Origin of the sequence: Vibrio sp. ArtGut-C1 (assembly GCF_002105475.1) — a bacterium.
Lineage (GTDB): Bacteria > Pseudomonadota > Gammaproteobacteria > Enterobacterales > Vibrionaceae > Vibrio > Vibrio diabolicus.
Genome location: NZ_NCTH01000011.1, coordinates 115,343 through 168,768, shown reverse-complemented (window position 1 = coordinate 168,768; position 53,426 = coordinate 115,343). Strand labels below are relative to the sequence as shown.

45 protein-coding genes, 1 tRNA gene and 3 pseudogenes (1 of these 49 cut by a window edge) are annotated in these 53,426 nt (G+C 44.4%); 13 read left to right on the top strand and 36 right to left on the bottom strand.

Going from position 1 to position 53,426, the window contains the following annotated elements; genetic code table 11:
• Positions 1-91: 91 nt before the first annotated feature.
• A pseudogene (locus B7360_RS12275) lies at positions 92-412 on the top strand (H-NS family nucleoid-associated regulatory protein); the annotation flags it as partial.
• 127 nt (positions 413-539) lie between these two features.
• On the opposite strand, the gene B7360_RS12270 reads toward B7360_RS12275, so the two are convergent.
• Both B7360_RS12270 and B7360_RS12265 read right to left on the bottom strand, forming a co-directional pair.
• On the bottom strand, positions 540-1,844 hold the full coding sequence (locus tag B7360_RS12270) for an inosine/guanosine kinase (RefSeq protein WP_005390861.1): 1,305 nt from the start codon (positions 1,842-1,844) through the stop codon (positions 540-542).
• A gap of 117 nt (positions 1,845-1,961) precedes the next feature.
• Positions 1,962-2,231, bottom strand: coding sequence for a hypothetical protein (locus B7360_RS12265; RefSeq protein ID WP_005390859.1), 270 nt, complete (start codon positions 2,229-2,231; stop codon positions 1,962-1,964).
• Positions 2,232-2,419: 188 nt separating this feature from the next.
• Here B7360_RS12265 and mnmA point away from each other — a divergent pair, with 188 nt between their 5' ends.
• The 3 genes from mnmA to purB all read left to right on the top strand — a co-directional run bounded on the left by mnmA (position 2,420) and on the right by purB (position 5,690).
• The gene (gene mnmA / locus B7360_RS12260) at positions 2,420-3,544 is read left to right on the top strand and encodes a tRNA 2-thiouridine(34) synthase MnmA (RefSeq protein WP_005390857.1); all 1,125 of its coding nucleotides are present in this window, start codon (positions 2,420-2,422) and stop codon (positions 3,542-3,544) included.
• A 10-nt stretch (positions 3,545-3,554) separates the two neighbouring features.
• Entirely contained in the window at positions 3,555-4,172 is a 618-nt protein-coding gene (gene hflD, locus B7360_RS12255) for a high frequency lysogenization protein HflD (RefSeq protein ID WP_046874772.1), read from the top strand.
• 147 nt (positions 4,173-4,319) lie between these two features.
• Positions 4,320-5,690, top strand: coding sequence for an adenylosuccinate lyase (gene purB, locus B7360_RS12250; protein ID WP_005390853.1), 1,371 nt, complete (start codon positions 4,320-4,322; stop codon positions 5,688-5,690).
• A 116-nt stretch (positions 5,691-5,806) separates the two neighbouring features.
• Here purB and B7360_RS12245 read toward each other — a convergent pair whose 3' ends face one another.
• The 9 genes from B7360_RS12245 to htpX all read right to left on the bottom strand — a co-directional run bounded on the left by B7360_RS12245 (position 5,807) and on the right by htpX (position 13,040).
• The gene (locus B7360_RS12245; RefSeq protein WP_371343673.1) at positions 5,807-6,340 is read right to left on the bottom strand and encodes a DUF3833 domain-containing protein; all 534 of its coding nucleotides are present in this window, start codon (positions 6,338-6,340) and stop codon (positions 5,807-5,809) included.
• Complete coding sequence (locus tag B7360_RS12240) at positions 6,340-6,933, bottom strand: chalcone isomerase family protein (RefSeq protein WP_085343602.1); 594 nt, start codon at positions 6,931-6,933, stop codon at positions 6,340-6,342. Before B7360_RS12240 ends, B7360_RS12245 begins: the two co-directional genes overlap by 1 nt.
• Positions 6,893-7,405, bottom strand: a complete 513-nt coding sequence (locus B7360_RS12235; RefSeq protein WP_041852975.1) for a DUF2878 domain-containing protein — start codon at positions 7,403-7,405, stop codon at positions 6,893-6,895. The genes B7360_RS12240 and B7360_RS12235 overlap by 41 nt, the downstream gene beginning before the upstream one ends.
• Positions 7,406-7,411: 6 nt before the next feature.
• Positions 7,412-8,668, bottom strand: a complete 1,257-nt coding sequence (locus tag B7360_RS12230) for a cyclopropane-fatty-acyl-phospholipid synthase family protein (protein ID WP_085343601.1) — start codon at positions 8,666-8,668, stop codon at positions 7,412-7,414.
• Positions 8,662-9,480: a DUF1365 domain-containing protein gene (locus B7360_RS12225; RefSeq protein ID WP_046874767.1), complete on the bottom strand. Its 819-nt coding sequence runs from the start codon at positions 9,478-9,480 to the stop codon at positions 8,662-8,664. The genes B7360_RS12230 and B7360_RS12225 overlap by 7 nt, the downstream gene beginning before the upstream one ends.
• A 1-nt stretch (position 9,481) precedes the next feature.
• On the bottom strand, positions 9,482-10,792 hold the full coding sequence (locus B7360_RS12220; RefSeq protein WP_085343600.1) for an NAD(P)/FAD-dependent oxidoreductase: 1,311 nt from the start codon (positions 10,790-10,792) through the stop codon (positions 9,482-9,484).
• Between the two features lie 12 nt (positions 10,793-10,804).
• A complete protein-coding gene (locus B7360_RS12215; RefSeq protein WP_005390836.1) occupies positions 10,805-11,530 on the bottom strand; it encodes an SDR family oxidoreductase in 726 nt (241 codons plus the stop codon).
• Positions 11,527-11,946, bottom strand: a complete 420-nt coding sequence (locus B7360_RS12210) for a nuclear transport factor 2 family protein (RefSeq protein ID WP_005390833.1) — start codon at positions 11,944-11,946, stop codon at positions 11,527-11,529. The genes B7360_RS12215 and B7360_RS12210 overlap by 4 nt, the downstream gene beginning before the upstream one ends.
• Before the next feature lie 224 nt (positions 11,947-12,170).
• Positions 12,171-13,040: a protease HtpX gene (htpX, locus tag B7360_RS12205; RefSeq protein ID WP_005390832.1), complete on the bottom strand. Its 870-nt coding sequence runs from the start codon at positions 13,038-13,040 to the stop codon at positions 12,171-12,173.
• 472 nt (positions 13,041-13,512) lie between these two features.
• Between htpX and B7360_RS24540 the strand changes: the two genes are divergently transcribed.
• Positions 13,513-13,716, top strand: a complete 204-nt coding sequence (locus tag B7360_RS24540) for a hypothetical protein (RefSeq protein ID WP_162860661.1) — start codon at positions 13,513-13,515, stop codon at positions 13,714-13,716.
• 77 nt (positions 13,717-13,793) lie between these two features.
• Here B7360_RS24540 and bioD read toward each other — a convergent pair whose 3' ends face one another.
• From bioD to bioB, 4 genes are read right to left on the bottom strand one after another with little or no spacing between them, the layout of a single operon-like run.
• Positions 13,794-14,480, bottom strand: a complete 687-nt coding sequence (bioD, locus tag B7360_RS12200) for a dethiobiotin synthase (RefSeq protein ID WP_085343599.1) — start codon at positions 14,478-14,480, stop codon at positions 13,794-13,796.
• On the bottom strand, positions 14,477-15,283 hold the full coding sequence (gene bioC / locus B7360_RS12195; RefSeq protein WP_074191105.1) for a malonyl-ACP O-methyltransferase BioC: 807 nt from the start codon (positions 15,281-15,283) through the stop codon (positions 14,477-14,479). Before bioC ends, bioD begins: the two co-directional genes overlap by 4 nt.
• Positions 15,283-16,434, bottom strand: a complete 1,152-nt coding sequence (bioF, locus tag B7360_RS12190; protein ID WP_074191104.1) for an 8-amino-7-oxononanoate synthase — start codon at positions 16,432-16,434, stop codon at positions 15,283-15,285. The genes bioC and bioF overlap by 1 nt, the downstream gene beginning before the upstream one ends.
• On the bottom strand, positions 16,421-17,473 hold the full coding sequence (bioB, locus tag B7360_RS12185; protein ID WP_085343598.1) for a biotin synthase BioB: 1,053 nt from the start codon (positions 17,471-17,473) through the stop codon (positions 16,421-16,423). The genes bioF and bioB overlap by 14 nt, the downstream gene beginning before the upstream one ends.
• A gap of 130 nt (positions 17,474-17,603) precedes the next feature.
• On the opposite strand from bioB, the gene bioA reads away from it, so the two are divergent.
• Positions 17,604-18,884 carry an adenosylmethionine--8-amino-7-oxononanoate transaminase gene (gene bioA, locus B7360_RS12180; RefSeq protein WP_085343597.1) on the top strand — a complete coding sequence of 427 codons (1,281 nt, stop codon included), beginning with the start codon at positions 17,604-17,606 and terminating at the stop codon, positions 18,882-18,884.
• A 69-nt stretch (positions 18,885-18,953) separates the two neighbouring features.
• Here bioA and B7360_RS12175 read toward each other — a convergent pair.
• From B7360_RS12175 to lrp, 8 genes and pseudogenes are all read right to left on the bottom strand, one after another.
• Positions 18,954-19,228: pseudogene (locus B7360_RS12175) on the bottom strand (DksA/TraR family C4-type zinc finger protein).
• Between the two features lie 137 nt (positions 19,229-19,365).
• A complete protein-coding gene (locus B7360_RS12170) occupies positions 19,366-19,806 on the bottom strand; it encodes a hypothetical protein (protein WP_085343596.1) in 441 nt (146 codons plus the stop codon).
• A complete protein-coding gene (locus B7360_RS12165; RefSeq protein WP_085343595.1) occupies positions 19,800-20,531 on the bottom strand; it encodes an ATPase in 732 nt (243 codons plus the stop codon). Before B7360_RS12165 ends, B7360_RS12170 begins: the two co-directional genes overlap by 7 nt.
• Before the next feature lie 206 nt (positions 20,532-20,737).
• The gene (gene serS / locus B7360_RS12160) at positions 20,738-22,045 is read right to left on the bottom strand and encodes a serine--tRNA ligase (protein WP_053807197.1); all 1,308 of its coding nucleotides are present in this window, start codon (positions 22,043-22,045) and stop codon (positions 20,738-20,740) included.
• 91 nt (positions 22,046-22,136) lie between these two features.
• A complete protein-coding gene (locus tag B7360_RS12155; protein WP_031780168.1) occupies positions 22,137-23,492 on the bottom strand; it encodes a replication-associated recombination protein A in 1,356 nt (451 codons plus the stop codon).
• Complete coding sequence (gene lolA / locus B7360_RS12150) at positions 23,493-24,119, bottom strand: outer membrane lipoprotein chaperone LolA (RefSeq protein ID WP_074191101.1); 627 nt, start codon at positions 24,117-24,119, stop codon at positions 23,493-23,495.
• 74 nt (positions 24,120-24,193) lie between these two features.
• On the bottom strand, positions 24,194-27,247 hold the full coding sequence (locus B7360_RS12145; protein WP_074191100.1) for a DNA translocase FtsK 4TM domain-containing protein: 3,054 nt from the start codon (positions 27,245-27,247) through the stop codon (positions 24,194-24,196).
• Between the two features lie 152 nt (positions 27,248-27,399).
• Positions 27,400-27,894 carry a leucine-responsive transcriptional regulator Lrp gene (gene lrp, locus B7360_RS12140; RefSeq protein WP_005378234.1) on the bottom strand — a complete coding sequence of 165 codons (495 nt, stop codon included), beginning with the start codon at positions 27,892-27,894 and terminating at the stop codon, positions 27,400-27,402.
• A gap of 156 nt (positions 27,895-28,050) precedes the next feature.
• Here lrp and ald point away from each other — a divergent pair, with 156 nt between their 5' ends.
• Positions 28,051-29,175, top strand: coding sequence for an alanine dehydrogenase (gene ald / locus B7360_RS12135; RefSeq protein WP_074191099.1), 1,125 nt, complete (start codon positions 28,051-28,053; stop codon positions 29,173-29,175).
• Between the two features lie 93 nt (positions 29,176-29,268).
• Here the strand turns inward: ald and B7360_RS12130 are convergent, their stop codons facing one another.
• The gene (locus tag B7360_RS12130) at positions 29,269-30,465 is read right to left on the bottom strand and encodes a methyltransferase (protein WP_085343594.1); all 1,197 of its coding nucleotides are present in this window, start codon (positions 30,463-30,465) and stop codon (positions 29,269-29,271) included.
• Positions 30,466-30,518: 53 nt separating this feature from the next.
• A complete protein-coding gene (cysB, locus tag B7360_RS12125) occupies positions 30,519-31,493 on the bottom strand; it encodes an HTH-type transcriptional regulator CysB (protein WP_006742885.1) in 975 nt (324 codons plus the stop codon).
• A gap of 313 nt (positions 31,494-31,806) precedes the next feature.
• Here cysB and B7360_RS12120 point away from each other — a divergent pair, with 313 nt between their 5' ends.
• On the top strand, positions 31,807-32,571 hold the full coding sequence (locus B7360_RS12120; protein ID WP_006742886.1) for a hypothetical protein: 765 nt from the start codon (positions 31,807-31,809) through the stop codon (positions 32,569-32,571).
• 97 nt (positions 32,572-32,668) lie between these two features.
• On the top strand, positions 32,669-33,439 hold the full coding sequence (locus tag B7360_RS12115; RefSeq protein ID WP_085343593.1) for a tRNA isopentenyl-2-thiomethyl-A-37 hydroxylase MiaE: 771 nt from the start codon (positions 32,669-32,671) through the stop codon (positions 33,437-33,439).
• A 129-nt stretch (positions 33,440-33,568) separates the two neighbouring features.
• Here the strand turns inward: B7360_RS12115 and B7360_RS12110 are convergent, their stop codons facing one another.
• Together B7360_RS12110 and B7360_RS12105 are read right to left on the bottom strand one after the other, a co-directional pair.
• A complete protein-coding gene (locus B7360_RS12110) occupies positions 33,569-35,197 on the bottom strand; it encodes a methyl-accepting chemotaxis protein (protein WP_005390805.1) in 1,629 nt (542 codons plus the stop codon).
• A 155-nt stretch (positions 35,198-35,352) separates the two neighbouring features.
• A complete protein-coding gene (locus B7360_RS12105) occupies positions 35,353-35,619 on the bottom strand; it encodes a hypothetical protein (RefSeq protein WP_012841963.1) in 267 nt (88 codons plus the stop codon).
• Between the two features lie 292 nt (positions 35,620-35,911).
• On the opposite strand from B7360_RS12105, the gene B7360_RS12100 reads away from it, so the two are divergent.
• The gene (locus B7360_RS12100) at positions 35,912-37,240 is read left to right on the top strand and encodes a sphingomyelin phosphodiesterase (RefSeq protein ID WP_085343592.1); all 1,329 of its coding nucleotides are present in this window, start codon (positions 35,912-35,914) and stop codon (positions 37,238-37,240) included.
• Entirely contained in the window at positions 37,237-38,193 is a 957-nt protein-coding gene (locus tag B7360_RS12095; protein WP_085343591.1) for an ATP-dependent dsDNA exonuclease, read from the top strand. Before B7360_RS12100 ends, B7360_RS12095 begins: the two co-directional genes overlap by 4 nt.
• A gap of 84 nt (positions 38,194-38,277) precedes the next feature.
• Here B7360_RS12095 and trpS read toward each other — a convergent pair whose 3' ends face one another.
• Positions 38,278-39,300, bottom strand: coding sequence for a tryptophan--tRNA ligase (trpS, locus tag B7360_RS12090; protein WP_085343590.1), 1,023 nt, complete (start codon positions 39,298-39,300; stop codon positions 38,278-38,280).
• Positions 39,301-39,900: 600 nt separating this feature from the next.
• Here trpS and B7360_RS12085 point away from each other — a divergent pair.
• The gene (locus B7360_RS12085) at positions 39,901-40,857 is read left to right on the top strand and encodes an AEC family transporter (RefSeq protein WP_085343589.1); all 957 of its coding nucleotides are present in this window, start codon (positions 39,901-39,903) and stop codon (positions 40,855-40,857) included.
• A 46-nt stretch (positions 40,858-40,903) separates the two neighbouring features.
• On the opposite strand, the gene B7360_RS12080 is transcribed toward B7360_RS12085, so the two are convergent.
• The 7 genes from B7360_RS12080 to B7360_RS12050 all read right to left on the bottom strand — a co-directional run bounded on the left by B7360_RS12080 (position 40,904) and on the right by B7360_RS12050 (position 51,935).
• Positions 40,904-41,359, bottom strand: a complete 456-nt coding sequence (locus B7360_RS12080) for a MarR family winged helix-turn-helix transcriptional regulator (RefSeq protein WP_012841967.1) — start codon at positions 41,357-41,359, stop codon at positions 40,904-40,906.
• A 192-nt stretch (positions 41,360-41,551) separates the two neighbouring features.
• Positions 41,552-44,713, bottom strand: coding sequence for an efflux RND transporter permease subunit (locus B7360_RS12075; RefSeq protein ID WP_085343588.1), 3,162 nt, complete (start codon positions 44,711-44,713; stop codon positions 41,552-41,554).
• 2 nt (positions 44,714-44,715) lie between these two features.
• A complete protein-coding gene (locus tag B7360_RS12070) occupies positions 44,716-45,855 on the bottom strand; it encodes an efflux RND transporter periplasmic adaptor subunit (protein ID WP_053807186.1) in 1,140 nt (379 codons plus the stop codon).
• Positions 45,856-46,318: 463 nt separating this feature from the next.
• Positions 46,319-47,956, bottom strand: a complete 1,638-nt coding sequence (locus B7360_RS12065; protein WP_054867757.1) for a methyl-accepting chemotaxis protein — start codon at positions 47,954-47,956, stop codon at positions 46,319-46,321.
• 358 nt (positions 47,957-48,314) lie between these two features.
• Positions 48,315-48,402 (bottom strand) — tRNA-Ser (locus tag B7360_RS12060).
• Between the two features lie 143 nt (positions 48,403-48,545).
• A complete protein-coding gene (locus B7360_RS12055; protein WP_047008566.1) occupies positions 48,546-48,995 on the bottom strand; it encodes an L-alanine exporter AlaE in 450 nt (149 codons plus the stop codon).
• 519 nt (positions 48,996-49,514) lie between these two features.
• Entirely contained in the window at positions 49,515-51,935 is a 2,421-nt protein-coding gene (locus B7360_RS12050; protein WP_085343587.1) for an ATP-binding protein, read from the bottom strand.
• A 53-nt stretch (positions 51,936-51,988) separates the two neighbouring features.
• Here B7360_RS12050 and B7360_RS12045 point away from each other — a divergent pair, with 53 nt between their 5' ends.
• Complete coding sequence (locus B7360_RS12045; protein ID WP_005390772.1) at positions 51,989-52,600, top strand: YecA family protein; 612 nt, start codon at positions 51,989-51,991, stop codon at positions 52,598-52,600.
• 73 nt (positions 52,601-52,673) lie between these two features.
• On the opposite strand, the pseudogene B7360_RS12040 reads toward B7360_RS12045, so the two are convergent.
• Positions 52,674-53,426 (bottom strand): annotated as a pseudogene (locus B7360_RS12040) (glutathionylspermidine synthase family protein); it runs 414 nt beyond the window's last position.

The following is a 53,426-nucleotide window of genomic DNA, read 5'->3' as shown; positions in this document are numbered from 1 at the left end:
TGTGACTCTTCCAGAGATCGCAGGCTCTTTGGCATCTCGAATTAATGATAATTTTCAGGTTCTCAAGCCTGCATCTTCAAGTTGATTCGGTATAGATAAACTAACTACTGTCGTAGAAGAGCGTCGTGAAGCAGAAGAAGCAGAACGTGCAGCACAAGCTGAGCAAGAAGCTAAGCTAGCAGAGATCGCAGAGAAAATTGCTCAAGACGGTATTGACGTAGAAGCGCTTATTACTGCGCTATCTGGCGAAACTAAGACGAAAGGCAAAGCGAAGCGTGCACCTCGTCCAGCTAAATACAAATACACAGACTCAAACGGTAATGAGAAGACTTGGACAGGCCAAGGTCGTACACCTTCTGCAATTCAAGAGCAACTTGATGCAGGTAAATCTCTGGATGATTTCCTGATCTAAATCCGCGCTATTTTTAAAAGGCTCCCAATGGGAGCCTTTTTTATTTGGTTCATTACAAATAAAAAAGGCGCATTTTTTAATGCGCCTTTTACTTTAGTTATAGAATGGTTAATTAAACTACTGTGTATTAACGTTCCCAGTATGCTTCTTCTAGGCTATCTTCTCGCTCAGGAAGCCCACGTGACAAACGTGGAGAATGTTGCACGAGAACTTCGTAGCTCGCACGGTTTGCGTATTTACATACTTGAGAAAAAGAAGAGTAAGTTAAATATTCGTTACTGTGCTTGCTTGAATTAGGCACATTTTCTTTATGGTATTTATTTGCCGCCATATCATGAAGAACAGCAGATAACGCAGCATCACCTGCACCATTGGTATTCTTGATTTTTTCTGGACCACCCATATATGGCGAGATATGTGAGTACACTTTTATTGGTGTTTCACATGTGTCTTTTTTCGCCGGACGACTAAATTCATAGCGATTAAATTCAGCGATTGACCCCGGAAGTAATGGCAAAGAAGTTTCGCGCTTCGCGCTGTCTTCCGTATAACCCGCCATAAATAGGCCTACAGGCCCCGCGGTGCACAATACTAGATCTGCCCACTCCAGTGTTTTATCAGATGCAGCAAGTGGGTCTGACTCACCCGTCAGAGCTTCTGCTTCATCTTCATTCATCGCAACGACTGAAACGTTATCTCGAATGAATTCTTGCCAATATTTCGGGTCATCTTGAATAACGAACTTCGTCCCAAGAGTCAGAACAACGGGCACATCATTCTTTTTCGCGTACTCAATCGCTTTCATTGTTGCTTCAGGCATTGGGTCGCCTTCTTTACAACGTACTAAATATGACGTTAGTACAAGCGCCGATGCATTTTTAAAGATTTTTTCTGGAATGCTATCAGGATGCAGTTGGTTCATTTGCCCTTCACTGATCGCAAAAGTACGTTCACCATCTTCTGTAATAAGAGCGAAACAACGACCGATAGCGCCATCAACACCTTGTAGATAGTTCAAGTCCATGCGGCTTGATGTATTACAAAGGTAACGGTAGCCATAGCTGCCAATTTTGATATCCTGGCTCATCACTCCAAGCAGCGTAGAGCGATCATCTGCTAGCACAGAGTAGTTGTGTAGCGTGTTACCAATTGTGCCACCCGCATACTCATTGGTAATTAAGTTCTCTTCTTTAAGTTGCTGGTACAACTCTTCTGCTCTTTCGTCATCAATAACCAAAGAGTGACCTTTACTCAGACCGTACTTTTCAATCACATCCGTTGTAACTTTAGCTTCAATATCAACCAAAGTTTGGTCAATACCAATGATGTGAGTGCGCGTCATCTTCTTGCTTTCTTGTGCTTGGCTCACCAGCGGGTCACGAGCATGAACAGGAAAATAGTGCTTCGATTTGCGTTGTCCAGGAAATTTCATATTGTCAGTCTGAGTAAGGGGATGAAAAGGAGAACGGATTCTATACCGCTAATAATAAAGCGGCAATAAAAGCAATTATAGCAAACGTTTGCTAGCCACTTTTTTCTTCTAGACTCCTTATTCACCTTCCATAAAACTTAGATCTGGCAGTTGCTCAAGGTGCTCGCAGTAACGCTTTAGGTTGAACTCACCTTCATTTTTCATCACATCGAAAATTTCAATCGACATGGCACATGCCATCATTGCAACCGCTTCTTCTCTAGGTGTCCCTGTCATCATTAAGCGCATTAGCGTCTCTTTAACTTTTAATGGATTGCCGTCCTCAAGTTGGTTTTCAACAATTTCAATCAACTCGGCTTCTTGCATAAACTGGTTTTCTTCGGTCATTTGGACTTTCCTCTTGGATTTTTGCCAACTATGCCATATATACCTCTTCTATACTTGCGAAATTGCCCGTTCGAATTTCTGTTGAAGAAAAATGCAGCGAAACGAATTGTGATTTCGATCTCGGATCTGTCACCGGTCTGTGGATTCTGATAGAATCTGCATCCCGTTTATTTAAGTGGTGTTTAGTAATGTCTGATAACAGCCAAAAGAAAGTCATCGTCGGTATGTCCGGCGGCGTTGATTCATCTGTTTCTGCGTATCTTCTCAAGCAACAAGGCTACCAAGTAGAAGGCCTGTTCATGAAGAACTGGGAAGAAGATGACAACGAAGAATATTGTACAGCAGCAGAAGATCTTGCTGATGCTCAGGCAGTATGTGACAAGCTAGGCATTCATCTACACACCATCAACTTTGCTGCCGAATACTGGGATAACGTATTTGAGTACTTCCTTGCTGAATACAAAGCAGGTCGTACACCGAACCCTGACATTCTTTGTAACAAAGAAATCAAGTTCAAAGCGTTCCTAGAATTCGCTGATGAAGTGCTTGATGCTGACTACATTGCAATGGGTCACTACGTACGTCGCTCTTTCCCGGATAACGGTGAGAAACCAGCGATGTTGCGTGGCCTAGATGGCAACAAAGACCAGAGCTACTTTCTATATACACTAAGCCACGAACAAATTGGCCGTAGCCTCTTCCCTGTTGGTGATTTAGAGAAACCTGAAGTACGCCGTATTGCGGAAGAGCAAGGTTTAGTAACAGCGAAGAAGAAAGACTCGACAGGTATTTGTTTCATCGGTGAGCGTAAATTTACCGACTTTCTAGGTCGTTACCTTCCTGCTCAGCCTGGTAATATCGAAACGCCGGAAGGCGAAGTGATCGGTCAACACCAAGGTTTGATGTACCACACATTAGGTCAGCGTAAAGGTCTACACATCGGTGGCCGTAAAGGCGGCGGTGGTAACGAAGAGCCGTGGTTTGTTGGTGAAAAAGACCTAGAGCGTAACGTGCTAATCGCAGTCCAAGGTAAAGACCACCCGATGCTAAAATCAGAAGGTCTACTTGCGTCACAACTTCACTGGGTAGATCGTGAGCCAATTCGCGATGTTATGAAGTGCACAGTGAAAACTCGTTACCGTCAGGAAGATATTCCTTGTACAATCATCCCGATCGATGATGAAAACATTAAAGTGATCTTTGATGAACCACAAATTGCAGTGACGCCTGGTCAATCAGCAGTGTTTTATAAAGATGACGTATGTCTAGGTGGCGGCATCATCGAGCAACGCATTAAATATTCTCAAGCTTAGGAGTCGTTACGTGGCGAATACACTTTATGACCGTACTATCGCTTTCGCTGGTATTTGCCAAGCTGTCGCTTTGGTTCAACAAGTTGCGAGAAACGGGCATTGTGATCAAGATGCTTTTGAAACATCAATCAACGCTATTTTGAACACAAACCCTGCTAACACCGTTGGCGTATTCGGTCGCGAAGCCGATCTAAAGCTCGGTCTGGAGTGTCTGGTTAAAGGGATTGATAGCACCCCATCAGGCAGTGAGATCACTCGTTACATCATTAGCTTAATGGCGCTAGAGCGTAAGTTAAGCGCTCGCAACGATGCCATGTCCCAGCTTGGTGACCGTATCCAGATGGCCAAACGTCAGTCAGAGCATTTTGAGCTGCTAGATGATCAAATGATCAGCAATTTAGCAAGCATCTACTTGGATGTTGTTAGCCCTATTGGACCACGCATTCAAGTAACAGGCACGCCTTCTGTGCTGCAACAAACGGCCAGCCAACACAAAGTCCGTGCTCTACTGCTATCTGGTATTCGTAGTGCTGTTCTGTGGCGCCAAGTAGGCGGTAAACGTCGTCATCTAATTTTTGGCCGAAAGAAAATGGTCGAACAGGCTCAAATCCTGTTAGCCAGAATGTAGAATACTCTGCTAGCTCGCGTTTATCGCGAGCTACTTTTTTTCGAATAAAACAAATCCCGCGCAAACGTTTGCGCAATATTCGTGACAATTGCCACAGTTATTGGTATAACGCTCACGAAATTTAGAAACCCAATTCAGGAGAACATCATGGAACTGTCAGCATTGACTGCTGTTTCACCAGTAGACGGCCGTTACGGAAGTAAGACGATTGCGTTACGCGAAATTTTCAGCGAGTACGGTCTACTAAAATACCGTACTATCGTAGAAATTCGTTGGCTACAGAAGCTAGCGGCTACTGCTGAAATTGCAGAAGTGCCAGCATTCAGCGCAGAAGCTAACCAATTCCTAGACGACCTTGCTGCTAACTTCTCTGAAGAAGATGCACGCCGTATTAAAGAAATCGAGCGTACAACTAACCACGACGTTAAAGCGGTTGAGTACTTCTTAAAAGAGAAAGTAGCAGACGTTCCTGAACTGCACGCTGTTAATGAGTTCTTCCACTTTGCATGTACTTCTGAAGACATCAATAACACCTCTCATGCGTTAATGCTAAAAGAAGCACGTGAGCAAGTGATTCTTCCAGAAATCCGTAACCTAATTGACGCTATCAAAGCACTCGCAGTTGAATACCGCGACATTCCTCTTCTATCTCGTACACACGGCCAGCCTGCTTCTCCATCTACAATGGGTAAAGAAATGGCAAACGTGGCGTACCGTATGGAGCGTCAATTCAAGCAAATCGAAAACGTTGAGATCCTAGCGAAAATCAACGGTGCAGTAGGTAACTACAACGCACACCTTTCTGCTTACCCAGAGCTAGATTGGCACAAGTTCTCTGAAGAATTCATTACAGAGTCTCTAGGCGTAACTTGGAACCCTTACACAACACAAATCGAGCCGCATGATTACATCGCTGAGCTGTTCGACGCTATCGCTCGTTTCAACACTATCCTGATTGACTTCGATCGTGACGTTTGGGGTTACATTGCATTAGGCCACTTTAAGCAAAAAACCATTGCTGGTGAGATCGGTTCTTCAACAATGCCGCACAAAGTTAACCCAATCGACTTTGAAAACTCTGAAGGTAACCTAGGTCTTGCGAACGCAGTATTCGGCCACCTAGCACAAAAGCTGCCTATCTCTCGTTGGCAACGTGACCTAACTGACTCAACGGTTCTACGTAACCTTGGTGTTGGTGTTGGCTACGCAATCATCGCTTACACTTCTACGCTTAAAGGCATCAGCAAGCTAGAAGTAAACCGTGAAGCACTTCTTGCTGAACTAGACAAGAACTGGGAAGTACTAGCTGAGCCAGTACAAACAGTTATGCGTCGTTACGGCATCGAGAAGCCATACGAGAAACTAAAAGAGCTAACTCGTGGTAAGCGTGTAGATGGCGAAGCAATGCGCAACTTCATCGACGGTCTTGAGCTCCCTGAGCACGAGAAAGCACGTCTGAAAGAGATGACGCCAGCGAACTACATTGGTCAAGCGGTTGAGCTGACAGATAAGCTGTAATCACACCTTGATGATCTGCAATTGAAAAGGTTGACGTGAAAGCGTCAACCTTTTTAGTTAGGAAGAAATAATTTCGGTTATTTGGTAGTAATGCAAGAGGATAAATCCCTCAACTATTATGGCTGTTTTTGGAAGAATAAGGTTATTGTCCCGACCTCTATACCAAACTTTTTAATTTTGGTGAGGTTGAAAACATGCTTCTCGTCCTGACGATAAAGCCAATCATCAAAAGCGACCGCTACTGTTGAGTCATCCATTTGCAACTCAAACTCATACTGCCACTGCAACGCATTGCCTTGCTCAATCCCTGTGGCTACACCAATAATATCCTCTGCTTTACCTTCATAGCGTCCATCTTCTAATTTGGTAATAACCCAAATTCGCTGGTCAACCTCTCCATCATCAAACACAAAGTCTTCCACCAGCGTCAACGTGTTACCTTCCACAGTACCCACGATGTCGACTTCAAAACGACGAGTTTGTTGTTCAGTGTAATCTTGGACCATCCCCCACGCCTTTGTATCGCCTTCAAAATAGCCGAATAAATCAAAAGTCGGTGTAGAAGATTGATAATGATCGATATCCGCTGAGCATGCTGAAAGTAAGGCCGCAGCGACCAAGGCGATTGATTTTAAAATTCGTTTAAGCACTATCTAACCTGCCCTATTAATTGTTTTCGAAGTTTCGGGAACTCTGTATTAGGTGACAACCATATAGACAAAAACGCATCGTTCATTCGCTCATCTTGAACGAAGCCGACTGTCTTAATTTGTGTAATGCCAGCTTGTCGGTAAAGAAGCTGACCAGTTTTACCATCGGTTAAGTAAGTAAGCTCATCCCCCTTTTTTATATCAGGGAACATACGGTTTAGTTCACTGATCCAACTTTTTCGATATGATTCAGCAAAACCAAGCTTTGCCCATTGCTCATCAGTTACATCAAGCAACTGCTGCTTGCTGATGTCTCTTTGATAGTTAATTTCCAATGCCAGAGGGTGTGGTGATACATCGCCATTTACAATGAACTTTCCATCGGGTGCTCTTAGTCGAGACTGATATATATCGAAGATGAACCATGTGAGTTGTGCCTCACCGACAGTTTTCCACCCCTCCCAACTCGACATCTTATCTGCGTTTTCACTGTTTCCAACTGGCTGAGCTTGTAGAGCAAAGGAGCCCATAACTACTAGAGAAGCAACTACCTTAATCAGCCTCTGGGTTAAATCTCTCTTCAAGCTTTTCATATCCGTATACCTTGAGTATCAAAAGCGTCATGGCAAACCATTCAGCAAATAGAATGACCAACGTAACGCTGGTATTAAATCCATATTCAACGACTTGGAGCTTGTAACCGGCGTAGTAACTGACGGTTCCTCCAACGCCACCTACAATTGATACGTAGATTTTTGGGAAACGGTACAAAACAGGCTTGAGCTGATAGGCATACCAAGAGAACAGAACCCAAAGGCACAACAACCAAATGGGTAACCATTGTGTTGGAAAGACAAAAACAGAAAACTGTTGATTGAGCGTATCGAGCACTACACCCGCCAAAACGATACTCGCGATGTGCTTCAAGGCAGAAGCGTCCGTCCTCCAACAATAGACAAGAGTAAGAAATGTTAAGATCAGTGTTAGCCACTGCCATTGATAGGTCCCAAGCACTGCAGAGAACCAACAGAGCTGGAACCATGTAGAGGCAATCAGCAACTTCATAACGGTTTAAGGTCGCTGGAATGTCATGTGAACGGCACTGATACTTCGAGCTAAAAAGCCACCTTCACAATAACTCAGGTAGTAGCGCCACATGCGGACAAAGCGGTCGTCATAACCGAGAGAGCGTACGTGCTCTTCAGCTTGATTAAATCTAGAGTGCCACTCGCTCAAGGTTTTCGCATAGTCCAGGCCAATATCAAATAAGTCTCTCACCACCAAGTCACTGTATTTGGTCGCAGCTTGAGTTAAAGATGTAACCGAAGGTAAAAAACCACCTGGAAAGATGTATTTCTGGATAAAGTCAACGTTGTTACTGTAGTAATCATAACGCTGGTCAGCGATAGTAATGGCTTGAATTGCCATTAAACCACCCGGTTTGAGTAGTGATTTGCATTGCTTGATGTAGGAAGGCAAAAATTGTTTTCCAACCGCTTCGATCATTTCTATCGAGACTAACTTATCGTAGTGACCCGAAAGGTCTCGATAGTCTTGTTTTAGTAGAGTGATCTTGCCGCCCAAATTTCGCTCTCTAATTTTTTGTTCAGCGTAAGCATGCTGCTCTTCAGAAATCGTCGTTGTCGTCACATGACAACCATATTGCTCTGCCATGTAAATGGCCATAGCACCCCAACCTGTACCTATCTCAATCACTCGATCGGATGGTTGAAGCTCAAGTTGCTGGCACAAACGATCCATTTTGTTGATTTGCGCTTGTTCCAAAGTATCGTTGTCTTGCACATATAATGCCGATGAGTACAGCATATTGTCGTCTAAAAATGACTCGTACAAATTGTTGCCCAAGTCGTAATGCGCATGAATGTTTTTACGAGAGTTCTCTTGAGAATTGCGGTTGGTCCAATGACTGACCTTGTACAGTATTTTAGTCAGCCAACTTCCTTTCTCTTCAAGTTTATCTAGCGCTCGCATATTGAGAGCCATAAGTTTCATTAACGAGGTTAGATCCGGGCTGTCCCACCAACCATCCATATAAGCCTCACCCGCTCCAATGCTGCCACCTTGCAAGATTCGCGAGTAAAAGCCAGGATGCTTTACCTCAATCGTCGCCACAACAGGCTGACCGCTGTATTCACCGTTGGGCGCATTAAAGCGCTCGCTTCTTTCTTTCGTTTCCGTCTTAAAGCTTTCAATAACAGTTAAGCAGCCGATTTCCATTTTTTGCAGACATTGAAAAATAACTCCGCGAGCCGCCTTTTGTGTTGTCGTCAATTTGCGCGGCAATGTCATAGAACTGGTATTTAACATGCAGAATTCTCCTTGTGCTTTTTATTTTTTTTGTCTGTTTTTTTAGTGTCGGCTTCTATTTCGTCGTGTGTTGAATATTTAGGATGAGAATAAAAAGGCGCGCCTTTCACCCAAAGTTTTAATGCGTGCCAATAAATACCAACCATTACTTTTACCGTCTGTATTGGCGTAACGATCAAACACTTCAATAAGCTTTTGCTCGAAAACACTTGAGCTTTCATTGTCATCGTCGCATCAAAGTGCTTTTCGCTTGTGTGGCATTCAAGATGAATCCTTAACTTGTCCGTCAGTGGTTTAATCTTCCAGTGATACTGTTGGTCAATTGGATTAAACGGAGAAACATGAAAGGCTTTCTCTTGTTCCCATCCAAAGTTTTCATCGTTTTGCTCAGCAGCGACTGCGTAGTAATGACGCTCGTTCCAAGGTGTATTGCTGACTTCAGCTAAGAGGTATTTCCATTCCCCTTCTTTGTTATAAACGTAGTAGAAATTCACCGGACTAAAATAAAGTCCTAAATAGCGCAAATGACAAACAGCGATGACTTTGCCGGTACAACGAACACCTGTTAACTCTTCAATTTTGTCGTGCACGGCCACCTTTAAGCAGCCCTCACCAACATAGTCACTGCGTTTAAAGCGTGCCCAATGCCACCAACGAGAGCCAAAACCCCAAACTTTTTCCTCTAGTTTTTTTAGCTCATCGACGTCAATAGCTGGCATAAACAATGAGTAGTTCAATTCATGTTTTATCGGCGTGAACCTGCGATGTCGAACGTTGCCAACAAACAACTGGCTGTTCATTTGGCTATCCATATCACGCTGCACCTTTTTCTAAGTTGACGGCAGTTTGAACGCGATATTTCTCTTCAAGCCCTTTCACTACGTCCAATGCGCTGCGAACGCCATCCTCGTGGAAACCGTTGTACCAATAAGCGCCGCAGAACCAAGTATTGTTCAGCCCTTGCACCTCTTCTTTACGTTGCTGTGCAGCGATAGAGTCGGTGGAGAACACTGGATGGTGATAGGTAAACGTCCGTAATACTTTGCTCGGTTCGATCTGCTCAGTGCTATTTAGCGTGACACAGAATGTGTGCTCAGATTGAACATGTTGGAGAATATTCATGTTGTAAGTAAGCGAAGGGAGACGTTGCTGTTCGTCTTCACTGCCCTCCAGTAGGTAGTTCCACGAAGCCCACGCCGCTTTACGCTTTGGAAGTAAACTCGTATCAGTGTGAAGCACCACTTCATTCGCTTGATAAGCCATATTACCCAGCACCTCTTGCTCGACTGGGCTAATGTCACCTAACATGTTCATCGCTTGATCACTGTGACAAGCAAAGATGACATCATCAAACCAATGCATTTCACCGTTGACTTTTAAACCCACACCATTCTCACTACGTAGTACTTTTTCTACCGGACTATTGAGTCGAATTTTATCGATAAAACCTTGAGTCAAAGGTGGAATGTACTCACGAGAGCCACCTTTAATTACATACCATTGCGGCCTGTTAGTGACATCAAGCAATCCGTGATTTAAGAAAAAGCGAAGGAAAAACATCAGCGGAAATGCGCGCATGTCCGCTAAAGTCGAAGACCAAATTGCAGCGCCCATCGGCAAAATGTAGTTATCTGAAAAGAAAGTACTGAAGTTGTGCTCATCAAGAAACTCACCTAGCGTCTGAGAATGACTCGATTGTTTGCTAGCGACGCTTTTGGCAAGTTTGTTGAAACGAAGGATCTCGAAGATAAAACGATAGAACTTAGGATTTACCCAATTACGCTTTTGAGCAAATAATGTCGACACGGTGTGACCGTTATATTCCAAACCATTGCCGTCGTTTCTTACACTAAAGCTCATCTGGGTTGGCAACCCTTCGACACCAATCTCGTTCATCATTTTGATGAAATTAGGATAAGTGCGATCGTTGTAAACGATAAAGCCCGTATCAATCGCATATTCTTTACCATCGAGTTTTACATCCACCGTCGCGGTGTGCCCGCCAATGTAATCGTTAGCTTCAAATACGGTGACATCGTGCTCTTTATATAGATAGTAACCACACGTAAGGCCAGAAATTCCGGTCCCCACAATCGCTATCTTCTTTCTTCCTGCTGTTTTCATTTTTATTCCTTCTTATGACACGAGTTTAGCAGTTAGGCGAGCTTGCCAACTGTATGGAAGTAACGAGATAAAACGTAAAATACTGGTAAACCTCGCGGGGAAATAGATGTGAGTCTTGTTGGCAGCCAACTGTTTTCTGATAGAGTTCGAGGCTTGCTGCGTAGAAATAATCATCGGCATTTCGAAGTCATTTTTGTCAGTTAACGGGGTTTCCACAAAGCCTGGGAACACGGTCACCACTTGAATGCCCTTCTTCTTCAAATCAACAGCTAATGTGCGAGCAAAGTAGCTCACAGCAGCCTTAGAAGCGCCGTAGGCTTCAGCCCTTGGCAACGCAACTTCTGAAGCAATAGAACCCACGATAACGATGCGATGCCCTTTATCTAAGAGTGGTTGGCAACCTTCTACGCAGTTGGCAACACCAACGACGTTTACATTCATCACACGCGCCATGAGTTTCGCGTCAACCACACCGTTGTCCATATACTCACAATCCCCTGCATTAAAAACCCAGGTACTCGGCGTGAAAGGCAAACTGGACAGCGCCTGCTGAGTTTGTTCATGGTTTGTCACGTCAAACTGCAATGTATGGATATTAGAAGAAGCAGCCCCCAATTCAGCAAGAACGTCTTTGTTTCGCCCACAAGCAATAACGCTCCAATCAGAGTTCGCGTAATCTAAAGCCAGTTGCTTCCCTATTCCGGAGGTAGCGCCAGTGATTAAGATAGTATTGTTCATTGTCCTAACCTCTGCTTGATGGTTTTTACGACGGAGCCAAGTAAAGGTAAGTTTTCGTAAAGCATTTCTCCGAGATCAAAGTAATCTCGGTGATAAATAACTTGGCCTTCGCTGAATTTAAGATGCGACACACCATTAACGAGAATAGGTGCACCTTTTTGAAGTTTGGGATGCTGAAGATCCATGGTCCACGTTAGGAAGCCAGTATCTCCGACTTGTTGATGTTCGTGGATAACAAAGTCACAGCTTATGACGTTGGCATATAATGATGTGAAGTAATCTGAAAGTGCAGGCCACCCCTCTAAACGATGAGCAGCATCTTCAAAGACGACATCTTGGTGATATACGTCTTTAAGCAGATGTAAGTTCGCTTTATTCAGCTTTTGATAGATATTGCCAACAGACTGTATGTCCATGTGTTTACTCCTACATGCCCACCAAGTTGTACAAAATTATTATACGTACAAGATAGTTCATTCCTTAAAAGTTGTACAAAAATTATTTTGTATAACTTTGTTTCTGTAGGTAGATACGTGATGGATCTCGCAAGCGATCAATCGATCAAAAAAAAGGCTTGGTCAAAACCAAGCCTTTTCAGGAAATTAACGATTACTTTCGTGTGCGCTGTCAGTTTTTACAACTAGTATTGCTGACTACGTAACGCTGCAATACGTTTATCTAGCGGAGGGTGACTCATCAGTAGTTCAGTCAATGACTGCTTGCCATTGATACCGAACGCCATCATTGTGCCATCAAGTTGAGATTCGTGACTCATCTTCAAACGTTCCAATGCCGCGATCATTTTCTCTTTACCAACTAAGTGAGCAGCACCTGCGTCGGCATGGAATTCGCGATGACGGCTGTACCACATGGTAATAAAGCTTGCCAAGAAACCAAACACTAGCTCAAGCACCATAGATACACCGAAGTAAACCATCATGTTTGTACCTTGACCTTCTTCATCATCGTTCGATGCCACAATATTGGCGATAAAACGGGATAGGAAGATAACAAACGTGTTCACAACGCCTTGCATCAATGTCATCGTGACCATGTCACCATTTGCAATATGGCTCACTTCGTGGGCCAGTACCGCTTCTGCTTCATCACGAGTCATATTGTGTAAAAGGCCAGTGGAAACCGCGACAAGAGAGTCATCTCGCTTTGCCCCCGTCGCGAATGCATTGATATCTGGTGAGTCATAAATAGCCACCGTTGGCATACCAATACCCGCTTGCTGAGCTTGACGACCCACAGTTTCGACTAACCAATGCTCAGTTTCGTTACGCGGACTTTCAATGACCATACCGCCAACCGAGCGCAGTGCCATGCCCTTTGACATCATCAACGAAATAAGTGCACCACCAAAACCAAATATGGCGGCCATAACTAGCAAACCAGAAAGACTGCCAGGTTGCATTCCAGTGGTAGCGTAAACAATATTCAGAACAACACTAAGCACTAGCACGACAGCTAGGTTAGTTGCTAGGAATAACATAATTCGCTTCATTACTTTTCTCCGAGGAAGCTTATCGTTTTTTTAAAACGGATTGTTATAAGGAACAGGTGGTAATCGCTGTAAAAGCCAATTCCGCTAAGTTTCATGCTCCGTGCGTTATAGATATAGTCTATCCGCGATAAAAACAAGGTTAAGCAATAAATTGCAACATTTGTTTTCGAGACTGAAAGATTATGTTCAAGCGATTTCTAGGCACGTTCTGATAAAAGTCATTACCTCCATTCATATTCATTCCTTTCCGTAATGAAAAGTACTTTGAATCGCACCTCATCTATCAATGGATGACCTTGATGTTAAATCTATCACCTCTGGGCAACTTAGCTAGAAATATTTTACTAGACCAAAAACAGTATGTTAGCCCCGCTATAGACTTTGGTCTTATTGTGCGGCGACATGGACATGCTAGATTCAGGTGAGATGAACAAAACAGAGCCACTCTAAGTACATTAAAAAGGTACATTAGGTGAGCTCAAAACTTCCATGTATTGAGGGAAAAACCATGGTAGAAACTAACGACTATCAAATGGCTATTGATTTACTACGTTGTCATCTAGGCATCTCAGAGGATGAGGCGAAGCAACAACTTGGTATTTCAACCGATCATCATATGTCTCAGCGTGTTGCAGAAACTCAGCAAGCATTGATGGGGCTTAGCCAAGATAAGTAATCTGATGTTATAGATTACACCAATAAAAAAGGGCTGCATTGCGCAGCCCTTTGGTTTTTTTAGTATTTTAAACACAATCAGTCAGTATTTAGCAAAGGCTCGATATTAATGTACTTGCCTAGCTCTTTGCGCTTAGCACTTGGAATGTATGGGATTTCGCCAAGCTTAGGCGCACCGATACGCGCTTCAAGCATCTCGATAATATCAGCATAGTGCTCGGTGCCAGGGTTAACTCGGTTTGCCACCCAACCAACAAGATTCAAGCCATCCGCTTTAATACTCTCAGCCGTGAGTAAAGCATGGCTCAAACAACCTAATTTAATACCAACCACCAAGACCACGGGTAACTGCTCTACTTGTACCCAAGTAGATAAACAGTCGGTATCTGACACAGGCACACGCCAACCACCAGCGCCCTCAACGAGAACGACATCAGCTTGCTGCTTGTGTTGAGCCAGCTTTTCACTGAGGAGTTCGTATTTTATTTCGACATGTTCATGTTTTGCCGCGATGTGAGGAGAAGCAGGCAACTCTAAAGCGTATGGATTCACATCATCATAAGCGACATCGAGTGTCGCGGTCGCTTGTAAATGTAAGGCGTCAGAGTTACGCCATCCAGCTTCAGTCTTATCACTCCCTGCTGCCACTGGTTTATAACCAATAGTGTTTAGTCCTTTTGCTGCCAACGCTTGCAAAATGGCTTTAGACGCTACCGTTTTTCCTACATCAGTATCCGTACCAGCAATAAAAAAAGCATCAATCATAGATGTATTACTCCAAAACAAACCTGATAACTTGCAGGTAGAAGACCTTGATCATTTTTAAACGCTTGGTACTCATGCTCAACTTGCAACAAAGTCTCTCGACTGGTTAAACCATGTGAGCGCCCGCTTACGTGATTTGCACCTATACCTTTGAGGTCACGCATAACTGAAAATGCTGAGTCGTACCAAACTGTGATGGTGGTCAAGTCTAGTTGATGGTTGTCACATCGAGATTGCGCTAACGCAATTTTTACCTGATTGAGCGACAGAAAGTTATTGACGTGTTGATATGCATCAATTTTTTTCCATGATGCTCGCAACTCGCACAGTGACCCTTCAGCTAGGGTAGAAAAAGCCGCCTTCCCATTAGCTTTTAGTAAACGACGAACTTCTCTCAGGGGATAACTTAAATCGGCACACCATTGCAAAGCCAAGCTAGAGAATACGTAGTCGAAGCTTGTATCGTCGAAAGGCAAGTTTTCTGCGTCGGCTAGCACATAATTCATTCGTTCATTGCCACAGCGCACCATAGCTTTGCTTAGCATCTCTTGAGAGATGTCCACACAAAACACTTCAGCGCCACGCTCTTGAAGAAGTTGAGAAAAATAGCCCGTACCACATCCTAAATCCAAAACACGTTTATGAGTTAAGTCATTCGGAAGTTTGTCTAGTAAGCGATGGCCGACATCACGCTGGAAAGCGGCATGTTTGTCGTACGTGTTAGCTGCTTTACTAAAGGAAGCGGCGATCGCTTGTTTATTAGGCAGTAAGCAATCCAACTTCATTTGCTCTGCATTATCCATTACTGCGTTCCTAATGCTTGCTTCAATGCCATTGAAAGCGTTTTAACTTGTTCGTTAGTGTGATTAGCAGTGAGTGTGATTCGCAGACGAGACGTCCCTTTCGGAACTGTTGGAGGACGAATAGCAGTAACCCAAATACCGTTTTGGCGACAAGCACCTGCTACTCGCAAAGCCAAATCAGATTCACCAATCACAAACGGCTTAATCGAAGTTTGAGTCTCAACAAAGCCCTCAACGTCGCTGAGGCTATCTCGATACACTTCACTTAACTCTGTGAGCTTTTCACGTCGCCAAGGCTGCTCTTGAACCATCGAGACAGCATGCGTGAGCGCATAGGCTTGTGCCGGAGGCATCGCCGTGGAATACACATGGTGACGAGCAAACTGAGTTAAAAAATCTCCCGTTGCGTGGTCACATAAAATAGCCGCGCCAGACATACCAAACGCTTTGCCGAAAGTAACGATCAGTATCTCAGGCTTAACCGCCGCTAATTCACATGAGCCACCGCCAGATTCCCCTAGAACACCGATACCATGAGCGTCGTCTACAGCAAGCCATGCATCATGATTACCGGTGACGTCAGCGATATCAGCAAGTGGTGCACAATCACCGTCCATGCTGAATACCCCTTCAGTCACAACTAGATGGTTGTCTTCGCTATTAATCAGCGACTTCAGGTGTTCGATGTCATTGTGCTTGAAGCGCTTCATCTTAGCTGGTGACAACGCCCCCGCTTCCATCAACGAGGCATGGTTCAAACGGTCTTGGATGAGTACGTCTGATTTTTCTAGCAAGGTGAATAACAAAGCTTGGTTAGCACTGAATCCAGAGCCAAACAGGACTGCCCTTTCGTAACCCAGCCATTCGGTTAGTGCCGCTTCTAAATTGCTGTGCGCGGCACTAAAACCAGTCACCATCGGTGATGCTCCACTGCCACTACCATATACGCTTAAACCTTGCTGCCAAGCACGAACAAGCGCTTGGTCATTAGCCAAGCCTAAATAATCATTACTTGAGAAGTTGATGTAGCGTCTGCCTTCGTGTTCCAAAACGGACTGGTTACCAGCAAACACCACATTCATAGAACGATTCAACCCTTGCGTCTTACGCTCAGCAAGGGCGGACTCGATACGAGATTTAAACGCTGGCATCGTAGAAAAGGTCGTCTTTTGTCGGACGAGCAGCAACGCGCTCTACGACGCGATCCAGCAACTCGTTTTCTTCGATTTCATCAGGTTTTTGAGACACCTCTTGGCTGTTAATGCCGAGCTTGTCGAACAGCATCATGTCTTTGTCTTCTGAAGGGTTTGGCGTGGTCAGAAGCTTGCAACCATAAAAGACGGAGTTGGCACCCGCCATAAAACACAGCGCTTGCATTTGTTCGTTCATGTTTTCACGGCCAGCGGATAAACGAACGGCTGATTGAGGCATCATGATTCGTGCTATTGCAATCAGACGAATAAAGTCGAACGGCTCAACGTCGTCCACTTCTTCCAATGGTGTGCCCTTTACCTTCACGAGCATGTTGATTGGAACGCTTTCAGGGTGTACCGGCAAGTTAGCCAATTCAACCAACAAACCTGCTCGGTCGTTAGCACTTTCACCCATGCCGATGATGCCACCGGAACAGATCTTCATGCCAGCATCACGAACGTGAGACAAAGTGTCTAAACGGTCTTGGTAAGTACGTGTGGTAATGATGTTGCCGTAAAACTCAGGTGAGGTATCTAGGTTGTGGTTGTAGTAATCCAGACCAGCGGTTGCCAATTGCTTTGCTTGATCTGGCGTCAACATGCCCAATGTCATACACGTTTCTAAACCCATGCCCTTCACGCCTTTGATCATGTCGGTCAAATGCGGCATGTCACGCTCTTTCGGGTTTTTCCATGCTGCACCCATACAGAATCGAGTAGAACCAGCATTTTGGGCTTTTTGCGCAGCATCGAGTACGCGTTCTACTTCCATCAGACGCTCTTTTTCGATGTCTGTGGTGTAACGAGCACTCTGAGGACAGTACTTACAATCTTCTGGACAAGCACCTGTCTTAATCGACAGAAGCGTGCTTACTTGAACATGGTTGGTTTGTTGATATTGACGATGTACAAGCTGCGCTTCGAATAGGAGATCCATGAATGGTTTTTCCATGAGATCGCGCACTTCAGCATGCGTCCAGTTATGACGAACTTCCACGTGTATTCCTTTAGTCACTTTTGTTGTTGTGTTGACAGTCTACTGAGTCTCGATAAACTGTCAACACAACACAAAACAACAAAGTTTACATCTGTTTGTTTTTTAATCTCATTTGTTATTGGAATCGCACATGGATCTCGCCTTCGACCGCCAGCATATCTGGCATCCTTACACTTCGACATTAACACCTCTGACCTGCTACCCAGTAGAATCAGCAAGTGGTGTTCACATTAAATTGGAAGACGGTACTGAGCTTATCGATGGCATGTCTTCTTGGTGGTCGACGATCCACGGCTATAACCATCCGCACTTAAATCAAGCGGCTCACCAGCAAATCGATCAAGTCTCTCACGTGATGTTTGGCGGGATTACCCACCAGCCAGCAATCAGTTTGTGTAAGAAGTTGCTACCCCTAGCGCCAAGTAATCTTGAACATGTATTCCTTGCCGATTCAGGCTCCGTTGCCGTAGAAGTCAGCTTAAAAATGGCACTGCAATATTGGCATGCAAAAGGTGAACGCCGACCGAAGTTTCTTACTTTACGACACGGTTATCACGGTGACACCTTTGCGGCCATGTCGGTAACCGATCCTGATAACTCCATGCACTCTCTCTACAAAGGCTTTCTGCCTGAGCATATCTTTGCGGAGTCGCCAACTTGTGGCTTTTGGGATGAGTGGAAATCTGAAGATCTTGCTGACTTTGAGCACAAGATTGAAACACATCATCAAGAACTCGCTGCGGTGATCCTAGAGCCTATCGTTCAAGGCGCAGGTGGCATGCGCATCTACCATCCAGAATTTCTCAAAGGCGTGCGTAGACTTTGCGACAAATACGGTTTGTTATTGATTGCAGATGAGATCGCTACCGGTTTTGGACGCACAGGCAAATTGTTTGCCTGCGAACATGCAGATATTCAACCAGACATTTTGTGTGTCGGGAAAGCACTCACAGGCGGCTACATGACCCTCTCTGCGACCCTCGCGAGCAAACACGTAGCAGACACTGTTTGTGGTGGTGATGCTGGTTGTTTTATGCACGGTCCAACCTTTATGGGGAATCCACTCGCTTGTGCTGTAGCTACTGCAAGTTTGGAATTGATCGAGCAAGGTGATTGGAAGCAACAAACCCAACAAATTGAAACGCTGTTTTCTGAGTTACTACCAAAACTTGAAGAATACGACTTGGTGAAAAACACCCGTTGGTTGGGTGCTATTGGCGTAGTGGAGACGCATCGCCCTGTGAATATGGAAACCATCCAGGCTCTCTTTGTTGAGCACGGTGTTTGGATTCGTCCATTTGGCAAACTGATTTATATGATGCCGCCGTTCATCAGCAAGCCGGAAGATATTGAAAAGTTAGTGAATGCTATTGATGCTGCGTTACAACGCAAAGACTGCTTCGCTTCATAGTTCAATTCAACATGAAAACGGTTTGAGTATGATACTCAAACCGTCTCGTTATTTATTAGAGCAGTAAAGCTATCGAAGTTGACTGTCTTTACTCGCTCGTCGATTAAATAATACTTGGCGTTGAGAGACCAATTCGATAGTTGACTGACATTCGATACACAAACGAACGCCTTTCATTGCAAGACGACGCGCTTCCGGAATCTCATCACCACACTCATCGCAGTAATAGGGTAATAGGCGCTCTCACCCTTTGTGATACTGCCACGAACACGGGAAATTTCGTCGTCTATTGTGTTTTGAATTTGTTGGCTGACGCTATCGTCGTTTGCCCACCCTACGGCCATAAGCCCTCCTCGTTACTTGAGTGAGAAAATCTACTTACCGTGGTAAGGTGGATGATTATATCGATTACAAATAATAAGATAATTAGGGTAAATTCGAAAACACTATTACGCTTTGGTAATAATTACTCTGCAATCGATTATTCGGCACTCTCATGGAAAAGCAATGCAAGGTTACTCATACTCCCTTCCTCACATTCAAAGTACTGCGTTTGCTCAGGCTCTCTCAAAGTAACACTGAGTATCTTCTCTACCTCACCAAACTCCTCGCTAAAGTACTCACTGACTAATATGACGCGCTCACCAATACTAAATTCCAAAGACTTCTCATCTACCAACGCTCGATGATAATGTTCAACACGATAATCTTGAGGTTTTATCCGCTGTAAAACAGAGCTTTGATTCTCAATGGACTCATTAAAGATAATCCCACCTTTGCCTTGCTCTATAAAAATACTAAAGTTCATAGTTTGGTTCACTGAGCATTCAAAGACTTTTCTGGGCGAGGTGTTAGCAACAGCAAACGTGCTCATCATCGCAACACTTAAACCCAAAGTGACTGCCAATCGTTTCATTACCATTCAGCCAACACTGTAAATAGCGCTTGTTCAGACATACGGGTTAATACATATCCGTGTGAAGATGAATACGAGCCACTGAGTACACTATTCTCTTTCTCAATAACGATATCCTCGATGCCGTCAGCGTTGTAATCACCTTTTGCGGTAACGGTAATAACCTGAAAGCCATCAGTCGAATCGTAATACTCTGCTCTGACTTCACTGATGACCTGAGTTCTTTGGATATGGTCTGCTTCATCCCACGTTGATAGTGTCGTTGCTTTCTCTGCACTTTCGTCAGAAATAACAAAAGCAAGTGCACTTGGAGCGAAATTAGGAAAGGTATCGTCTAACTTAAAGTCTGATATAAATGAGCGCTTAGAGGCAGCTAACTTTGCCATCTCACTCCATGTTTGGCACTGAGTTAAATATGCTTTAAACGCGCCGTATTCATAGGCTTTTGCCGCAGTAAAGCCCGTAGAGTTTGCCGTAGCTAAGTCTTGGCAATTAGATACTAGTTTTTCTTCATCAGATGCACGTTTCAATTCAAGTTCATAGCCCCAATCGAGTGAGTTACGAAGTTGCATATTTTCTTTGGAAGGTTGCGCTATTTCGCGCGCGAAAAAGCGATCGGTTCGCTCACTATCTAAGTATTGAGGCTGAATAAGTTCACTTGCGATAACACTCTTACTAACGAGCAAAGTAAGCGCAAAAATAACAAGCAATGAAAGATGATTTACTGGCATAACGTTTAACAACAAGGGCAAATGATGCCATTAGCTTGTCACGTGAAAAACCGTTTAGAAAAATATCATTTGTCTCGTACTGCCAGATTCTGGGCGAGCTCTTCACTATTGCGTGTGCTAATTACATAACAACGTATTTTCACTCGACGCAAATAACAAAAAACCCAGCACTATGGCTGGGTTTTGGTGTTCTAGTGGCTAATGCACTAACCGATGTGCGTTGCGCCGCCCATGTACTTCTGAAGTACTGCAGGGATTGCAATGCGACCGTCTGCTTCTTGGTTGTTTTCTAGGATAGCAACCATGGTACGACCAACTGCTAGACCAGAACCGTTTAGCGTGTGTACAAGCTCAGGTTTCTTCTCGCCTTTACGACGGAAACGCGCTTGCATACGACGAGCTTGGAAGTCCCACATGTTAGAACATGAAGAGATTTCACGGTAAGTTTCTTGAGCAGGAACCCAAACTTCTAGGTCGTAAGTTTTACGAGCGCCGAAGCCCATGTCACCTGTACAAAGAACCACTTTACGGTAAGGAAGCTCTAGAAGTTGTAGAACTTTCTCAGCGTGACCTGTTAGCTCTTCTAGCGCATTCATTGAATCTTCTGGCTTCGTGATTTGTACTAGCTCAACTTTGTCGAACTGGTGCATACGAATCAAACCACGAGTATCACGACCGTATGAACCCGCTTCTGAACGGAAACACGGCGTGTGAGCTGTCATCTTGATTGGTAGATCCGCTTCGTCAGAAATCGTGTCACGAACTAGGTTTGTTACAGGTACTTCTGCCGTAGGGATTAGAGACAGTTTACGTGGCTCTTCGTCGTTTACTTTTTCCGCTAGAGGCTCTGTGTGGAAAAGGTCTTTACCGAACTTAGGAAGCTGACCAGTACCGAATAGGCTGTCAGAGTTTACTAGGTAAGGTACGTACATTTCAGTGTAGCCATGTTCTTCTGTGTGAAGATCTAGCATGAACTGAGCGATTGCACGGTGTAGACGAGCAAATTGGCCTTTCATCACGATGAAACGTGCGCCAGTGATCTTAACTGCACTTGCGAAGTCTAGACCGCCACCCATTTCACCTAGGTCAACATGGTCTTTTAGTTCGAAGTCGTAAGTCTTAGGCTCACCCCAACGAGAGATTTCGACGTTGTCGTTTTCATCTTTACCATCTGGCACTTCATCAGCAGGGATGTTTGGTACAGAAAGCGTGAATTCGTCTAGTTGAGCCATTACTTGCTCAAGTTCAACTTTCTTCGCATCAAGATCGCTACCTAGAGTACCGATTTGCTTCTTGATCTCTTCTGCGCCTTCTTTGTCGCCAGCTGCCATTTTTTGGCCGATTTGCTTGGAGATGGAGTTACGCGTGGATTGTAAATTTTCTACTTCTACTTGAATGGACTTACGTTGTTCTTCAAGTTTACGAATAGTCTCTACGTCTAGCTTAAAGCCACGACGCGCCAGTTTAGCAGCTGTTTCATCCAGCTCTGTACGAAGTAATTTAGAATCCAGCATTGTTAATCCTATGCTTTTTGTTGTGAAATCACGCGCACTTTCCAAGCGTACGCGTTAAAAAAATTTACTGAACAAATGTATCCAAAAACGCCTACTTTTCATAGCGCTTTTGTTGGCTATTTGCGTCTAATTTAGCCAAGTAATCTAACTTTTCGCCGATTTTGGTTTCTAGACCGCGATTTGTTGGCTGATAATACTTACGATCCGCCATTTCTGGTGGCAAATATTGCTCACCGGCTGCATAGGCACCCGGCTCATCGTGAGCATAACGATACTCTGCTCCATAACCCATGTCTTTCATCAAACTGGTAGGTGCATTTCGAAGGTGATGAGGCACTTCATATTCAGGTAAGTTATGAGCATCTGTGAGCGCTTGTTTCCATGCCACGTACACCGCATTACTTTTTGGCGCGCACGCTAAGTAAACGATCGCCTGCGCAATCGCGCGTTCACCTTCTGCTGGACCAACGCGTGTAAAACAGTCCCACGCGGAGAGTGCAACTTGCATGGCTCTAGGGTCCGCATTGCCGACATCTTCCGATGCTATCGCAAGTAATCGGCGAGCGATGTAGAGCGGATCACAACCTGCAGCGATCATACGTGCAGCCCAATACAAAGCGGCGTCTGGATTTGAACCACGAATGGATTTGTGAACCGCAGAGATTAAGTCGTACCAGATATCACCTTTGTTATCAAAGCGAGAGACCTTTTCTCCCGCCACTTCCGCAAGCAACTTAAGCGTGATTTCTTTTTCACCCTGCGCATTGTCTTCTGCCATATCGTATAGCAGCTCAAGGTAGTTGAGAGACATGCGAGCATCACCGTTAACTAGCTCTGCTAGGCGATCTAGTACGTTATCGGCGAAATGTGCTGGTATATTCCCCAAGCCGCGATCTTTGTCGTTAATCGCTTGATCAAGCGCCAGCGATATTTCGCTCTGGCCAAGAGAAGTCAACTTATAAACGCGAGCACGCGAGAGTAATGCGTTGTTTAACTCAAACGAAGGGTTCTCTGTGGTCGCACCGATAAACGTAACCGTACCGTCTTCAATATGCGGTAAAAACGCATCTTGCTGCGATTTGTTAAAGCGATGCACCTCATCCACGAATAAGATAGTGCGGCGACCTGCCATTTTGTTCTCACGCGCTTTGTCGATCGCAGCACGGATCTCTTTAACGCCAGACGTCACCGCAGATACACGCTCAACTTCGGCGTTGGCATAGTTTGCTGCCACTTCCGCTAATGTCGTTTTGCCTGTGCCTGGTGGTCCCCATAAAATCATCGAGTGAATGTGTCCAGCCTCTAGCGCTCGGCGTAGGGGTTTACCCGGACCTAAAATATGCTGCTGCCCAATATACTGTTCGATTGTTTGTGGTCTCATACGAGCAGCAAGGGGACGAAAATCTTCGTCCCCTGAGAAATCTAACGTGTAATTACTCACTACCAATTAATTCCTTTGGTCATCCACTTCCACGCCATCTGGAATTGTGAATGTAAATCTGTCTACCTTTGGTTTACCAAGCTTAACATTACTAAAAGTAAACAGCCCTTTCTGACCATCTTGCTCAATGACGTTAAAGCCTTTCACTACGCCTTTTGTATCAATATTAATTTGGAATTGGCCTTGAGTAGAGTCAATTGCCGTTGGAATGAGCGTAAACTCATTACCTTTCTGAGAAATCTTATAGTTATCCCAATCGCTTGCTCTATTGCGAGTTAACAGCACAAATGGTGTTTGCTCGGTCGCTTGCTCTTGCCAGTAAATGCTTACTTGTTCAATGAATGGGCTGTAATACCACAACGTCTTACCGTCAGATATTAAAAGGTTTTCATCTGGGAAAGTCGTACTCCAACGGAACAAACTTGGACGAGCGATTTCAACCGTGCCCTCACCTTCCATTACCGTTTCACCTTCAGGGCTGATCACTTGTTGGGAGAAATCGGCACTGAAACCCTCGTTCATTGCGAGACGTTTATTGAGTTCATCTTTTGGAGATGCTGCATTCGCAGCTGAGAAGAAAGAAACACTTAAAACTAGCGCTGAGAAAAATTTCGCTGAAAATCGTTTTTTCATTCAGATACCTATCAGAGGGTCAAAGACCTAAAGTTACTCACCTCAGTTGGACTGAAGTGAGTAAAACAAGTTCATTAATCTTTTGGCGGCGCAGGAGCTAAAACTTCGCGGTTACCGTTGTGACCCGGTGCACTCACGATACCTTGCGCTTCGAGTTGCTCAACAATACGGGCGGCACGGTTGTAACCGATCTTAAATCGACGCTGTACGCCAGAAACAGAGCCTCGACGTGACTGAACTACGTGCTCAACGACTTGATCGAAGAGTGGATCCACATCTTCATCCGCTTCCATTTGCTCACCTGGCAATAAGCTTTCTGGACTTTGATCTCCGCTGATGATCTCTTCAATGTAGTTCGGTTTACCACGCGCTTTCCAGTTGTTTACAACAGCATGAACATCATCATCTGATGCAAATGCACCGTGGACACGAGTTGTATGACTTGAGCCCGGCGGTAGATACAACATATCACCCATACCAAGCAGTGATTCTGCACCACCTTGGTCTAGAATCGTACGGGAGTCTGTTTTAGTCGATACCGTAAACGCAACACGAGTTGGAATATTCGCTTTAATCAGACCCGTGATAACATCCACCGATGGACGCTGAGTCGCAAGAATTAAATGAATACCTGCCGCACGCGCCTTTTGTGCCAAGCGTGCAATCAGTTCTTCTACCTTCTTACCCACCACCATCATCAGGTCAGCAAATTCATCGACAACAACAACGATGTAAGGCAGTTTTTCTAACAATGGCGGTTCCGTATCCATACTGTCGCCTTCTTGCCAGAATGGATCATGAATTGGGTGACCCGCTTCTGCCGCCATCTTCAACTTCTCGTTAAAGCCTTTCACATTACGAACGCCCAATGCCGACATCAATTTATAACGACGTTCCATCTCACCCACACACCAACGTAGAGCGTTTGATGCGTCTTTCATATCAGTCACAACTTCAGAAAGAAGATGAGGGATACCTTCGTAAATAGAAAGCTCTAGCATTTTCGGATCAATCATGATGAAGCGTACATCTTCTGGGCCAGCTTTATACAGCATGCTCAAAATCATCACGTTCACACCCACCGACTTACCAGAACCTGTTGTACCTGCTACTAGCACGTGAGGCATCTTCGCGAGATCGGCCACAACAGCTTCGCCCGCAATGTCTTGACCTAACACAACCGTTGTGGGTGACGTTGCTTGCTCAAACTGAGGACTACTGATTACATCAGATAAATAGACCGTCTGACGGCTCATGTTTGGCAGTTCCAAACCGATGTAAGGCTTGCCAGGGATTACTTCTACAACACGTACAGCCATTGCAGACAATGCACGCGCTAAGTCAGTTGAAAGACCAGAAATACGGCTTACTTTTACCCCCGGCGCCAAATCAAGCTCAAAACGAGTGATCACTGGACCAGGATAAATCCCCACCACGTCGGCTTTGATTTTGTAGTCCGCTAGCTTGCTCTCAACCAATCGAGCGACCTGCTCTAGCGCATCTCGGTCGATAAAGTTTTCGCGTTTTTCTGGATGGTAAAGCAACTCGAGCGTTGGAAGTGGTTCTTCTGGAACAGGCAAGTTTTCTTCTTTCTGTACCAAAAATGGGTTCTGTGTCGCTGCTACTTTGGCTTGCGCACTAGAAACCATGTCTTGGAATGCCGCTACATCTTCGTCGCCGTCTTGAACCTCTTCAACCTCCGCTTTTTGAAGTGCAGGTTCAAATGTTGTTGAAGGTGTTGCCACTTGCTGATGAGGTGTTGTTGGAGCTGGCTGTACTTGTTGTATAGACTGTGACTCCACTTCGTCTTCATCGTCTAACACGTCAAAATCAGAGATCGTAGGTTCAATGTGTTGACTCGATTCTGTTTGCTCCGTGATGCTATCTAGCGCAGCGGAATCAATTACAGGCTCTTCATGCACAGGATGCTCAATACTTGGCTGCTGTACTTGCTCTGCTTCAAATTGTTCGTACTCCGCATAATCTGGTTCAACACTGTTCGGTTCTTCTGTAGCTGTATGTTGCTCTACATAGGAAGAGTAAGTGTCTGCAAATGATGGGGCTACCTGTTCTTCAGTTCCCCAGTCATCTGCTTGTTGCGCTGCAGCTTCAAGCTCTTCTATCGTGACATTCAGCTGCTTGGTACGCTCAAGAAGCGGATCAACGTTATCAGTATTCACCGCATGGACAGGTTGCGTTTGGTGCTCAGGTTGAGCATAAACTGGCGCAGCATTAACCGTAGCCTTGTGTTGTGGTGGCGTCGGTTCCACCATCATTTGTTCCGCTGGTTTCTCAGGTTTAGCTTGCGGCATATAAATAGGATACTCATGCGCAGGCGCCGATTCTTTCGGCTCATCGACATCGAACGCCGTTAAATGAGGAAGCGGTTCATCATCAATGTCATGGTCTACGTTATGTCTAGGCGTAGAGACTTTATCTTCCACGAACTCATCTAACTGAGGTTCTAAAACTTCTTGCTCAGAGCCTCTTATCTTATTTGCAAGCGCCGCAATTAGCGCTAATGCACGATCACCAAGCCACTCCACAATATTAAGCCATGAGATGCCAGTAAAGAGAGTAAAACCCGCTCCCCATAAGAACAGCAGTACCAATGTCGTGCCAAGTACATTCAATGTAGGTAAAGCTAGGCTAGACAACACGTCCCCGACGACACCACCGGACGAGAAATACCAAATATCATCAAAATTAATATCGGCTAGACCACAGCTAGTCATTATAAGGACGACAAGGCCGAGTAACCTCGTACCCCATAACATGAAATCAATTGGCTCATCTTCTCCTCGTTTACGGCAAATCACCCATGCAGCCGCAGCTAGCAAGAAAGGGATGGGATAAGCGAGAGAGCCAAATGTGAAGAATAGTGTGTCCGCAAGCCAAGCGCCGAAAAGGCCACCAGCATTGTCGATCTCCCCTCCCCATGCGGTTTGGGACCAGGAAGGATCGGCCGGACTGAAGGTAAATAGTGCAACCGCAAGCAATACCGAGCTAAGAACGCCAACGATAAAGCAGCACTCTTTTAAGCGTTGGAAGCCATTTAAGCGTGAAGACTGGGGCTCTTCACTGGTTTTGATAATGGTTTCGACTTTCTTTGCGTTCTCTTTGAACATAAATCAACTTGAATATGGAAATGAAATAGGAAATTGCAAAACATTCCGAGCGGCATCAAGCCGCTCGGTAAATTGATTTAACCATATCAAAGAGAAAAACCCAATTACTCTCTGGCGAAAGCGGAAGCATATACCGCTTTCTTTGCAAGAAATTAACGAGTTTTGATCACAAGCTGGTTAGATTGTTTCACTTCTTCCATTACAACGTATGTGCGAGTGTCATTTACGCCAGGTAGGCGTAGTAACGTATCGCCCAATAGTCGGCGGTAAGCCCCCATATCTGATACACGGGTTTTAAGAAGATAGTCAAAGTCACCTGATACAAGATGACACTCTTGTATGTCGTCTAGCTTTTGAACAGCTGAGTTAAACTGCTCAAATACATCCGGCGCACCACGGTTTAGTGTAATCTCAACGAATACTAATAGTGACGCATCCAGGAACTGCGGATTCAATAATGCAGTGTATCCTGTGATGTAACCCTGACGCTCTAAGCGACGTACACGCTCCAAACATGGCGTTGGAGAAAGTCCCACACGTTTTGAAAGCTCAACGTTTGAAATACGACCGTCTTTCTGCAGTTCATTAAGAATGTTGCGGTCGATACGGTCTAGTTCCTTGGACGGCTTTTTATAGTTGTCTGCCATTTTTTATTCCACCTTATTACTTCCTTGCAAAAAAATATACTACAACTTTTTAATATTTGGTGCCAAATTTTACAAATCTATAACTATACTAGTTATTAATTCGACAATAACACCCTACAAACAGTTAATACAACCATTATAGAAAGAGGATACAGGATGATCATTGGCGTACCTAAGGAAATCAAGAACCACGAATATCGTGTTGGTATGATCCCAGCAAGCGTGAGAGAACTCATCTCACATGGTCACCAAGTTTTAGTTGAGACCAATGCAGGTGCCGGCATTGGTTTTTCAGACGATGATTACATCGCTGTCGGCGCATCCATTCTCCCTCATGCTGCAGACGTATTCGCGCAAGCAGACATGATTGTAAAAGTAAAAGAACCCCAAGCAGTAGAGAGAGCAATGCTCCGCGAAGGGCAAATTTTATTTACTTATTTACACCTAGCACCAGATTTTCCACAAACTGATGAGCTAATCAAGAGCAAAGCTGTCTGTATAGCCTATGAGACTGTAACAGATAATATGGGTCGTTTGCCACTGTTAGCACCAATGTCAGAAGTGGCAGGTCGTATGTCTATCCAAGCTGGAGCCCAAACTCTAGAAAAATCACACGGGGGTCGTGGTTTACTTCTAGGTGGCGTTCCTGGTGTTGAGCCAGCGAAAGTCGTCATCGTTGGTGGTGGTGTTGTTGGTGCAAACGCAGCCCGCATGGCTGTTGGTCTTCGCGCTGACGTAACCATTCTAGACCGCAACGTAGATACACTTCGTAAGCTTGACGAAGAGTTCCAAGGTCGCGCTAAAGTGGTTTATTCTACTGAAGACGCTATCGAGAAGCATGTTCTAGAAGCTGACCTTGTTATCGGTGCCGTTCTAATTCCTGGAGCAGCTGCGCCTAAGCTGGTAACAAAAGAGCACATTGCTAAGATGAAACCGGGTGCGGCAGTGGTTGACGTGGCTATTGACCAAGGTGGCTGTTTCGAGACATCTCACGCAACAACCCACGCAGATCCAACTTACATCGTTGATGAAGTGGTTCACTACTGCGTAGCAAATATGCCTGGTGCGGTTGCACGTACTTCAACTTTCGCATTGAACAATGCAACACTCCCTTACATTGTGAAACTCGCAAACAAAGGCTACCGTGAGGCACTTCTAGAAGACAAAGGCTTCCTTGAAGGTCTAAACGTTATTCACGGAAAAGTAACATGTAAAGAAGTAGCAGAAAGCTTTGACTTGGAATACATTGAACCAACTCAAGCTATCGCTATGTTCAATTAATGACAAAATAAAACACAATTTGTCACGTTTTATTTACAAAAGCCCACGCATAAGTGGGCTTTTTCATATAGAGCGTTTAGCTATAAAAAATAACTAATTCTTATATGCGCAAATTAAAATATTTCTAGGTGTAACTGATTTAGGGCAAAACTCTGACAATCTAACACGATAACCACGTTCTTCAAGATAAAGTGCTTTGTCCAATGCGAGCCAGATCTCCAATGGACGTTGAAAAACCAGTTGCACTAAGCTCATTCTCTCCATTTGCCAGAAGCGTTGTTCGCTTAACTTTTCAAAATGATCGAAATCGATTTCTTGAGAAAGAACGATACCTTTCTGCTCCGCCGCCCAGCGACACAAAGATTCAAAGCCTTCACTTAATTGCGACTTACGAATACTGGGGACAGGTTGGTACTCTGCCATGCCTAACGCTCGTCGAGTAATCAAATCGAAGCCAAGACGAAACACCATTTCCTGCTGACGATGGCGACGTACACGCTCTCCCCCTGTCACCGTTTGCTGTAACGGGATACGCAGTTCTTGCTTAGACAATGAGAGAGAAGAAACCCTCCCCGGTTTCGACATCGGCTGGTATTGTTCCGACTGAATCAAGTGATAACAACAAGGTGAGATGGTCATCGCAGCAATCCCACTCTCACTGCCGTACTGCATTAGACGAACATGGAGGTCACCACACGCATGCAGTGCCACCGCGTGTTGCGTTGGCTTGAATACCGCTTTTGCTTTGCTATCGAACGCGTCACCTTGAATAAACGTCATTTTCCAATGGTGTTCATTCGCAGCTTGTTGCCCCGAATCACACAGTACTTGTTGATATTCGAAACTGGTCACAGGCTGATCGGTTTGTGTTGCCAGGATTCGTCCTAAATAACCTTTCCCTGAACACCACTCTAACCATTCTTCGCCACAGTGTTGTTGAATTGCAGCTTCACCCATCGAGCTGATTTGCTCCAGCTTACGTCCGGGAATGCCGTTTTCTAAACCACGAGCGAGTGCCAAACCATTTAAGGTTAAAGACTCTAAACGCGTGTGATAAGCGAGTTGTTCGAGTTGAGGCACGAACGCGCTTATCGCTTTTAAGGCGAGTTCAGGTTCCGCTTTATACTCTTCGATTTGAGAGGGAGAAAGAGACACTAACCACTGGCACAACTGAGGGTGTTGCTCTTGCCAAGGTAATGCGGTGTGAATGCTACTTTTAAATGGTTCAAACCGCCATAGCGATTCGTTTTCCAATAAGCAGTCATTAATAAATTGAAATTGCGTTTTCATAACTCCCCCTACAACGAGCGCATTGTAGAGGGAATCGAAACATCAATGAAGTGTTATCTCACCGGGAGCTCGATGTCTTTAAACATCTCTTCGATTTCTGCATTAGATTTCAACGAAATCGCCTGCTCTACCACTGGGCGAGTTAAATGAGGAGCAAAGCGTTCCATAAAATCGAACATGTATGAGCGCAGGAATGTGCCGCGACGGAAGCCAATACTTGTCGTACTAGCCCCGAATAAATGGCTCGCATCTATTGCGACTAAATCGCTGTCCTGCTCTTCATCCACAGCCATGCTCGCAATCACACCAACACCAATACCCATGCGAACATACGTTTTAATAACGTCCGCATCAGTTGCAGTGAACACCACTCTCGGGGTTAAACCTTCACGATTAAATGCGGTATCTAACTCTGAACGGCCCGTAAAACCAAACACATAAGTGACCAATGGATAAGCGGCAAGATCGCTGATCGTTACCTTATCTTTCTTCGCTAATGGATGATCTTTAGGCACGACAATTGAACGGTTCCAGTGATAACAAGGCAGCATGATGGCATCTTGATATAAGTGAAGCGCTTCTGTCGCAATCGCAAAGTTCGCCGTACCTTTAGCAATTGCCTCAGACATTTGTGACGGCGTACCTTGATGCATGTGTAATGACACTTTTGGGTAGCGAGAAGTGAAACCTTTGATGACATCCGGCAAAGCATAACGCGCTTGCGTATGTGTCGTGGTGATATTCAGCGTCCCCATTTCTGGGTGGGTGTGCTCCCCTGCTACAGCTTTGATACTTTCTACACGAGCGAGAATTTCTTGAGAGATACGTACAATTTCTTCACCAGCAGGTGTCACCTGTGTTAAGTGCTTACCGCTACGTTCAAAAATCTGAATGCCTAACTCATCTTCCAGCAACCGAACCTGTTTACTGATACCTGGCTGAGAGGTATACAAGCTTTCTGCCGTCGCGGATACATTCAGATTATGGTTTACAACCTCAACAATATACTTCAGCTGCTGCAGTTTCATCGTAATCCCTTACTTGTTCATGAGAGAATTTATTGGCCACTCGGACGAGCGATATAATAATTAGTTATAACGCGTTCAAATCGAAATGAACAGTAATTTCTAACTTATACCTCAATCACATACTGATAATCCTCAACATAGAAACAATATGCACAAAGTTGAGCCAATAAATGACTGAATTTCTATGATGTGACTTCTATCAGTAGCTAAAACGTGGGAGAGACAAAATAATCAAACAAATAGGGTGCCGAGTAAGATAAGATTCATGTATTCTTTAACGCTAGCCGTAGAAAAGTAAAGCAGACGCAAAGATATGAATATTGGTTTAATAATCGCTTTGGTAGCCATCCTACTGGTGTTGATCCTAGGCTATAACATTATGTTGCAGTATAAGGTCAAGGTAGAGACTGCGAAAAGACAGGAGTCCGCACGCTATGTTGCCTTGATTGATGGCACTGAAGAGTTGATTGGTCATGCGCACCATATCCCTTTTAGCAAGGAGCTGTTGCTGTGTCTAAACAATCGTATTCTTGACGCGCTAGAAAGCATGCATGAGCTTGACCCGAAGAATAAGCAACTTGCTCAACGTATCGAAAACATGAAGCAACAGATTGAGCAACTGAAAGAGAATGGTCCCACTGGCGAGAGTACCACGTTCAAAATGCCGAGCAGTGATAAACAAGCCATCGTCATGCTTAAGTTGGTGAAGCGCCTTCGCGATACTATCCGTAACGAACACAATAAAGGCCGTATCGACACCCAGACTTATGTCGCTGAAAATGCGCGTTTAGAAACGATGCAGATTCGTATCAACATCGAAAACGTCATCAAAAGAGCAAACGACTCTATTGCTCGAGGTCAACCTGGCACAGCACTTCAACTGCTACGCAAAGGTATCGATGCATTGAGTACAAAGAGCGATCCCTACTCGATTCAAGCGAAACAGAAGCTTGAAGACATGCTGGGCGACCTAGATAAAAAACGCCAAGATAAAAGTGATGCTGAAATGCAGCAGATCGCCGATAAAGAGCGCGACAATGACATGGAAGCACTCTTCGGCGAGAAGAAAAAGTGGTAACATTCACTTAAGGTCAGTAAAGGCTGCAATCGCAGCCTTTTTTCTATCCGTAAGATAGCGGATATGCCCAATTAGAATGTGAAGTACTAAAACTAAAATGATGAATCTAGACGCCTATCAAGATCTTCTTGCTCCCATTAACCAATTTCTGCAATGCAGCACACCTGATGAATGGGTAGAGGAAGCAAAGAAACCAGAAAACCTTCAAACCATTTTATTAGACCACCTACTGTGTGAGCTAAAAGCTGGCCAATCTGCGATGTTTTTAATTCGTAAGTATGCCGTTGACCAATCCAGTTCACATGCTCTGCTTGACTGGTTTAAACCCTATGAAGATTTTGCTTATCGCAATGTAGGCTCACTAGAAACGTTAAAAGGTAAGAGCTATATTTCCAAAGCGATCATGGCTAAGTCCAACTCACCTTACAGCCAAGATTTGATCGATAAAATGGTGCTTTTGATTAAAGAGGAGTTACACCACTTTTATCAGGTTTTAGAGATCATGGAAAGTCGTGGAATTGAGTATAAAAATATTCCAGCAAGTCGCTATGCTAAAGGGCTCATTTCGCATATGAAGACTCATGAACCGGAAACGCTGATCGATAAGCTCATCATTGGTGCGTACATCGAAGCCCGATCTTGTGAGCGTTTTGCCAAACTAGCACCACATATGGATGACGATATCGCAAAATTCTACGTTTCTTTACTGCGCTCAGAAGCACGCCACTATCAAGATTATCTTGTATTGGCAGAGCAAATCGCGGGCAAAGACATCAGCGAACACATAGCCTATTTTGGTCGAGTTGAGGCGGATTTAATTTCTACGCCAGATACAGATTTTAAGTTCCATAGTGGTATTCCAGCCTAGCGAGCATATTCTCCCAAGATTGAGCATGCTCTGAACTTATTTATATAGACAGAGAATAAATAAGCCGGACATTTCGTCCGGCTTATTTTTTGTAGCAATGAGGTTAGGAATAAAGCTGAAACACAACAACTAGAGCTGGAATGAACCCATTCGAGTTTTCAAGTTGTGCGCTAGGCTACTGATCTGCTGGCAAGCTACAGCCGTTTGCGAAGCTCCCTCAGCCATCTCTGTTGAAGCACTATTAATATGCTCCACACTTCGATTCAGTTCTTCGGATACAGAATTCTGCTCGCTGCACGCCGTTGCGATTTGTGTGCTCATTTGCGCTATGTTATCGACAGAATGTTCAATTTCTTTTATCTGGCTATCAGCGTCATTGACTTGCTCAACACACTGAGAAATCCCCTCCTGACAATCACGGCTTGAATGCCCTATTTTGCTGCTGCTCTCTTGTAGTTGATTAACAATTTCCACAATTTGTGAAGTGGAGTCTTGAGTGCGTTGCGCCAGAGAACGAACCTCATCTGCCACAACAGCAAACCCACGTCCTTGTTCACCAGCCCGAGCGGCTTCAATTGCGGCGTTCAGTGCTAACAAGTTTGTTTGCTCCGCAATCCCTCGGATCACATCTACGACCACATTGATATTGTTTGAGCTAGATTCAAGCTCACGTGCCAGTTCATCTGACTCTTGGATCGTATGTGATACACGCTCAATTACTGCGATAGTTTGTTGTAACGTCGCCGTTCCTTGCTTTGCCACTTCCGTTGCCGAGTAAGCGGAGGTCGCGCCAACTTCGGTATTTTGTGCCACTTCACTTACAGCAGCTTGCATTTCTGTCATCGCAGAAGCCACCGAGCTAAGTTCAATTTGTTGATTTTGCATACCAGAAGCGGTCTGAGAAGAAATAGCACTCACTTCCTCTACTGCTGCCGTTAGCTGAATCGTTGAGTCATTAATCTCAGAAACCAGCGAATGTAAGTTTGTTTGCATACCGACAAGCTCTTTGAGCAACGTTCCTAACTCGTCTTTGCTCAATTCACTTTCGTCGATTTGATTATTCAATTGACCCTTGGCGATTTTAGAAGCGAATTCCAATGCTCGATCAACAGGCCCGCAAATGACTCGAGAAAGCAACATGGCAGACATTACCATGACCAATGCGACGACAAGCGCCCCAACAGCAGCGCTGTATTGTGTAAATGCCGCTTCATTTTGTACTTCTTCGCCAATCAAATTCACCAACTCATCGTTCAACGCGAGGGTATCATCCAAGCTGCTCAACGCTTTTGAGTAGGTATCGAAACTCGATAAAATCACATCATTTGCACTTTCAGCATCACCTTGGCTTAGCAGTGCGTTGTAAGTCTTCGTTTCCTTGATGTATTGATTCCAAGTTTCTTTAAAAACGTTAAAAGACTGTGTTTCACGCTGATTAAGGTCGAGCTTTTCGTATTCTGCAATACCAGCCTGCACATCAGAACGCCATTGGTCGAGGCCTTTTAACCACTCACCAATTTTGGGGTGATTTGCGTTTGGCAATAAAGAGAACTCATCTTTGCGCACTTTAGTAATATCAACTTGGATACCTTTCAAAATCGCAACAGAAGGTAAGCTTTTATCTGTTAGCACTGAGATGTCTTTATTCAGTGTTAACAAACCTTGCACCAACATTACTGACACTAAACCAAACACGGCAAAAACGGTTAAATAACTAACCGATATTTTCTTTACGACACTTAAGTCTTTAATACGCATGCACTTTCTCCCTGCAGCCTTTCCAAACCTCTCACTTAAGTGAAAGCTTAACCTCTAAAACACACTGTTTTTTGCGCTCGATATCATTGAGCGCTCTTATATACATCGGCCTGAGAGATCAAATCTTGACCAGTAATTGATATTTTTATCACGTACTATTTTAGAGATAGGCTCGCATGCTCCGTATTGTGTCTGCATTTTTTTATGAGCGCTTCCCGGCGCAACTCTAAGATCTCATCGATGAGTTTTTCTTTAGCGTTGATGCCAAAGTGCTGGGCATAATTTTTGACTTTTTCAATCTCATTAGGCTGTAAGCGGTATACCTCTTTCTTTAAACGAGCTTCTGCTTCGCTTCTAATCAAACCTTGGTCTTGTAGTAATTTAATGATGGTTTCATCGATTGGATTTACTGCTCTAGCCATAGTGCTCCATCTATCAATTTAAGTTCTAGCCATGTGGCTGGATGAATGACGCCGCACAACTTATAGAGCGAAGATGACAACTTGATTGCAGTGAGTACGATTCGTTAACCATCGCTATTATTTACAGCCGCTTAAGCAGCCATTAACTCTCTACCCCGGCTCCCCACCATTGAATAAAGATCACATTCTGATAACAATTTTCAGTACTGGCTTCGATGTCATCCATATTTAACGTGCAAGTAATATTTATAAACAAGAATGATTGCTCTAGTTCAAATGATGGAAAAATAAGATGAAATTATCGCAGTGGGGTCTTTTATTAAGTGGCTTGGTGGCATTGCCAAGCATTGCAGATACAGATGTTTATCTAACCAATAACTCTGATCAGCCTTTAACTATTCAAGTAAAGCACGAAGGCAGTGATTTACTTCAATACGGAGAAGAGTGGCAGCAACATGTGCAAGTACTTGGTCCGTGGGAAACCAAACCTGTATTGAGCTTCAATCGTTGGGAAGGCGTGAAATCAAACCAAACTTACCGTTTTGAAACTGTGGTTTCTAGCCCTAAAGGTGAAAGCATAACACTCAATCAGGTCATGGAAGGTCATTGGTATAATTCAACCATTGAATATGGCTTATCGGCGGCCGATGTCGATTTATCTCTTAAAGATGATCGTAATATTCATCGTGCCAACACTAACGCTTTTGGCATCCGAGAAACCGAACTGGCATTTAAGTCAGACAGTACCGCTCGATACGACGATCTTTATTACACCATCACACCAAGCAAAGTAAATGAATCTGTCGATAACGAAGAACAAAACCTTAAGTTGATGACATACAACATCTGGGCTCTTACGGCTATTGCATCGCACATCGGTGATCGTTACGAACTGATTCCTCAATACGTCAAAGGTTATGATGTATTAGCGCTGCAAGAAGTGTTTGCAAGCGGTCGTGAAGCATTCCTACGTGAGTTAGCTAAGGAATATCCGTACCAAACTAAGATGTTAGATAAAGAAGGCGTTAATATTCATGATGGTGGGGTGATCATTGTCAGTCGCTATCCTATCGTGAATGAAGCGCAATATGTCTTCCCCGACTGCTCTGGCACAGACTGCTTTGCCGACAAAGGCGTGAATTATGCGGAAATTATTAAAGGTGGTCAGGCTTACCATGTGTTTGCTACCCATACCGCATCTTTCGATACAGACACCGCTCGCGAGTATCGTCAGCGCCAGTTCAAACAAATCCGCGCACTCGCTAAATCTCTCAACATTCCTTCAAGCGAAACTGTGGTATACAGCGGCGACTTTAACGTAAACAAAAGAAAGTTCCCTGGTGACTACCAACAAATGATCGCTAACTTAAGCGCCATAGAGCCTCAGTATTCTGGATACACGGAGTCAACCTTTGATCCCCGTATCAATAACTTCGCAGGTGAAGCGTTATCAGGCGGCGAAAACGTGGAATACCTTGACTATGTCATGGTGAGTAGCGAATACGGTGTGAAATCATTCAATGACAACCGTGTGGACGTGCCGCGTACAACTTCAGAAAGTTTATGGAAACACTACAACCTTTCTGACCATTTCCCAGTTAGCGCAACAATCAAGCCATGAAGAAAATCGCGTTGATAATCATGTCCGCCATTATGGCGGGCATGATATTTTTAACTTTCAGTCAAGATGGGCAGCAAGAAGCAGCCGTGTCCGCTTCTGCTCCAAAGACAAAAAATAAGAACGTCCCCAGTACATCACTAAAAACAAGCAATATCGCTCCCAGTGCAGATGCTTCACCACAGACCGCAGAGCTCCCTTCTGCGACTCAAATAACGACTGAGAGACTAACTCTGCTCAAAGGGAGAGAACTCGTCGCAGAGCTTGAATCATTTTGGCATGAGTGCATGTCGAACCGCGACTGTGAGGAACAGTTAGCCTTGCTCGAGCCTTATTTATCTTCAGCACGATTTCAACTTTTGGCGAGCTACCATCAACTCAACAGTCAATGGCAAGAAAGTGTGGGTAATTTGTTGTTTGATGAGCAACAACCACTAGCCTCACGTATTGCACAACTTAAAGCCGAGGCAAGAGGCATTTGGGGCGAGTTGGCTGATGTTATTTTCGCGGATGAGTTCGCCCTATACGATTTCAATTTAGAGGCCCAACAGCTCAACACGCAAAGTCCAGAAAGCTTTTTGCAAGCTTTCGAGCAACTCATCATAGACTGGCAAGAAAATGCAGAGGCTATCGGGCTTACAAACGACCAAGCAAAATATGAGCGTGCAGTCGCCCTGATACCCAATAGCATGAGCTTTCCAGATCGCCAAACCATCATCGCAGAGCTGCAAAAAACTTACTTAACGAAGGACGAAAGCGAAGAGATTCACGATCGTCAGCAACAAATTGCTGAGCAAAAAGAGCAAGTCAGAGATTACCAACAAGCATTGCAACAACTTGAGTCCAGACTCAGAAAAGAAAGAACCACAAGCCATTCGAATTTGTCAGAACCGGAATGGCAAAGCTATTACCAACAAGAAGTAGCGGATTTTCGTCGTGAATTTTTTTCTTCTTAACAATGCGCTTTGACTGACTGGGAACTTAAAAAGGCACGTTGCTAACCAGCCGTCGTGCCTTATGTTCAACTCTCTACTTTTAATTCAGAACAAATTTAAACCAAATACATCTTTCACATCAAATAGCACTTTTTCGGTTTTCTCGCGAGAACGCTCACTACCTTGTTTTAAAATATCAATCAGCTGCGCTTTATCATTCAAATACATAGCGCGCTTTTCTCGAATAGGGCGAAGCATCTCTTGTAAGCATTCTTCTAACACTTTCTTGGTCAAACCATCACCTAACCCACCTCGTCGATAATGGTCTTTTAGCTGTTCGACGTAATCTTTATCAGGGTGAAAGGCATCGAGGTAGATGAATACAATATTCCCTTCGACTTGGCCAGGGTCCTCAATTTTCAGATGATTAGGATCGGTATACATAGATTTCACTGCCGCGGAAATCTCCTTTTCGGAGGCCCCTAAGTTGATTGCGTTCCCCATGCTTTTAGACATCTTATTTTTACCATCAGTACTCGGCAAACGAGGTGCATCACTAAGTAATGGACGGCATTCTCTAAGAACCTCTTTTCCACCCAGGTAGTTTATTTTTCTTACGATTTCATTAGTTTGCTCCAACATCGGCAGTTGGTCATCACCTACCGGAACCAACGTCGCGTGAAACCCCGTAATATCGGCAGCTTGAGAAATTGGATACGTTAAAAAGCCAGCAGGAATAGAGCGTTCAAAGCCTTTACTCTGTATCTCATTTTTAACCGTGGGATTACGCTCTAAACGCGTAATAGAGACAAGATTGCTGTAATACATCGTTAACTCTGCTAACGCTGGTATTTGAGATTGCAACGTGATCGTGGTTTGTGTGGGGTCGATACCAACGGCCAAATAATCCGCAACGACATTGAGAATATTGGAGGATACTTTTGATGGATTGTGGGCGTTATCCGTCAAACCTTGCATGTCCGCGACCAAGATCGTTTGCTCATGCTCCGTTTGCAATTTGACTCGTTGTTGCAATGAACCGACATAGTGTCCGAGGTGTAACGGACCTGTCGCTCGATCGCCGGTCAGGATAATTTCACGCTGTGATGTACTTTGAATGGTGTTCATATTTATCTCCAAGTATTTAATAGATCGCTACTGGAGATAAAAAGATAAAACACTCTTAGCTACCATCCAGCAGCTTAAGAATGTGAGTATTCCGTGCCGCTCTATTTAGAGCGCCACCAAAAGAAGGTTGTTGATGAAGGGCTAACGTGTATTTTCATGTTTTCAAACTAACAGTACATCAAGCTGAACTCAATCTGTTTTTGTATTGAATTAGCGTAAGTATTCAAAGAGCCTACAGAAACGATTACATTGGTAAAGACATCGCAATGACTAAAGCTGCACCAAACACCGAACCTGAGACAAATGCACAAAGTACGGTTTTGTTGTGTTTCCTTTTCATCGATGAACTCCTATCCATAACCACAATGACCAACCCTTTTATTTAATACGCATGTGGATGCATCACGGCAAGTAGTAAACCAACATATCGCGCATAGAACCAGTACAGCTTTGTTAAACTGGGACCTCGTCCATAACTTGGAATGCAAATGGTTCTGGAAACAACAAAAGAGGAAAATTTCATCACTTTTCTGTCCTGTCTCCCAGAGTTTATGGCTTAATAGACAGCAGGAATATTTTTCTTTTGCTGCGGGTACTTACATGGAAGCTGTTCTACATCAGTTGCAATTCTCTTTGTCGATAACCGGCCCTATCTGCTTAATGTTAATACTTGGCGTGATGTTCAAACGCATAGGGCTGATCAACGATAATTTTATTGAAGTGGGCTCTAAACTGGTGTTTCAAGTTACGCTACCTGCGATGTTATTTGTCAGTATTGTGGCTTCAGAACACGATTTTTCCGCGGCGAGTGGCTTTGTCAATTTCGGCGTCATCGCTAGCATTTCGTTTTTCATTTTCACCTACCTGTCGGTCAAGCTTCTGTTCAAAGCATCGCCTGACCAAGGTGTTCTTATCCAGGGTGGGTTTCGAGCAAACACAGGGATTATTGGCATCGCTTACGTTGCCAATGCGTATGGTTCTCAAGGTGTGGCGTTAGCAGCGCTTTATGTCGCGGTCACCACGTTTATTTACAACGTCCAAGCGGTAATTTGCTTATCTCCCAAAGGCGCAACTTCTGTCCCACAAGCCGCAAAAATGATGGGCCGAACACTGACGAGGAATCCACTTATAATCTCAATCGTCCTAGGGATGGCTTTCTATTTGCTCTCTATTCCAGTACCGAATGTTGTTATTGATGCAGGGGACTACTTGTCCAAAATGACATTACCTTTAGCGCTGTTGTGTACGGGCGGCTCACTCGATTTTAGCTTGATGAGAAAAGAGAAAGGTCCATCTTGGTTTGCAAGCAGTTACAAGCTCATCGTGGCACCCGTAATGATCACTATTGGTGCTTACTTAGTAGGTTTTCGAGGAATTGAGTTAGGTATTCTTTTCTTTATGAACGCTTCCCCAGTGGCAGCGGCCAGTTATGTCATGGCACGTTCGATGGGAGGCAATGCCACATTAGCCGCAAATATCATCGCACTCACTACGGTACTTTCTACCGTCACGTGTACGTTGGGCATTCTATTTCTTAAGTTTTACGACTTAATATAATTGACCAGCGATAAAGTAAAGGCGCGCTAGATAGCATTAAGATAAGCTACTGGTCGTGATTCGCAAAAGTGAGTTTTCTTACCAGACGAAAAAACTCACTCGCTTCTGATTCAGACAAACAAGCAAAAAATTCTTTCTGTAAATTCGTCATGATTTGATGCACTTGCTTTAAAGCATTTGCCCCCTCTTTTGTCATACTTAGCATTTTGAGACGCTGATTCGATTTACTTTTAGAAACTTGAACAAACCCTCGCTTTTCCAAATTATCCACCATTCGCTTTGCTACACTTCGCTCAGTTCGAACCGCGTCAGCCAGCGCTTGCTGACTCATGGGTTGAAACTCTTCCAAAGCGGCCAGTGCACTTGCCATCTCGAGTGTCATTAAATTTTGCCGAGAGAGCTCAGCTTGAGCACGGTTGCGATACATTCGCTGCATCACACCGCAGACAAACATAGGGCTTTGATCCAAAACGGAAATTGGGGAGATTTTCTGATCTTTCATCGTCGTTTGTTCTTCTTTAGGCTTTCATTCGGTCGGAAGGAGTAAGCAGATTCTGCATAAGGCAAAACGCTCCCCCTTCAAGTTTGCGTCAAAGACGGTAACCACCAAGTGAAAACATAAAATAAAGAGCGCCGAAGCGCCCTTTTATCGTGTTTATTATCACCAGTATAACTTAGTTACAGCAACCAAGTCTTACTCGCTTTGCTGAGCCGGTTTAGGATTAGTCTCAGACAACTCTGCCTCCGATTCTTTTCTCGCACGTCGATCAAACAATCGCTCAACCACCACAAAGAAGATTGGCACAAAGAATATACCTAAGATCGTCGCACTGATCATGCCACCAAGTACACCAGTACCTACCGCATTTTGACCTGCTGAGCCCACGCCAGAGCTGATAGCAAGCGGTACTACACCTAGACCAAAGGCAAGCGATGTCATAATAATAGGGCGCAGACGAACACGAACGGCATGCAGGGTAGCTTCGATAAGGCCAGCGCCTTTCTCGTAGTAATCTTTCGCAAACTCAACAATCAGAATGGCGTTTTTAGTTGCCAAGCCGACCGTCGTTAATAAGCTCACCTGGAAGAATACATCGTTGTCCATACTTCGCGTCATTACCGCGAGCACAGCACCAAGCACACCAAGAGGCACAACTAACACCACGGCGAAAGGTACTGACCAACTTTCATACAAAGCGGCGAGAACTAAGAATACGACGAGGATAGACAGCGTATATAACATTGGCGCTTGGTTTCCGGAAAGGCGCTCTTCATACGAAATACCATTCCAGTTCACCGTAAAGCCTTCTGGTAATTTTTCTACCATTGCTTCAATTTCTGCCATGGCTTCACCAGTACTGACGCCAGGAGCTGCGCCGCCTTGGATATTCATCGCTGGCAAACCATCAAAACGCTGCAAAAGAGGTGAACCATACGTCCACTCTCCGCTCGCAAAGGCAGAGAAAGGCACCATCTCACCTTTTGAGTTACGCACATACCACGAATCGAAGTCTTTTGGCTGCATACGGTATTCCGCATCACTTTGCATCATGACTTTTTTCACTCGACCGCGATCAATATAGTCGTTAATGTACGCTCCGCCCCATGCCGCTGACAGGATTTGGTTGACGTCATTAATGCTAACATCCAGAGCACGCAGTTTAACGTGGTCAATGTTCACTTTGTACATTGGCGCATCTGCTTGACCGTTCGGACGAACACCGACAAGTTTCGGGTTTTGTGCAGCCATGCCAAGCAGTTGACCTTGCGCAGCGACTAATGCGTCGTGACCTTTGTTCAACGAATCTTGAAGATAGAAATCAAAGCCTGTCGAGTTACCCAATTCTTGAATCGCAGGAGGGGCAAATGCAAACACCAGTGCTTCTTTGATGGTTGAGAAGTACCCCATCGCTCGACCCGTAATGGAAGCTGCATCAGCACCCGGCGCTTCACGCTCTGACCAATCTTTCAGACCGATAAATGCCATCCCCATGTTTTGGCCTTGGCCTGCAAAACTAAAGCCCGCAACGGAGAAGACGGATTTCACGTTGTCTTTCTCATCCACAAGGTAAAAGTCGCGCATTTTCTCAAGTGTTTTTTCCGTCTGCTCTTGCGTTGAGTTAGGCGGCAAAATGGCCATTGAGAATACCGTGCCTTGGTCTTCATCCGGCAAGAATGACGTCGGAAGGTTCATAAACAGCCAGCCCGCACCTGCACTCATTGCCAAGAATACAACCAACATACGACCTGTGCGCTTTAGGAGTTTAGCAACGCCGGTTTCATAGCCAGCTGTCATCGCATCAAACTTGCGGTTAAACCAGCCAAAGAAGCCTTTCTTTTCTAGAAGCTCAGCATCGCCTTTTTTCAGTAATGTTGCACATAATGCTGGAGTCAGAATTATCGCCACCAAAACTGAAAGTGTCATCGCCGCCACAATCGTTATCGAGAACTGACGGTAAATAACCCCTGTAGAACCAGACATAAACGCCATAGGGACGAATACCGCAGAAAGCGTCAGACCTACACCAATCAGAGCACCAGTGATCTGCCCCATCGATTTTTTGGTCGCTTCTTTGGGCTCTAACCCATCCTCATGCATCACACGCTCGACGTTTTCCACCACAACGATGGCATCGTCCACCAGCAAACCGATAGCCAGAACCATCGCGAACATGGTTAACGTGTTTACGCTAAATCCAGTCGCGTACAAAATAGCGAAGGTGCCGAGCAGTACGACAGGCACTGCGATCGTTGGAATGATCGTCGCACGGAAGTTCTGCAAGAACAGGTACATGATTAAGAACACAAGAAGAATGGCTTCTAATAGCGTTTTAACCACTTCTTGAATCGAGGCTTTGACGAATGGCGTCGTTTCAAATGGGTAAGCAATCTGCAACCCTTCTGGGAACGTAGCACTCAGTTGTTCTAAACGCTCTTTCACCGCATTAGCTGTCTCAAGCGCGTTTGCGCCAGTACCTAATGAAATACCTAACCCCGATGCTGGGAAGCCATTATATTGGCCTCGAATATCGTAACTTTCTGCACCACGTTCAACACGAGCTACATCTTTCAAATAAACATTCGAACCACTGGCATCAGACTTAAGAATGATGTTTTGGAACTCTTCCACACTGCTCAAACGACTTGCAGACGAAATCGTTGCATTCAACAGCTGACCTTCCTGCGCAGGTGCTGCACCAAGTTGACCTGAAGAAACTTGCGCGTTCTGTTCACTGATAGCATTTGCTACATCGATTGCGGTCAAGTTGAACTGCGTAAGCTTAAATGGATCCAGCCAAACTCGCATCGCATACTGCGCACCAAACGCCTGTACTTGTCCTACGCCAGTTACACGACTTATCGGGTCTTGAATATTCGTTACAACAAAGTCACCGATATCGTTTTCTGTAAAGTCAGGATCTTCAGAATAAACTGCCACCACCATGAGAAACGCCGTATTGGATTTATTCACGACGATACCTTGGTTTTGTACTTCCATCGGCAATGATGTCAATGCCAATTGCAGTTTGTTCTGCACCTGTACTTGCGCGATATCAGGATCAGCTTCGCTATCAAACGTCAGGGTAATTGTCGCATTACCGAATGCATCACTGCTCGATGATAGGTAGCGAAGATAATCTAATCCCGTCATATTTTGCTCGATAACCTGCGTTACCGAGTCTTCAACGGTTTTCGCTGATGCACCTGGATAACGTGCACTGATGGTGATCGTTGTCGGTGAAATCGTTGGGTATTGCGAGACGGGTAAATTGAATAATGACATTACCCCCGCCAACATCGTTAGAATCGCGAGAACCCAAGCAAATACCGGACGATCGATAAAAAATCGTGCCATGATTACTCCTGCTCACCGTTTTGGATAGTTACAGGGCTGCCTGGACCTACCTTTTGTAACCCAGCAGTAATGACTTTATCGCCCGCGTTTAAACCATCAATAATACGCCATTGATTATTGATCGCTTCAGCTGTCTTCACTGGTCTCGCTTCCACTTTGTTCTCACCATTCACCATCATCACTGTTGCTTTGCCTGTCGCATCACGAGAAACGGTATTTTGTGGTATCAGAATCGCGTCAGGGTCAACACCAGTAATAACCGTCGCACGAACAAACATTCCTGGTAGTAACAAACCGTCAGGGTTTGGGAATTCAGCACGAAGCGTCACGCTACCCGTACTTTCGTTCACATTGACCTCGGTAAATTTCATCGTGCCTTTATGTTCGTACGTGCTGCCATCTTCAAGCATCAATGTAACTTGCGCAGAGTCATCTTCTTGCATATGACCTTGGGAAAGAGCCGCTTTTAAACGCAGCAGTTGCGCGGATGATTGCACAATATCAACGTTGATAGGATCAAGCTGCTGAATGGTCGCTAATTTGGCTGCTTGGTTAGCCGTAACCAACGCACCCGCCGTCACACTCGATTTACCGATCACACCGCTAATCGGAGCTTTCACTTGCGTGTAATCTAAATTGATTTTTGCCGTATTGATCTTCGCTTTTGCGACTAGGACCTGTGCTTGCGCTTCCTTGTATGCTGCTTCTGCTTCATCCAAATCTTGTTGGCTGATGGACTTTTTGGTGATCAAGGTTCTGTAACGCTTCACTGTGGCATGGGTCGATTCTGCCGCTGCTTGAGCTCGGATTAATTCCGCTTCAGCGCTCAGCAAATCCGCTTGAAATGATGAATCATCAATTTGATATAGGGACTGTCCTTGTTCAACAAGGCCCCCTTCAACAAAATTTCGCTCTGAAATAATGCCTGTAACTTGCGGACGAACTTCAGCTTCTTTGAATGCACGGCTACGACCTGGCAACTCGACAGTTAACGCTTGGCGAGTTGGTTCCACCGTTAACACTTCAACTTCGGTTGCGGGCGCAGGACCACTACCTTGGCTCGATCCTTCTTCGCTAGGTTGACATCCAACCACAAAAAGGCTCGACGCAATCAGCAGAGATAGCGTGGTTTTACGTCTCATGAATTTTTCTCTCTTTTACCTACAAGCCTTCAAGATTCCTTGCTAAAAACTTCTAGAATGACTTAATGATGACTAACGGATGTATATCCAGAACAAATTAATTAGGATGATAATTACCCAGTGTTGTACATACAACAAAATTTACAGTTCTATACGCTTACGAAAAACGTTTATGGTAAAGGTGTAATGAAGTTCTCAAATTTGAAGATTTTGGGTTGGAAATCACACTTTCCTGTGAGCAATTGCAATGGTTAAAAAGCAGCAAAAGTGATGATAAAAGCATCATCACGCTGTGCAGAGTTTGTCACCGCTGTCTAGGATTATTTGCACCTCTGGTATACAAAGTTAAGTAAAAGAAGGATGTAAATATAGTCGAGCCTTCACAAGTCAGGTTCGACCCTTATCTAAAAAATAACCCGCTCAGAAGCGGGTTATTTCGTCAGTGAGACTGCAGTTCTCAAGCTTATACTTTGAACTGACTAACCTGATGATCTAAGCGCTGGGTTTGCTCTGATAACATGGCTAAAGATGCTTGCGCTTGGTTGACGATTTCCACAATAGATGTACTGCTATCTGCAATGCCTTGTACGTTGCTATTTACTTCGTCACTTACCGTACTTTGCTGGCTTGCAGCCGTTGCAATGTGTGTGTTCATCTCGTTCATACGTGAAATCGCGTTTAAGATTTCAGAAAGGGATTGACTCGCTCTCCCTGCCGATTGAATTGTTTCATCACTGCTATTTTGGCTACCGCGCATCACTTCTACGGCTTGTCCCGCACCAGATTGTAGCTTTTCAATCATGGTTTGGATTTCACCCGTGCTCTGTTGTGTACGACTGGCTAACGAGCGAACCTCATCGGCTACAACAGCAAAGCCTCGCCCTTGCTCTCCTGCACGAGCTGCTTCAATCGCTGCGTTAAGCGCCAATAAGTTCGTTTGCTCTGCGATACCACGAATGACATCCAATACAGAAGCAATGTTACTCACATCATGATCCAATGTGTTAATGACGTGGCTTGCACTTTCGATTTCACTTGCGAGGCTACGAATTGAGCTAACGGTTTGATCCAAAATAACATTGGTATTGGTAAGTTCATCATTCGCAGTCTGGCTTGCAACCGCAGCTTCGTTGGCGCTATCGCTGACATTTCTGCTGGTGACTTGCATCTCATGCACTGCCGCTGCTACCGCCTCGCTGTCTTTTTGCTGTGAAACGGTCGAGTTCGCGATGGTCGTGGTCAACGAGCTAAGATTTTCCATCTCATTACGCAAGGTATTCGAACTTTCAATTACTTGAGAAACTGTCGCTTGGATTTTAGACACAAACTGATTAAACGCATTCGCTAAATTGCCAATTTCGTCTTGTGTTTTCACATCGATTCGCTGGCTTAAATCACCTTCACCAGAAGCAATTTCTGTCATCGCATTTTTGATATCGTTGATAGGCTTCACGACGGTTTGCAACAACAAAAACGCCATCGCAATAGCGGCCAGAATAACAATCACAATGCCCGCTTCAAGAATTACCTGAGCTCTTGTTGCGGCTGCTGAGATTTCATCTTTCAATAGGCTTTGTTTTTCTTCTATCGCATCTTTCACAACATTAAGTTGCGCTCTTACCTCGATAAACTGATTTTCAAAGGTGTGTTTGTGTTCGTTGTAGTAACCAAGCCATTGTGATTGAGGTAAACGCAACATCGCTTCATAACTCGCCAACCATTTTTCACCTAGGGAGACAAGCTTTCTCACTTCATTACCGTGTGAAGAAGACATCACGCCAGCTTGCGATAGCTCAATCATTTTCTCCATACGTGGCAGCGCTTTGTATGCGTTGTCTTTGTATTCACCGATGTGGTGGTCAATATCGGTTTGAGTATCAGAAAGAGCAACACCTTGGATTGCAGATGTCGCTTGGTAAAGATCGCGGTAAGCATCCTCAATCGTTAATAAGTTAGGCACTATCTGTTCGTTAAGTGTTTCACTCAACTCAGATTGTTTCCAACTTGTCATAACGTTTAATACAGAGCTCACAATAAACAATCCAATAATCAGTGACAGCGGAATCACTATCTTCTGCTTGATCGTTAAGTTCTGGAACATGAATAGACTCTCTTTAATTATGGTATACAAACTGCCAGAAATTATATCAAACAAATAGAGTATCCCATTAGGTAAAAGACTCTATTAAACATGATATCTGATGACTTTTTGACAAGCGTTCTAATTTCAACAATTAATTGATTTTATGGAAAATTTAATAAGGAACGCTCATCACAACATGCGAATAAAAACGCACTACCTGTACGGAAAATGTGTAACAAAAGATGAATAAAAAGGAGGCTTTTTGAAGGGCTTGCCGACTCAATGAGTAATTGAGAACCAATACGATATACAGCTCTGGGATTGAACTTGTCGCGTAATACGAAAAAGCCCCAGCATTTCTGCTAGGGCTCAAATGTGGCGGTGAGTGAGAGATTCGAACTCTCGATACGTTGCCGTATACACACTTTCCAGGCGTGCTCCTTCAGCCACTCGGACAACTCACCGAATCAATTTTTGTTAGCATCATTGGCTAACGAGGCGCTAATTTAATGATTATGTGCCTGATGGTCAAGGCTAAACATAAAAAAAAGCGCCCTTTTCCACTCGATTGCTCACTAAGTAACTAAATTGAGCAAAACTGGGGCATTTAGATGCCTTGAGAATAACCGGGAACACGGAACCAACGGCGGCACATGTCCAAGAAGTACCCATACAACACACCCATACCGCAAGAAATAATGGCGTTACTTGTCACCGCGGTCACTATTTGGTCTGTAGACGCACCAACTGCGAATAAAATTCCCGCATAAACTGGAGACTGAAAAAGCACATAAGCGACCAGATCAGATACGTTTTTCATAAATGAAGACGGCGATACCTTGTTACCCTGACGTAGTACCCAATCACGAAAAACGCCATACGGCCAAGCAATAGCAATATTCACTGGAATAGATAGTGTACGTGATGCTAAAGATTGCTCAAACGTCATCCCTGAAATCAAAATCTCGACAATCATCCCTGTGATAAAGCAAAAAACAACCATAGCAAAGGTATCCGCTGCGGCGTGACGAATACAAAATGGTCCACGAGACTTCATTAACTAACCCCTAAAATTAAATACTACCAAAAATAAACAAAATAAAACTATCAACCATCAAACAAATACATGACCAGTTAATAAGACAATTAAATCACACAAAAAGCAGCGTATGGCACTGTATTTGAAATCAAGTTGTAAATTTATAACCATTTTTTTAAAATGAAAGTAGTTTTTTTCACCACTAACAACTAAACACGCTTAAAATGACGTAAAAATGGTAGAAAAATACGGATTTAACTTACACAAAAAGTGGGATAAGTGATTGTTTGGATGGAGGGTTAGGATAAAGTTCGGGGAATAAACGATCATTCTAATAACTTATGCTACTGAGTTGTAAAAATTCAGAGTATTCCCGATGTGAGCGCAACTGAGAGCCGCACCGTTTCTCTTATGACAGAATCCAACAGCAGCGCTAAGCTCATTGAAAGTAAGGAAAAAACAGACGATTCAGCTAAGGTTAGGTATGAAGAGTAAAGACAATTCATGATTGCGTTGAATCGCGCTATATGGATTAAGCTATGATGATGCGAGCAAGAGCGTTAATGTGTCGATATCATCTTGGTTTGGAGACTGCTGACGCTTTAAGTTACGCCTTATTCGCTCGGCAACTAAAGAAACGTCTTTATTAGCATCAGGGGTGACTTGAGCAATAATCGCTGAAATAGCCTCTAGCGCTTCGTTGAGATGACCATTATCTAGAGCAACATAGAAGTTTAGTAGCCACTTTTCCGCATCAAGGATATCCGTTGTATTATCACCAAAGTCCGACTGGTATTGGTATAAACGTGCTGCATGGAGATACAACGCATCATTTAATTCAGACTCCACAATTGGTTTCGCAATTATGTGGTCGGCTCCTACATTTATCATGCGCTCTTGTGTTTCTTTGAATACATCCGCTGTGCAGCCAAAGATCAGTACCGACTTTACAGGCGAACTCATCGCTCGAATGGCTGATATCGCCCCAACACCATCAAGAACAGGCATATGATTGTCCATTAATATCAAATCAAATGACTGAACGGCCACCTCATCGACGGCAAGCTGACCATTTTCAACACTTGTGCACTCAAAGCCTTTGGCTCTTAGGAAAGTTTCCATAATGATTGCATTTGTTCGGTTGTCTTCGACAATGAGCGCTTTCAAACCTTTGCAATTCAGCTTATGTGCATTGACTGCTTCCACTTTCCCAGGCTCACAAGGCGTAAGCGCGATCTCGACGGTAAAGGTTGTCCCGACATTCTCTTGACTCTGCACAATCACATGCCCTCCCATATGCTCGGCAATTTCTTTTACTATCGCCAAACCAAGCCCTGTACCACCAAACCGCCTAGTCGTCGAGGACTCCGCTTGTTCAAAAGGACGGAAAATGCGTTTTTGCGCTTCTTGAGAAATACCGATACCCGTATCTTTCACCGCGAGAATAAGCTTGGTACCTGCCTTGCTCGATTTCTCGGTCAGCTCTACCTCTACGATGCCTCGGTCGGTGAACTTGACAGCGTTGTTTAGTAGGTTAAACAATACTTGGCGCAGACGGGCTTTGTCATTGTTGTACCAGCGCCCTGTTGGTAAATGAGACACGACTCTAAAACGAAGGCCTTTTTCTGCACATAGTGTTTGATAAACACTTTTTATGCTGCCGATGATCGACTCAATTGGGAAAGGCGTATTTTCGAATTCAACATGCCCTTGCTCAATTTTTGAGTAATCTAAAATCTCATTAAGTAACGTCATCATATGATCACCTGAGTCATAAAGTGTTCTCAGGTGCTTACGTTGATCATCGGTGAGTGGTGTTTTTAACAATATCTGAGCGGTTCCTAATACACCGTTCATTGGCGTACGAATCTCATGGGATAATGTGGCTAAAAATGCCGTTTTAGCGTTCGTCGAAGCCTGGGCTTTTATTCTCTCTTGCTCTAGATAGATGGTTTTTTCATTGAACTTCTCGATGAGCTGTCCAATTTCATCTTCGCTATCGTAATCAATGTCTATGATCCCGCCAGTTTTCGAGTCATCAATCTTAGCGGCAATACGGACAATCGGTTCGACAATGTAACGATTCAGCAAGTAATACCCGACCAGTACACACAAGAGTAAGAATGGAATGATCCTCCCCTCAACACTCATGACTTGTTCAAACACTTGATCGGCTACTTTAGCTTTCGCGTTGACAACTTCCATGCGCCAATCGAACTCTCCAAAATCAAGCTCACTGACATAAATTTCGTCTGTTAGTTGGAAGTTGTGCTCAATAATCACGTTCGAGTCAGCATCGCGAACCACCACACCTAAAGAATGCTGGTTAGTGTGCTCTCGAATAAACTGAAAAAGTGCATCAAGTGATAAGTCTACCGTTACAACGCCAGCGAATTGACCGTTTTGATAATATGGGGAAGACGCAGTAATCATCTGAACCTGAGTAAAAGTGTCGATATAAACCGTAGACCAACTCACAGAACCAACTGGCGCGTCAGCTGCTGCCTTATACCATGGTTCATTGTCATAACCGCCAGATTCAGGATTATTGTAGGAGTGAATTTGGTCAATACCGCCATCACTGTTTTTATTGAAGAATAGGCTTTTATATCGCCATTGTTCAGCTTTGAGTTCTGGTTTAGGCCATACGCCACCACTGACGAGCATCTCATCACTCAATTGGAGAATATGCGGAATTGTTGTGTTGAGAGATTGAATATTTTCAGTCCCCTGGGCGAGTCCTGCAAGGCTACTCAATACACCGGTAGAGCTAAGGAGAGGCTCTTTAATCTCTAGAGCAAGGAGTTGGGTGCGTAACTCTAGGTTTTGCTCTAGCTTTTGCCTAACCGGAGGCTCGACAACCAAATAGGCAACAGAACCAATCGTTGCGATAAAGAAACACAGGTACAGTGTCAGGGCGAGAATGCTTTTTTTTCTAAGTGATGAGCGAATTTCCATGGATGTCTGTGAATCATTCCCTAATATCGATTTATCACAAATTGATTGGTAAGATGAGCGCAATCAACCAGCCCATTAACAAATGGTATTCTATTTTGAAACTACAAGACATCCTTTCTCTCCCAGAACTTGACGGTAAACTACTAAACCTAGCAAAAACTCAAGGCTTTGTAACAGCGATGGCTGCTGCGCCAAACGTATTAATGCCTCAAGAGTGGTTGCCATTCTTGTGGGGTGGTGAAGAAACGGCGCCATTTACTGACGGTGAGCAATTAGAGCAATACATTGATGAGATTGTACAAATGTGGAACCAAACTCGTCCTGCTCTCCTAGAAGGATCTTGGCAGTGGCCTGAGGGATGCGCGTTAGATGAACAAGATATCGTAACAAGCCAGACCCGTGATTTCTGTGAAGGTGTATTACAAGGTTGGCAACTTGCTCGTGATGACTGGGAAACGCTAATGCCAGAGGACAGCGAAGATAATGCTCTGCTCGGCGGTGTTTTGCTTTCTCTTACGATGCTTTACGATCCAGAAACGACCATTGAAACGTTGGCAGAACAAGGCATGGAAGGCTTAGAACAGTTTGAAGAGATCTTCAATGCCATGCCAGTGATGCTATGTGGTCTTACTCAGCGCGGTGTTGCATTAGCTGAAGAACAATAAGACACAACGCTGTCGACCATCAAGATTGAACCGCTGAATAGACAAAAGCTCTCTGGATGGAGAGCTTTTTTGATCATGTTAAAATCACATGTGGAATATATCGCGCCATATCTTGCGTGACTAAGCTAGTGTCTTCCCGAATCGAAATCCCAGCGGCTCTATCGTTGACTAGCCAACTGCCAATTAACGTATGGCTTTGCCCAAACTTGGGTAACGGACGATACTGCTGGACGATATTGAATTTAGATTCATAAGGCCCTGCCGTTTTGAGTATGCGTTTCCCACCTTTGACGATCTCAATATTTGCGCCTTCTCGAGAGAATAGTGGTTTGATTACATAGTCTTTCAAACCGTTCGCTTTTGAATTGTTAGCAAAATAGGCAGGTAAAAGATTAGGATGATTCGGAAAGCGCTCCCACAATAACGGTAAAAGTGCTTTGTTGGATAGAATCGACTTCCACATGGGTTCTAACCAATTCACTTTCGCGGTCGCTAAGTATTTCGCATATTCCTCTTCAAACATAAACTCCCACGGATAAAGCTTGAACATCCAACGAATCGCTCTGTCATCTGCATCCACGAACTGACCATCTTCCGTCGCACCAATATCTTCGACATAAACAAACGCCGTCGCTAACCCAGCTTCGCGCGCGCAATCTTCTAAATACTGGACAGTCCCTTTATCTTCTTCAGTGTATTTGCAGCAGCTAAAGTGAAGGGTTTGCCCGGGTTGATATTTGGCTATCTCGGAAAAACGCTCAATCAAAAAGTCTTGAAGAATGTTGAATTGATCCGCGCTCTGGTGAATTAGACCTTTATTTACAAC

Excerpts from the sequence above, each read along its gene's own strand:
- B7360_RS12065 (WP_054867757.1), bottom strand. The coding sequence starts at position 47,956 with ATGTTCCAGAACTTAACGATCAAGCAGAAGATAGTGATTCCGCTGTCA.
- B7360_RS12115 (WP_085343593.1), top strand. The coding sequence starts at position 32,669 with ATGATGAATCTAGACGCCTATCAAGATCTTCTTGCTCCCATTAACCAA.
- B7360_RS12130 (WP_085343594.1), bottom strand. The coding sequence starts at position 30,465 with ATGAAAACGCAATTTCAATTTATTAATGACTGCTTATTGGAAAACGAA.
- B7360_RS12225 (WP_046874767.1), bottom strand. The coding sequence starts at position 9,480 with ATGGATAGCCAAATGAACAGCCAGTTGTTTGTTGGCAACGTTCGACAT.
- B7360_RS12210 (WP_005390833.1), bottom strand. The coding sequence starts at position 11,946 with ATGGACATACAGTCTGTTGGCAATATCTATCAAAAGCTGAATAAAGCG.
- B7360_RS12235 (WP_041852975.1), bottom strand. The coding sequence starts at position 7,405 with ATGAAGTTGCTGATTGCCTCTACATGGTTCCAGCTCTGTTGGTTCTCT.
- bioD (WP_085343599.1), bottom strand. The coding sequence starts at position 14,480 with ATGATTGATGCTTTTTTTATTGCTGGTACGGATACTGATGTAGGAAAA.
- B7360_RS12080 (WP_012841967.1), bottom strand. The coding sequence starts at position 41,359 with ATGAAAGATCAGAAAATCTCCCCAATTTCCGTTTTGGATCAAAGCCCT.
- B7360_RS12240 (WP_085343602.1), bottom strand. The coding sequence starts at position 6,933 with ATGAAAAGCTTGAAGAGAGATTTAACCCAGAGGCTGATTAAGGTAGTT.
- trpS (WP_085343590.1), bottom strand. The coding sequence starts at position 39,300 with ATGAACACCATTCAAAGTACATCACAGCGTGAAATTATCCTGACCGGC.
- mnmA (WP_005390857.1), top strand. The coding sequence starts at position 2,420 with ATGTCTGATAACAGCCAAAAGAAAGTCATCGTCGGTATGTCCGGCGGC.
- B7360_RS12220 (WP_085343600.1), bottom strand. The coding sequence starts at position 10,792 with ATGAAAACAGCAGGAAGAAAGAAGATAGCGATTGTGGGGACCGGAATT.
- B7360_RS12070 (WP_053807186.1), bottom strand. The coding sequence starts at position 45,855 with ATGAGACGTAAAACCACGCTATCTCTGCTGATTGCGTCGAGCCTTTTT.
- B7360_RS12105 (WP_012841963.1), bottom strand. The coding sequence starts at position 35,619 with ATGGCTAGAGCAGTAAATCCAATCGATGAAACCATCATTAAATTACTA.
- B7360_RS12050 (WP_085343587.1), bottom strand. The coding sequence starts at position 51,935 with ATGGAAATTCGCTCATCACTTAGAAAAAAAAGCATTCTCGCCCTGACA.
- lolA (WP_074191101.1), bottom strand. The coding sequence starts at position 24,119 with ATGAAAAAACGATTTTCAGCGAAATTTTTCTCAGCGCTAGTTTTAAGT.
- B7360_RS12055 (WP_047008566.1), bottom strand. The coding sequence starts at position 48,995 with ATGAAGTCTCGTGGACCATTTTGTATTCGTCACGCCGCAGCGGATACC.
- B7360_RS12230 (WP_085343601.1), bottom strand. The coding sequence starts at position 8,668 with ATGTTAAATACCAGTTCTATGACATTGCCGCGCAAATTGACGACAACA.
- B7360_RS12075 (WP_085343588.1), bottom strand. The coding sequence starts at position 44,713 with ATGGCACGATTTTTTATCGATCGTCCGGTATTTGCTTGGGTTCTCGCG.
- bioA (WP_085343597.1), top strand. The coding sequence starts at position 17,604 with ATGGATCTCGCCTTCGACCGCCAGCATATCTGGCATCCTTACACTTCG.
- purB (WP_005390853.1), top strand. The coding sequence starts at position 4,320 with ATGGAACTGTCAGCATTGACTGCTGTTTCACCAGTAGACGGCCGTTAC.
- B7360_RS12170 (WP_085343596.1), bottom strand. The coding sequence starts at position 19,806 with ATGGTAATGAAACGATTGGCAGTCACTTTGGGTTTAAGTGTTGCGATG.
- B7360_RS12045 (WP_005390772.1), top strand. The coding sequence starts at position 51,989 with ATGAGCGCAATCAACCAGCCCATTAACAAATGGTATTCTATTTTGAAA.
- B7360_RS12265 (WP_005390859.1), bottom strand. The coding sequence starts at position 2,231 with ATGACCGAAGAAAACCAGTTTATGCAAGAAGCCGAGTTGATTGAAATT.
- B7360_RS12110 (WP_005390805.1), bottom strand. The coding sequence starts at position 35,197 with ATGCGTATTAAAGACTTAAGTGTCGTAAAGAAAATATCGGTTAGTTAT.
- cysB (WP_006742885.1), bottom strand. The coding sequence starts at position 31,493 with ATGAAACTGCAGCAGCTGAAGTATATTGTTGAGGTTGTAAACCATAAT.
- B7360_RS12095 (WP_085343591.1), top strand. The coding sequence starts at position 37,237 with ATGAAGAAAATCGCGTTGATAATCATGTCCGCCATTATGGCGGGCATG.
- serS (WP_053807197.1), bottom strand. The coding sequence starts at position 22,045 with ATGCTGGATTCTAAATTACTTCGTACAGAGCTGGATGAAACAGCTGCT.
- bioF (WP_074191104.1), bottom strand. The coding sequence starts at position 16,434 with ATGCCAGCGTTTAAATCTCGTATCGAGTCCGCCCTTGCTGAGCGTAAG.
- B7360_RS12145 (WP_074191100.1), bottom strand. The coding sequence starts at position 27,247 with ATGTTCAAAGAGAACGCAAAGAAAGTCGAAACCATTATCAAAACCAGT.
- B7360_RS12100 (WP_085343592.1), top strand. The coding sequence starts at position 35,912 with ATGAAATTATCGCAGTGGGGTCTTTTATTAAGTGGCTTGGTGGCATTG.
- B7360_RS12270 (WP_005390861.1), bottom strand. The coding sequence starts at position 1,844 with ATGAAATTTCCTGGACAACGCAAATCGAAGCACTATTTTCCTGTTCAT.
- B7360_RS12085 (WP_085343589.1), top strand. The coding sequence starts at position 39,901 with ATGGAAGCTGTTCTACATCAGTTGCAATTCTCTTTGTCGATAACCGGC.
- bioC (WP_074191105.1), bottom strand. The coding sequence starts at position 15,283 with ATGGATAATGCAGAGCAAATGAAGTTGGATTGCTTACTGCCTAATAAA.
- lrp (WP_005378234.1), bottom strand. The coding sequence starts at position 27,894 with ATGGCAGACAACTATAAAAAGCCGTCCAAGGAACTAGACCGTATCGAC.
- htpX (WP_005390832.1), bottom strand. The coding sequence starts at position 13,040 with ATGAAGCGAATTATGTTATTCCTAGCAACTAACCTAGCTGTCGTGCTA.
- B7360_RS12165 (WP_085343595.1), bottom strand. The coding sequence starts at position 20,531 with ATGCCAGTAAATCATCTTTCATTGCTTGTTATTTTTGCGCTTACTTTG.
- ald (WP_074191099.1), top strand. The coding sequence starts at position 28,051 with ATGATCATTGGCGTACCTAAGGAAATCAAGAACCACGAATATCGTGTT.
- B7360_RS12215 (WP_005390836.1), bottom strand. The coding sequence starts at position 11,530 with ATGAACAATACTATCTTAATCACTGGCGCTACCTCCGGAATAGGGAAG.
- B7360_RS12120 (WP_006742886.1), top strand. The coding sequence starts at position 31,807 with ATGAATATTGGTTTAATAATCGCTTTGGTAGCCATCCTACTGGTGTTG.